Source organism: Chitinophaga rhizosphaerae (assembly GCF_003958645.1).
In the GTDB taxonomy this organism is placed as follows: domain Bacteria; phylum Bacteroidota; class Bacteroidia; order Chitinophagales; family Chitinophagaceae; genus Chitinophaga; species Chitinophaga rhizosphaerae.
Window position 1 is genome coordinate 634,388 of the sequence record NZ_RXLO01000001.1, and the last position, 57,671, is coordinate 692,058.

Here is a 57,671-nt window from a genome sequence, read left to right on the forward strand (position 1 = left end):
AGCCTCATCATTTATTTCATCGGCAACGAACTGAACCTGGGCAGGGATGAGCACTGGTTTTCCCTGTTCCTTATTCATGCCGGCCTTTCCATCTTTTGTTTGATTGACTACCTCATCCTGCGCAAAAAAGACGACCCCATAAAGCGCGATGCAGGCACCGTATTCTGGCTCACAGCACTCATCAGCTGCTACGCGCTGAACCGCGAATGCAAGGTTTTCGAAACCACTACGCCCTGGTTGGCAGTAATGTTGCTCATCTCCGGGGCCGCATTGCTGCTATTCCGCTATGCAGACCTTATGCCGCGGTGGGCGCGTATTTTACTCGGTTTCACAGCGGGCATTTCATCTGTACTGTTCGCTTATCTCGCCATTTACCTCATCCCGATCTACTGGATCGGCGCAATTACGATACTTTTCCTGGGATTAGGATTTCACGTATTCGTGCCCGCATTCCTTGTGTATCACACCCTCTCCGCCATAAGAAGCCTGAAGCTTGGAAAGCCCGCTCTTACGGGGGCGGCGCTTTCCCTTGTTTTTGTAATCGTTTTCTGTGTGCAATATGCTTCCGTTGTGAGCGACATCAACCGGATCTACAACCGGAAAGTAGTGGAAGGGAAAGACGATCTGCCGGCATGGGTGGAAACGTCGCGCCAGGTGGCGCCGGGGTTCGTGACAGACAGGGTGCTGAAAACTGAGCTGGTATATAATACGGTGAACTTCAAAGATATTGGTATGGGCGAGGGAATGTTCCTGCGTATGGGATTTGAAAAATTTCATGATCCGCTCATTATTATCGCCACTCTTTTTTCTCAGGAACTCGCACCTTTACGGTCCGACCGCTACAAAATCCTCGAAACCCTCTACGATGGCTGGCACGATCAGCAAGACCGGCTCTGGTCGGGCGATGACCTGTCTACCCGCTACATCCATACCCAAATCCAGCTCTGGCCCGATCAACACCTGGCCTACACCGAAAAAGCACTCACCATTTACAATCATAGCAACTGGCGGACGGAAGAAGCGATCTATTCCTTCGAGCTCCCCGAAGGCGGCGTCGTCACCTCGCTTTCGCTCTGGATCAACGGGAAAGAGGAAAAAGCCGTGCTCACCACCAAAGAAAAAGCCGATTCCGCATACAAAACCATCGTGGGCAGGGAAGTCCGCGATCCTTCGCTCGTCCGCTGGCAGGAAGGGAACATCGTTTCCGTGCGCGTTTTTCCCGTTGACCCGCAAGACACACGGGTCTTCAAAATCGGCGTCACCGCTCCGCTCAAATCCGAAAACAGGAAAATGGTCTACGAAAACATCGCCTTCAAAGGCCCGGATTTCCGCAAAGCCACCGAATTTATTTCCATCGGCAACCTCGGCCCCAAACTCCTCGCCCGCAAACCCGCCGGATTCGACCGCACGGAAGGCAGATTGGAAAGGGAAGGGGCCTACAGGCCCAACTGGCGCCTCGAAATGGAAGACACACCCCTCCGGCCCAGCACCTTCACGTTCAACGGAAACGCCTACACGATTATGCCGTACGAAACACAGCGCTCCACAGTGGCCACTTCCGCCATTTATCTCGATATCAACCGCACCTGGACTTACGGGGACGTCCGCCGCATCATCGAAATGGCTGCCAACCTGCCGGTTCGCGTGTTTTCCGACGGTAAGTTCACCGACCTTCCGAAAAACAACTTCCAGGCATACATCGCGCCCCTCCAACGCCACCGTTTCAGCCTTTTTCCATTCCACCAGCTGCCAGATCCGGCCGGCGCACTGGTTGTTACCAAAAGCGCGGAAACCTCGCCCATGCTCACCGACCTGGAAGGCAGCGCATTCCGGCAAAAACTCGCTGAACGGCTCGCCGACCCTTCGTTCCCCAAAATCCGGCTGTACGACTTCGGCGGCCGCCTTTCCCCGTACCTCGCCAGCCTCCGCGCTTCCCGCGTTTTCCGGTACGAAAAAGGCTCCCAGGAACAACTGCGGGAACTGCTGAACAAGGGCATTTTCGCGGACGACCCCGAAACGCCCGACAGGGTGGTCATCCACGAAGCCAAAGCCGCCATCGCGCGGCAGGCCGACAGCGCCGCCGCCGGCACGGGCCCCGACCATCTCATGCGCCTTTTCGCCTACAACCACATCCTCCGGCAAACGGGCAAAGGCCTCATCACGGGGAGCCCGGGGCAGGAGCAGCTGGTAGCTGCAGCCAAGGAAGCTTACGTGGTATCGCCCATCAGCAGCCTGGTGGTGCTGGAAACGAAAAAAGACTACGAACGTTTCGATATCAAGGATTCCGGGAACAGCCTGCTCAACGCGGCGCTAAACGATTCCGGCAGCGTGCCCGAACCACATGAATGGGCGCTCATCATCATCGCCATTTTATCCGTTTACCTATACCTCAACCGCCGCAGATGGACCGTCTCCAACGCTTAATACCCGCCTTGATCTGGACGGCCCTTTACGCCGGCATCGCGCTGTTTGCCCTGGATGATTATATGGAGTGGGGCTCCAACGGGTTTATCCTCGGCGCGGCGACGGTGCCGGTCGTACTGCGGGCGGATGCGGACAACAAGCGCAGCCTGCGCTATTTCTACGCCGCCCTGGCCTGCTGCGTCCTGGCCTGGATGGTGCCGGCCAAAACATTGCTTTTCGCCACCATCGTACTGGCGCTGTGCTTCCTGGCCGACAGCTTTTTCGGCAAGATCAACGCGCTGCCCGTGCTCGCGCTTATGCTCATGGCCCCGGTGTTCCGGTACCTGACCAACATTTTTACCTTTCCTATCCGCCTCCACCTCACGCGCCTTGCCGGCGGCATTTTGCAGCTGGCAGGGCGGGAGGTGACTACCGAAGGCAACGTGCTCGTACTGAGCGGTACGGAATTTTCGGTAGATCCCGCCTGCATGGGCCTCAGCATGATGGTAACGGCACTCCTCTGCGGGATCGCCGCGATTGGCATCGCACAGCGGAAACTGGGGAAAAGATTATCCTGGTGGATACTGGGTGCCTGGCTCGGGTTCATCCTGTTGCTGAACATCGGCAGCAACCTCTTCCGGATCGTGTTGCTCGTTCAGTTCAGCATACCGCCGGAAAATTACCTCCACGATGTTGTAGGGCTCCTCTGCCTGGGGATGTACGTCCTCATTCCCGTGTTCTTCCTGGCGCCAAGACTGGTGGCCCGTTTCGGCAAAACGGCCATGGAACGGATGCCCGGCAAAACGCCGCATCCCCGGTACGTTGTGCTGCAGGCACATCTTTCCCTCGCCGCATGCATCTTTTTGCTGGCTTATAAAATTTCGCTGCCGCAGGAATCGATTGCCGCGCAAACGCCCGCTGTTGCCGGGTTTACCGTTAGTGCGCTGAAAAACGACGTCACCAAAATGGAGCGCAACGGCGTGTTGGTATACGTCAAAAAAATCAGGGATTATTATTATACGGATCATCATCCCACCATTTGCTGGCAGGGGAGCGGGTTCGTTTTCCGGAAAGTGAAGGAGGAGCAGATCGCCGGGATGACGCTTTTCACCGGCACGCTCGAAAAGGGGAAAGAGCGGCTATACACCGCCTGGTGGTATGATAACGGTTCGCTGCAAACCGTTTCGCAATTCGAATGGAGATGGAACGCCCTCAGCACAAGGAGCGCCTTTTCCCTCGTCAACGTAACGGCATCCAGCCGCGAAACCCTCGCCGCAGAAATCGGCCGCATGCGCAAAGACGGCTCCGTCCGCCGCGCGATGGGAATGCCCTGATGCATCAGGGCACACGGGCCGCGGGGTCTTGCCTGAATATCTCGCTGAGCAGGCGGTACAGTTCCGGATGATGGGTTTGCATGCTTTCGGGCTTTTCGAAGAAATATTCAGACACCACCGCCAGGAACTCGCTCTGGTTCATGGCCGCATACGGATTGATATCGCTATGCCCCGACTCGATCCTGCGGACCTCTTCATGCATCACCTGCAACCACGGAAGGCTCGTCACATTCCGCAACAGCGATTCCGGCAGGCCGTCTACATACCCGTCGGTCTTATCCACCAAATGCACGAACTCATGGATAGCAGTATTACTTTGCCCGCCGTGCTCCGAAAAGCCCGTCCGCAGCGCGCTGCGCGACAGCAGCATTTGTCCGTTCAAATGCCCGCTGCCCACCATGCCGAGGATATTGCGGCGGTCGCCCTCGAACTGGTAATGCTCGTCGAACGTATCGGGATACAGAATGATATTGGTAAGATTGCGGTATTTCCAACCGGGAAAGCTGAAGATGGGAATAACGGCGCTCGCGGCGATGAGGACCTTGTCCAAATCTTCGACCGGCGTGCCCACGCCCTCGATCGTCACATGTCCGAGAAAGGATTCCACTTCGGAAACGAACCGCTGCTGTTCGGGTTCAGTGAGCTGGCGATAGTAGCGGACATGCTCCTGGAGCATGCCGGCGGTATCTGTAGGAACGGCGCTTTTAGCGGACTTCCTGGGGCGGTAAAACCACCAGAAAAGGAAAAGGATCACCGCCACGGGGATCAAAACGGGTAACATCTTCCCAATTTCGTAATTAATAGCCATTTGGAACAATTTTCGAAGGTAATTTGTTTTTAATTACGAACAATCAACTGACCCATACATGCCCCGCTGGTTAAGAATCATGCTTATCTCCGCCGGTAGCCTCCTGGTGCTGGTTATCGTACTCTGGCTCGTGCTCGCGCTTATCATCCGCAGCAGGAAAGCCAGTATCCTCGCCGATATCAGCCAACAGCTCAGCGAACGCCTCAACGGAGACCTCACCATCCGCGACATGGAACCCTCGCTGGTGCGCAGTTTCCCGCAGATTTCAGTGACGCTCAAAGACGTGACGCTGAAAGACAGTCTTTTCGACCGCCACGGCCACGCCCTGCTGCACCTGAAGGAAGTGTACGTGAAGGTCAACACTTTCGCGCTCATCCGCAAACGGGTGTCTATCCGCGAAGTCAGTCTCGAAAACGGGGACATTTACCTGTACACCGACAGTCTTGGTTACTCGAACGGCTACCTGCTGAAGGGCAGGGAAAAGAAAGACACATCCGCCGCCAAAAAGCCCACGCCCGTCATCGCCGAATTTTCGCTGGAAAACGTCCGTTTCACACTGGAAAACCAGCAGAAATTAAAATACTTCCATTTCGATGTAAAGCGCCTCGAAGGCCGGATGCACGAAACCGATTCCGGCTGGCAGGCCCGCATCGATCCGGAAATCCTGATCCAGGATATGCAGTTCAACACCTCCAAAGGCAGCTATGCGAAGAACAAAACGCTGTCGGGCCCGCTGGACCTCACTTTCATCTCCTACAATAAAATGCTCCGCATCGCGCAGCAAACGATCCGGTTCGATCAGCAGCCCGTGCTGCTGGAAGGTGCGTTCATCTTTTCGGAAGCGCCGCCCGCATTCCGGCTCAACATCAAGGCGGCCGGCATTCCGTTCAAATTCGCCACTACGCTCGTGACGCCGAACATTACCGCCAAACTATCACCCATCGATTTTGAAAAGCCGCTGGACGTGGAAGCAGAAATCCGCGGCCACATGAAATTCCGCGACACGCCTTACGTGCGCGTGGGATGGGTGGTGCGCGACAACCGGCTGACGGGCGCCAATCTCGCCCTCGACAAGGTCAATTTCGACGGCGCGTTCCTTAACGAACTGGTTCCCGGCCAGGGCCACAACGACGCCAATTCCCGGTTAAGCGTATACCGTTTTTCGGCGGAATACGACAGCATTCCCGTTACGGCCGACACGATACGAGTCATCAATCTCCAGAAGCCCCTGCTCACCGGGCGTTTCCGTTCGGATTTCCCGCTCACCCGCCTCACAAATGCGCTCGATCCGCACCTCTTCGAATTCACTTCCGGGAAAGCCGCGCTGGATCTTCAATATGCCGGTTCCTGGGACGCGAAAGATACTGCAGGCGGCGCGCTGGAAGGCTCCGTTTCCATCAGCGGCGGCGCCTTTACCTACGTGCCGCGCAACCTGGCCGTCCACGATTGCCATGCCACGCTGGCGTTCACGCAGGGACATCTGTATCTCCGCGGCATCCGGGCGCAATCGGGCGCCAGCAGGGTAGAGATGGACGGAAGCATCCTTAATATCCTCAACCTGTATTTTTCCGCGCCGGAAAAGATCGTGCTGAACTGGAACGTCCGCAGCCCGCTCATCAACCTCAACGAATTCCAATCGTTTTTCGGACGGAGGGCGAAAAGTAAATCCCGCGCGCAGACGCGCCAGCAGAAGCATATGCGGGCGCGGTTCGTGCGGCAGCTAGACACCATGCTGGAGGCCTCCAGCGTGCATATGCAGGTGGAGGTAGACAAGGTGCGCTACCGGAAATTCAACGCCAGCAACGTGCGGGCGGATGTGCATATGGGGCAGGACGGCGTACGGTTCAATAAAGTGGGCCTCAACGCCGTAGGCGGGCAAATGCAACTGAGCGGCGCCATCCTCCAGCAGCAGAAGGGCGACCGATTCAACCTGGACGCCGACATCCGGCAGGTACAGGTAGACCAGCTGTTTAGCGCATTCGAGAATTTCGGGCAGGACGGGATCACGGCGCAAAATCTCCGTGGCGTGTTTTCCGCGAAAGCGAAGCTGACGGGCGGGATGAAGGAAGATATCAGCATCCAGCCCCATTCCATGAACGGGTCCGTGTCTTTCAACCTCAACCGCGGCGCCCTGCTGGATTTCAAGCCGCTGGTGAACGTCGGGAAGTTCATTTTCCGCAAGCGCGATATGAGCAACATCACGTTCGACAACATCCGCAACACCCTCGACATCCGCGGCAACAAGATTTACATCCATCCCATGCTCATCGCGTCCAGCGTTTTAAACATCGAAGTGGAAGGGACATACGGCATTCCGAAGGGTACCGACATCAAGCTGAAAGTTCCGCTCCGCAATCCGAAGAAAGACGAACTGGTGACAGACGCCGACGAACTGCGGAAACGCCGCAAAAGCGGCATCGTGGTGAATCTGCATGCGGTAGACGGAGACGATGGAAAGGTGAAACTGAAACTCGGGAAAGGGGACTGACCCCGGATTTGGGAAATCCGGCCCCGCGAACACTGCCGCTATCTCCGGTGTTATAACTACAGTACTTCCCCTCACAAACAAGCTTATGCATCCAAATAACAACCGCCCGCGCGCGGGCACGCTGTACGAAAAATCGACCGTCATCAATGTTTCCAAAACCGGCAGGATGCTTTCATCGGCCGCCGGCGCCTCGTTGATTTACCTGGCGCTTTCCGGCATGAAGCGATCGCCCGTCAAAAACATCGGGAAACTGCTGGTGGGCGGGTATCTGCTGTACCGGGGGCTTTCCGGCAATTGCCCCATCACCGCGGCGATAGACGATGAGCAAAGGCCCAAACACGCCCGTGCCGTCAATATCCGTACCTCGCTGATCGTGGAACGCCCGCGGGGCGAAGTATACGCGTATTGGCGCCAACTGAGCAACCTGCCGCTTTTCATGGCGCATCTCGATGACGTGGAGGTGCTCGACACCAGACTTTCGCACTGGACGATCAAGCTGGCCGGCAATATGAAGCTGGAGTGGGACGCCGAGATCACTGAAGACAAGCCTGGCGAAGAGCTGGCCTGGCGCTCGCTGGAAGGCGCGGAAATCGCCAATGCCGGCAAGGTCCGCTTCCGGGATACGGAAAACGGCGGCACCGAAATCCTGGTCACCTTCACCTATCGCCCGCCCGCCGGATTCATGGGCGCGGGGCTGGCAAGGTTGATGAACCCTGCATTCGCGCAACTGGTGCGCCATGATATCATCCGTTTCAAACAGCACCTGGAAGAGGTGCCCGCGCCCGACAATTCGGGCCGCGGATAGCTGGTAGGCAAATCTCCGGATCACTAACCCAAACGAAAAAATGGCTGTTCCCGCATTGGGAACAGCCATTTTCATGTAATCCCGAACATCCTGTATGCTATGGCCTAAAGGTCCGGAACGTATCGGGCCGCGGCTTGTTGGACGTATCCTCGCGTTCCTTGCGGTCCTTTTTCTTTTTCTTTTCCTTTTTTGGTGTGGTATCACCCGGTTCCATAGGAACGGTGTCTGTCCAATGAACATAAGGCGTTGATCCTGCGGCGGTGGAAAGTCCGCCGGAGGCGCTCCATGCTTGGGTCATCGCTACCACCACGAAGGCGGTGATGACGCTCAGGGGAGTGATCGTCGATTTCATGTGCGTGATATTTACTGGTTATCAATAAGATATGATTGAAAATTAATAGATTTTGTATTCACGGATAATGCGTTCCCATTCATCGTCATCGAACAATTCATCGTCCGAGCCGGGCCGGCTGCGGGCGCTTCCGGGCTCTTCATCTTTCTCAGTGAAAGCTTCGGCCTGGGGGTCTTCCGGCCATCTTTCCTCTTCGCCGCCGGGGCGGAAGTCTGTATTGAGCGGATTGTTCCTTGCAGGCGCCTGTCCGTCCTGCCATTTCTTTTTCTGTTGCATGGTATAACGGTTTTGGTGATGAATGATTTCAGGTAAAAACCGTCAAATACCGATCCATGCGCATGGGCCGTCAACAGCAGGAAAAGATAGGGAAGGAGTGGTACAGAGTGGGTAATTGGCGCAACTAAAAGGCCCGCCCCCTTGCCGGGAACGGGCCTGCCCTTGATTCCCGGCGTCACCGACCGGGAAAATTCGTCTGGCTATGAAAACAGGATACCGATCCGTTAGAAACGGCCGGCCACACCGAGCTTGATCCAGGTTACATCGTATCCCAGTTCGGAATACACACCGAAGCCGGGCGTAAAGAAGTAACGGGCGCCGGCGATGAAGCCTACGTGGAAATCGGTGTCTTTGGATTTGAAGTTCGCATCGCCGTAATCCCCGGTTCCGCCGCTTACCTTGCTGGACCAGAAGCGCGCGCCGAGCTGGAGGGCGCCGTAGAGGTCGAGCTTTTCGATCTTGATCAGGTCGGAATTGAGGTGGTACGCACCGCGCAGGGCGATCACGGAATTGGCATACTTCCATTTGCGGGACGCTTCCACGTCTTCGTAGTCAAAAAAATGATCGGTGTACTTCACGCTGCGGTACGAAGCGGTGATCCCTGCGCCGAAGTAACCCGGGCCTACCTTGTAAGGTAAAATTCTTTCGTAGGTGAAATTCAGGGTGGGCATACCTTTGGCGCCCGAGGCGTAATCGAGGGTGTTACCGAAACCGATGCCGGCCTGGATAATGTTCTTCTTGTCTTGTGCACTGGCACCTCCGATGATACCGCAGAGCAAAATGACGGTAAAAATTCTCTTCATGTTTGAATAAATGGTTTAATGAATTGACGTTTTTGGGATTACGGCTGCAAAAATATCATCGAGCGGGGTGTGCTGTCTCAGTATCCGTACCTATTTTTGAAATTGAGTACTTCCCGCAGTTTTTCCCCGGTCCGCTACGCAGATACACTGCGCACGATGCAGTATATTTGCCGTATGTACGCGATCGTAGACATTGAAACCACCGGCGGGCACGCCAGCGCGGGGAAGATCACCGAGGTAGCCATTTTTTTGCATGACGGCATGCAGATCACCGGCCGGTACGAGACCCTGGTGAACCCGGGTATCCCCATTCCACGGTACATCCAGGCGCTGACCGGCATTACGGACGAGATGGTGGAAAGCGCCCCGCAATTCGAAGATATCGCGGAGCATGTCTTCAACCTTCTCCAGGGCCAGATCTTCATCGCGCACAATGTCAACTTCGACTATTCGTTCCTCCGCCACGAGCTTGGCCACTGCGGCTACAAGCTCCAGGCGAAAAAACTCTGCACCGTTCGCCTCAGCCGCAAGGTGTTCCCCGGTTTTCCGTCGTACAGCCTGGGCAATCTTTGCCGCCAGCTGAATATCGGTATCGTGAACCGCCACCGCGCTTCGGGAGACGCCAGCGCTACCGTCCGCCTCTTCGAACTGCTGCTCGCGGCAGATAAAATGGGAGCCATCGCACAGGCGCTCAATGCCCGTTCGAAAGACAAATGGCTGCCGCTGCACCTTTCACAGGATTATGTAGACGATCTGCCCGCTACGCCCGGGGTGTATTATTTCCATAATGAAAAAGGGAAAGTAGTCTATGTGGGAAAGGCGAGGAACATCCGCAAAAGGGTCACCAGCCATTTCACGGGAAACAGCGCCGGCCGGCAACGCCAGGAATTCCTCCGCAACATCCACAGTATCACCTTCGAGAAAACCGGGACGGAACTGATGGCCTTCATCCTGGAATCCATCGAAATCCGCCGGTTGTGGCCGCAATACAACAATGCGCAGAAACGCATCGAATCGAAATTCGGGTTTTATACTTTCGAAGACCAGCAAGGCTACCTCCGCCTGGCCATTGAAAAAAGAAGGAAATACACGACGCCCGTTTTCGCCTTCAACCTCCTGGCCGAAGGCCATAGCCTGCTCAGGCAGCTCATCCGGGAATTCAAGCTTTGCCCGAAGCTATGCTTCCTGCAAACCAGTCCCGATCCCTGTACCGGCCTGGCGGATAAAACCTGCAAGGGCGCCTGCGAGAAAAAGGAGAAACCGGACAAATACAATCAACGCGTGCTGGAAGCCATCGGCCACCTGCAATCCCAACAGCCGTCGTTCCTCATCCTCGACGCCGGCCGCCAGGCCACCGAACAAAGCTGCATCCTCATGGAAAAAGGGAAATTCTATGGAATGGGCTACGTTCCCCGCGATGTAGCCGTATCCGATACCGCCATGCTGAAAGACTGGCTGACGCAATACCCTGAAAACGAATTCATACTCAATTTGTTACGAACTTACGCGAATAATAACGCGGGACGGTTGGTGCAGGTACCTGCATAACCTGAAATTATAACCATCAATGGCCACCAGGAAAGGCTTCAACTCCCGGGTGGCCATCGATTTTTTGGTATGGTCTCTTCAATCAGCTGGCAGCCAACTCCCGCCATCCCGCTGCTTTCTTCTCCGCGATGGCCTTATCCATTTCCTTTTCCGCATCCGCTTCATTGATGCAGGTTTTCACCTCGATCTGCCCCTTCGTCCCGGATTTACCGTGGCGGATAAAGAGCTTCGGGCCGGTGGCCGTTATTTCCCAGAATTTCTCCTGTTTGCCCTCGCCGGACAATAGGCGAACCGTGCCCTCCGGCAACGCGTCTTCCTTCATCACCGCATTCCCGTTGGCTTGCGCCTGTTTGCCCAGGCGTTTCATAATATCCTCGACCACTTTTTCCGGTTCCGACAGCCAGTCTTTTGCGTACACCGTCATCGTCCGCCAGCCGAAAGTCTCCATCACGGCGGGCCGCTGGTAATATTGCTCAAGCACGTTGTCGTGCTGGTACCATGCTTCGTCGTCTACCTGGATGCCCAGCGCGAATTGCGCGTCGTCGGGTTTGGATTTCACCGCTAGCGAACAACGGAAACCGCTCTGGCCTACCTGTTCGGCAACGGTCAAACCTTCTTTTTCCAGCGCTTCGCGGATTTCCTGGAGCACCACGGTATCGCCGCTGCGGAAACGGCCTTGCGGACGGGCGGCCGTTAGCCCGTCGAGCACCATCCTGGCCTGTTTCATATTGCCTGCGCTCACCTGCTCGGCATATTGCAGGAAGCGCGACAGGAAGTTGGCGCCGGGGTTGTAGAGATTGGTGATCTGGCCGTGGCGGATAGAGCTTACGATGGCCATATGCCGCCGTGCGCGGCTAAAAATCACGTTCAGCCGTTTTTCACCGCCTTTTTTATTGATCGGCCCGAAATGCATGGACATCTTGCCGCGGGGATCGGGGGCGTAGCATACGCTCATGATGATGATATCGCGCTCATCGCCCTGCACATTTTCCAGGTTTTTCACGAAAAGCCCCGTGAACTGGCCGTTTTCGGTTCGGGCCATGGCTTCGTCGAGGAGATCGTCGAACGCGGGGTCCTGTTCCGCCAATACATCGAGCGCGGCGTTGATGGCGCTTTGCTGTTCCTGGCTGAAAGCCACGATGCCAATGCTGTCTTTGGTCCGCTTACCCAGCAATTCCCGCACCAGGTGGGCGATGTAGCCGGCTTCGGCCGTATTGCCGCGTTTGGCGTAGACGCCCTGCGGAATATGGTGGTAGCTGATGCTGCGGTCGAAAATGGCTTTGATATTGAACATGGCATCTGACGGCGCTGCCACGCTGATCGGCTGCCGCTGTGCGGCATGCTCGCTGCGATCGGGGATCGTGAGGAGCGCGGCGTCGTAAAAAGCGTGGTTGCTGTAGCTGATCAGCGTTTCGAAGTGACTGCGGTAGTGCCAGCCGAGGAGATAGCTGTTCATTTTGCGGGCGCCCTGGGTGAGGAGGCTGTCCGCATCCGCGCTGAGGATATCATCGTCCACAGGGTCGGCGCCGAGATCGTCGGGGTCGCCGGTGCGGGCGGAGAAGAAATCGGTCGGCGGCATTTGTTTTTCGTCGCCCACGATGATGGTCTGCGGAGCGCGATAGAGCGCCGGAACGCCTTCTTCCAGCGTGATCTGCGAGGCTTCGTCGAAAATAACGGCGTCGAAGAAAGGCTGATCGAGCGGGAAGGCGTCGCTTACGCTGAGGGGGCTCATGAGCCACACGGGCTTGAGATCGAGCAGCACGCGGCCGCTTGCTCGGGAGCAAAGTTCGCGGATGCTTTTGAAGCGCATGCTTTTCGAAAATTCGTTTTCGAGGATACGGCGCCCTTCCATATAGGCTTCATCGGCTTTCTGGCTGCGCTGCACGTTTTCGAGGAACTGCCGGCGGATATTGGCGCGGATATACGCCGCGTTGAGTTGCAGCAGCTCGCCGTAACAATGCTTTACCGTGCCCACGGCCTGTTCAACATTCTGCGCGCCAGCCTGCGCGAAGGCTTTGTTGGAACGGTACAGCTGGCGGAGCGATTTCCCGGCCATGCCGGCTTCCAGCTCCCCGGGCGACCAGGGAAGTTTACGCAGGGCCGATTTGAAATCGCCCGGTAATGCGATATAGTTGCCCAGCACGGGAAGCAATTCTTCGAGGGCGGGGGCGTTGAGGCGGATGGATTCCAGCAGGTCGGCCAGTTCACCGAAAGGCTGGGGGGCCGGGTCGGCGAGGGTTTGGGCGAGGAGGGACTCCAGTTTGAGAAGGGATTCCTGCAATGCGGCGAGGTGCTTTACCGTGTCGGCGGCCTGCGGGTGATGGAGGAGATATTGGAGCGATGGCTCGTGCAGTTTCCCGCGCAGCCTTTCCACCGCCAGCCATGTCATTTCCAGTTGGGAAATGCGGTAATCCGATTCGAGGGATTGCCGGGCGCGGGAGGCCGTTGCCGCCGCTTCGTATTCGTGTTGCAGTTGTTCAAGAATGGATACGGCGGACGGAGGCACCGCACGCGCAGCAAAATCGTATTGCGCACGCAGCGTCCTGTTCAGCCGGCGCCATCTGCCTGACAAAAACCGCCAGAAAGAACCTTCGTGCCGGCGCGCCACTTCCAGCCCCGTAACCGTATCTTCCACCGACAATTTCTGCCGCCAGCCCGTGTTCTGCGCCGCGGCTTCCCCGGCCGATTTTTGCAATCCCTTCACTTCCGCGAACCGCTTTTCGAACGCCTGCGCATCGGGATGCGACGGGTCCACCAACCGCAACAGCCCCGCACCCGCCAAAGGCAACAGCAACGTGGCCTGGAGCACCAGCGCCTTCAGCTCGTTCAACCGGGAAGCATGTTCCCTGGCCGATTGCAGCGCCTCCAGCAGCGCCAGCGCGTCTGCCGTCAATTGTTTCAGCATGCCGATGGGCTGCGGCGACGCGAACACAGATTCATTGACCCGGCTCAGCGGGTGACTGGCAAACACCGGCTCGGCGCCCGTCTCTTCCAGCGCCTGTCCCAACTGTTCGACCACGTTACCGAACTGCAACCACTGCAGATACCCGGGCACGATTTCCTCTGTTTCCGCGTCGGTGGCGGGGATCAGCGGTTTTAGCGACAACAGCCGCTCGATGAGCGTACGCACCGGAACGCCGGCGGATTCGGTTTCATCTGCATGCGTGTCGTGAAACTCCTGCAACAATTGCAGTTGCCGGCGCAGGTTGTGCAGCAGCGCATCGCGGCGGAGGGTGATCGTGTGGAGATCGGTGTCCGGCTTGAGGGCGGCTTCGTAACTCTGCTTGAGGTCTTTGATGAAAGCGCGCTTGTCGCCCTGACTGTCATGTATATACGAACACAAATCCGAAAGCCCCTGTTGCTGCAGGCGATGGAATACCACGTCGAGCGCAGCGCGTTTCTCGCAAACGAACAGCACTTTCTTCCCCCTCGCCACGAAATCGGCGATGAGGTTGGTGATCGTCTGGCTCTTGCCCGTTCCCGGGGGGCCTTGAATGATATAACTTTCGCCTTTCCGCGCTTGCAGGATGGCCCGCGTTTGCGTAGGATCGGCCTGTATGACGTGGAACCATTCTTCGGGCAGGGCCGGCAGTTCCGTTTCTTCCGCCAGCGGCCGCGGATGGTCGCTGAAGAGATGGTCGAACACGCCATGCCGGTGCCGCTGCTCGATGGCGGCGTTGTAGTCGCGCACCAGGCTCATTTTCTTGTAGTTGAAATTCCCCAGTACCACCTGGCAGGCGTCGAACTCCCAGCGGTATGGGTTCGCTTCGGCTTCCGCCCATTCGAACAATTCCTTTTCGGTTACCTCGTCCGGTTCGGCAGGCGCGTCTTTCGGCTTCGGCACTTCCGCGCCGCTGGTCTTTTTCCGGTATTGCTCGGCGGTTTCGCGCGCTTCCTTGTAAATGAGGCGGATGCGGGGCTTACGGAGATATTGCAGCACGATGCCGCGGTTGGCGCCCTCCACCTGCCGGCGGATGTGATCGCAGAACACCTCGGGCGACATGTCTTCCAGGTCCACACCGTCCGGCAATTCGATACCGAACAGTTCCCGCAGGCGGTTGGCCAGCACGGGATTCACTTCGGCGTTGTTATCGGTCACCGTCAGCACATATTGATCGCCGCCGGTCTGTTTTTTGTTTTTCAATTCCACGGGCAGCAGCAACAGTGGACTGTGGATGCTTTCCTGCGGTTCTTCGGCGAGGTTGTGCCATTTCAGGAAAGCTATTACCAGCTTGAGTTGCGAGAAACCGAATTCCTGCACGTCGCGCTGCGCCTCCAGCCTGATCTTGTTCAGCACGGCAGGCAAATAGGGATGGTCTTCGAAACGGAGGTATTTATTGAGGGACAAATCGCCCATGGCCACCACTTTCGATTCGATATCCGCATTCCAGGTAAACAGCAGTTCCGGCCGGATGCTCTGGTGGTGCAGTACCATGGGAACGCTGCCGAAAGTGAGGTTGGCGAAGCGGGAATTGGGTTTGTAGTACAGCAGGCGGTTGCGGCGGCTGATGTCGAACAGCCGGTTGCGGAGTTTGTGGAGGATGAATTGTTGCTTCTCGCTGCGGTCGTGCGTTACCCAGCCGGCTACCTGCGCCAGGTCTGTCTGTTTTTCGGGGTCGAAGTCACGGTAATTTTCGAGCCGGTGAATGGCTTCGCGCAGATCGGGCGTTCTGTTGCCGCGCTCCAGTTCCGTCATTTCGGTGATGAGGGTGCCGAGGGCGGGATGGAGGTTTTTATGGAGGAGGGGGCGCTCACGCTGCGCCACGAGGGTTTGCAGCGTTTCCGGATCGTGCAGGTCGAGCCCCAGTGCGAGGCTGGCCAGCACGAGGCCGAGCACGAAGATATCGGTCTGTTCGTCGTGATGCCCCAGCAGCATTTCGTAGCTGTTGAAACCCGGGATGTAGGCGGCGTGTCGGAGCGGTTGAGCCGTATCCGTATGTATGCGGAGCGATTGCGCCGCCTGGCCTTCGGGCAGCCGCACTTTATCGATCACATCGAAGTGGGGATTATGCCCGTTGAAGAGGGCATCTACCTTATCGGCGGCTTCCTGTGGCGGGAGGGCGCCTTCCGGGTTGAGCCGGAGGGTGCGGGCCGTGGCCTGGATGGCGGATTCGGGGCCGAAGGGAGCCACGAGGCCTTCGTCGTGCAATGCCTGTACGTCGCGGAAAAGCGGGAGTACGGCCGCGATAACGTCGTCTGTGGTGTATGGTCCGTGCTGGAAGGCAGTTTGCAGGAACTGCCGGAATGAGATCATCGTCAAGGTAAAAAATTAAGCGCCTGGGGCCGGGGGTTCGTTTTCCGGCCGCCCAAAATTACCAATTTCCCCGCCGCCTCAAACCGAAATCGCCTTCATTTTCCGCTTCGATGTCGAATATTTCGTTCTCGCTGCATCCCGTTGGGCCACGGGCCCCATGCCCGGTAATTTGCATGGAAAAGCAACGGAAATGAAAACCATTTGCCTTTTGGCCCTGGCGGGGCTTTTAGCTCACTATAACGCATCCGCGCAGCAGATTATTGGCCGCGTCACGGATAAAACCGGCCGCGGGCTGGAAGGCGCCAGCGTCATCCTAGCCGGAACGGCGGACGGCGCCACGGCCGACAGCCTCGGCAGGTTCCGGTTCACCACTTCCGCGCCTGCACCTTACCGGTTGACGGCCAGCTATATCGGCTACAAACCCGCCACCATGGAAGCCACTCCGGGCATAGACATCCGCATCGCGCTGGCCATCGACCCCTCGTCCCTGCAACCCGTCGTGATTTCCGCCGGCTCCTTTTCCGCCGGGGACAAAAACAAAGGCGCCGTCATGACCGCCATGGACGTGGTTTCCGTGGCCGGCAACGGCGGCGATGTGGCCAATGCTGCGCGCACCCTGCCCGGTGCGCAGCAGATCGGGGAAAGGGAAGGGCTCTTCGTACGGGGAGGCGCCGGGAACGAAACCCGCCAGTTCGTAGACGGTACGCTGGTGCCTTCGCCGTATTTCGCGGCCATGCCCGGGCTGCCGCAGTTCAACCGCATTTCATCGCCTTTCCTGTTCGACGGCATCATTTTCAGTACCGGCGGGTATTCCGCCGCATACGGCCAGGGCCTCAGCGGCGCGCTCATCCTCGAAACGCAGGACCTGCCAGACAAATCGTCAGCCGTGATCGGGATATCGCCCATGGTGGCGGTGGCCGGCGTGCAAAAACTGGCGAAGAACGGCAACAGCAGCATAGGGCTCAGCACGAGGTTCATGTCCTGGCAATACTACGCCAAAGCCGTTCCCCAAAATCCGGAATACGCCAAAGGTCCGGCTTACTCCGTCACGGAAGCGAATTTCCGCGCCAAAACGGGCAAGACCGGCATGCTGAAAATCTACGCCAACTTCGGTTTCCATCAATCTGAACTCTACCGCGAAGATGTAGACAGCGCCGCGCTGCTGGACCGTTTCGCATCTACCGACCGGAATATTTACCTCAACCTCAGCCACCGGAGCCGCCCGGGAGAAAACTGGCGCCTGGATCTGGGGGGATCGCTGAATTACAACAGCGCGGACATTAGCCGGGGTGTAACAGGACAGGATAAGGCAGGTGTTCATCCGGAAGGTGCGGCCTTCGAAAGTAAAACCGCCGAAATCCGCAGCCGTGAGCGATCGCTGCAGGGGAAGGCCGCGATCACCCGTTATCTCGGCGGCGGACATTTGCTGCTGGCAGGTTCGGAAGTACAGATCGGCGAGTTGGATGAATTGTATGCCGCATTCGCGGAAGGAGCGTGGCGGCTGCATCATGCCGTGGCCCTGCGAACGGGCGCACGATGGGAATTCAGCCGGCTCTCCGGCCGGGGAGACCTTGCGCCCCGCCTGAGCCTCGCCGTGCGGACGGGCGCCAATTCCCAGCTCAACGCGGCCTGGGGGATGTACTTCCAGCAGGCGGAAAGGCGCTGGCGGGCGGAAGCGCCCTTCCTGCCGCAAGCCAAAGCCACCCATTACATCCTCAATTACACGCGGAAGGAAAATGGAAGGCTCTTCCGGGCGGAGGCGTTCTACAAAAAATACGACCGCCTCCTCAAAACGGAACCTGACATCGGTATGAACGGTTCCGGCTACGCGAACGGACTGGAAATGTTCTGGCGCGATAAAAAGTCGGTCCGCAATTTCGATTACTGGGTCAGCTACAGCTATCTCCACACCCGCCGCGATCACCTCGATTTCCCCATGCCGCTGCAACCCGATTTCGCCGCGCCGCACACTTTGTCGGTAGTCACCAAACGGTTCTTCGAAAAGCTCAGCACCAACGTGAATCTCTCGTGGTCCCTGGCAGCAGGGAGGCCTTACTACGACTTCGCGCCGGGAAGCGCCATCCGCCAGCAGGGCACCACCAAGGGGTACAACGTCGTCAATCTCGGACTGGCGCACATGCTGTCGCTCTTCCCGAAATGGAAACAGAAAGACTTCACCGTAATTGCATGTGGCGTCAACAACCTGCTGGGAACCAGGCAGGTGTTCGGGTACACGTTCAGCTACGACGGCAATAACAGATCGCCGGTAACCTTACCGGCTACACGAAATTACTTCATCGGGATCTTCATGAGCCTGGGCATCGACCGGACGGAAGATTACCTCAACGAAAATTTGTAACAAAATCCATAACATGAAAAAGATCACCACCATCGTCATCGCCCTGTTTGCAATGTTGGCCGCCAGTGCGCAAAGTCCGCAACTGGAGAGCGCCGTGTCCAAACTGAATTCCGCGCGCACCGCGGCAGAATACCAGGACCTGGCCAACACTTTCCAGCGGCTGGCTTCGGCCGACGCCAAATCGTGGCTGCCGCCGTACTACGCTGCCGTCGCCAACATGAAACTGGCTTTCCTGCAGAAGGAGAAAGCCATGGCACTGAGCGCCCTTGCGGAAGAACAGATCGCCAATGCGGAGGCGCTCGTTCCGGCGGGCAACGCCAAAGAAATGTCGGAGATCTACACCGTGAAAAGCTTCATCGAACGGAGCAAGGTCGAAGCCGATCCCATGACCAACGGCCGCAAGTTCGGGCCCATCGCCGGAAAATACCTCGCGCAGGCACGGAAACTGGACCCGCAGAACCCGCGGGCCCTGTACCTCGACGGCCACATCAAATTCCACACGCCCGCGCTCTGGGGCGGCGACAAGAACAAAGCGAAAGCCCTTTTCACCGAAGCCCTCCACCATTTCAACGAACCGCCGGCATCGGCCACAGCGCCACAGTGGGGAAAAACCGAATGCCAGCAAATGTTGCAGTAATCCACGGGGAGGAAGGCAGGGCCTTCCTCCCTTAAAACCAACAGCATGAAAGCATCTACCGAACGCAAAATCATCCGATGGGTCCACATCCTGTTCAGCATTCCCATCATCGGGTTCATCTACGGCCCTGTCGCGGAACTGCCGTATGCCGCCGGCGCGGTCAGGTTCGTTTTCTTCCCCCTTATCGTTCTTTCCGGATTCTGGTTATGGAAAGCCAATGGATTAAAAAACACTTGTTAAATTAGCCGAAAGATGAAAGCCTTCCTTCGAAAATACGCTGTCCGCATCGCGGTTACCTTCATGTTCGTTGTCATTGCCTGGACGATCCGGCAGGGCATTGTACCCGATATGACCATAGGCCGCCACCTGCTAACGAGCATCCCGGTGATCATCGTCACCCAATTCGTCTGGACGGTACTTTCGGGCGTACATAAGCTGCTCGACAAAGTATTCCCTTTCACGAAAAGCGACGCCGGGCGTATTTTTCTTCAAATCGTACTGGGAACCATCCTGATCTACGTGATCCGGAGCATCGTTTTTTCAATCATCCAGTCCAACTTCAAAATCGAGATCGACCAGCTCACATCCGCCATGATCGCCACCATCAATAATTTCGTATCCATCACCATCAACCTCGCGCTGATCGGCCAATATTACACGAACCGCTGGCGCGAAGGCATCTTGAAGGAAGAAAGGCTCGTCAGGGAAAAGATGCAATTGCAGTTCCTCCACCTTAAAAACCAGGTAGACCCGCATTTCCTGTTCAACGCGTTCACGTCGCTAGACAGCCTCGTCCATTCCAATCCCGACCTGGCGTCGCAGTTCATCCGCCATCTTTCCAAGGTATACCGCTACGCATTGCAGAACCGCGACAAGGATATGGTGAGCCTGCAAACGGAGTTGGAAATGCTCCATCACTACATCGCCTTACAGAAAATTCGATTCGGCACGGCGCTGGTGGTTGATATTGAGCTGGATGCATCGCTGATGGACAGGCGCATCGCAGCGGTGACGCTGCAGATGCTCATGGACAATGCCATCAAGCACAACGAAATACATGCCGACCATCCATTACGCATACGCATATACGAACAAGACGATTACATCATCGTTTCGAATAACAAGCAGATCCGCAAGCAGTTGGCGGCTTCAGATAAACAAGGCCTTGAGCAGCTGAAACAGTTATATACGTTCCTTTCTGCCAGGCAGGTCAGGGTGGAAGACGGGGTGGCGGAATTCACGGTGGCGCTGCCGCTTTCTTAAAATTGAATTATGCGAATTTTGATCCTGGAAGACGAGCCCCTCGTGGCTGCGCATCTCATCAAACAGGTACGGGAACTGGAACCGGAATGGCAGATCATCGGCCCGGTAGCCAGCCTGCGCGAAGCGGAGCTGTTCCTGCAGGCGGGCCCTGATCTGGTGCTGGCAGACATCCAGCTGTCTGACGGCATCAGCCTCGACCTGTTCCATCACCTCGAACCCGCCGTTCCCGTTATTTTCACGACGGCTTACGATCAATACGCCATCCGCGCGTTCAAGATCAACAGTATCGATTACCTCCTCAAACCCATAGACCCCGACGAACTTGCCGCCGCCTTCCGGAAATATGCCGTATTGCGCGATAAATATGCCAGCCCGCAGTTCATGGGCGAACTGATGCAGTTCGTCCGCCACCAGCAACAGAAGCAGCTTTTCAAGGAATCGTTCACCGTCCATTCCGGTAAAAGCGTATATGTGTTCCCGTTAGGCGAGATCGCGGGGTTCTCCAAAAATGAGGTGATCTATCTCCATCATGCCGATGGCCGCAACTGGATCACCGATTACCGCTCGCTCGACGAGATCGAGGAACTGCTCGATCCGCAGCAATGCTATCGCGCCAGCCGCCAGTTCATCGTCAACCGCACATGGCTCGCTGGTTACAAGACCGATGATACGAGCCGTCTCACATTACACTTCAAGGCCGGGAAATGGCCGCCGGTAACGGTGAGCAAAGACAAGGCAGCCGCGTTCCGTAGCTGGTTCGGTTGACGGGGTCCGGGATACAGGTGATGTCTTTTTCCAGTAATAATCAATGGGAAAACTGTAGTTCGCTGAGCCCGCGGTAAAGTCCTTCCGACTTCCGCATGAGCTCTTCATGCGTGCCCGATTCCACCACGCCGCCTTTATCGAGCACGAGGATCATATCGGCGCGGCGAACGGTGCTGAGGCGATGGGCGATCACGATAGAGGTGCGGCCTTCCATGAGTTTGTCCAGCGCTTCCTGCACGAGTTTTTCCGACTCGGAATCGAGGGCGGAGGTGGCTTCGTCGAGGATGAGGATGCGGGGATTGCGGAGTACGGCCCTGGCGATGGCGATGCGTTGCCGCTGCCCGCCCGACAGCTGGATGCCCCGTTCGCCCACGATGGTATCGAGGCCTTCGGGGAACTGGCGGATGAACTCCCAGGCGTTGGCCTGCCGCGCGGCTTCCACGATCGCTTCTTCGGAGGCGGTGGTATCGCCGTAAGCGATGTTTTCGCGGATGGTGCCGCCGAACAGGAACACGTCTTGCGGCACCACGGCCATTTGGGAGCGGAGGAGCGAAAGGTCGTATTCCCGGGTATCCTGGCCGTCGATATAGATATGCCCGGCCGCGGGGTCGTAAAACCGCAGCAGGAGGTTGACGATGGTGGATTTGCCGGCGCCGCTGGGCCCCACAAGGGCCACCTGCCAGCCGGGCTCGGCGTGGAAACTCACGTCGCGCAGCACGGGAAGGTCTTTTCTGGAAGGATACTGGAAACCTACGTGCTGGAACCGGATTTCGCCGTTGAAATGCTGGCGGCGGGCAGCAGGAGGGATGAGCTGAATCTTTTCTTCCGGTTCGTCGAGGATTTCGAGGAGGTGCTCCGATGCGCCAAGGGCGCGCTGGATGCGGGTAAAGATCTCGGCCAGCCCGGAAATCGATCCGCCGATAAAACCGGAATACAGGACGAAGGAGAACAGGTCGCCCACGGCAAAGCCATCGCCGATCATCAGCACGCCTTTCCAGATCACGGCCACCATGGCGCCGAAGAGCCCGAAAATGAGGAACGATACGAACATGCCCTGGTACGTCCCGGATTTGATGCCGGTTTTCACGACCTCGTCTGTCTTCGCCTTATACCTGCCGGTCTCGAAAAACTCGTTCGCGAAGGCTTTCACGTTAAAAATCCCCTGCAGCGTTTCTTCCACGATGGTATTGGATTCCGCGATCTGCCCCTGCACCTGTTTGCTGAACCGGCGGATGAATTTCCCGAAGACCACGGCCAAAATGCAAATGGCGGGAACGATGGCGAGCATGAACAGGGTCAGTTGCCAGCTTGTATACGCCAGCAGCGCGATGCCGCCGATGATGGTGATCACCTGCCGGAGGAATTCCGCCAACGTGGTGGTGAATAAATCCTGCAGCTGGGAAATATCGGAGGAGATGCGGCTGTTCAATTCGCCCACGCGCCTTTCCGAGAAGAATTTCATGGGCAGGCGGATGAGATGGGAATAGGTGGCCTGCCGGAGCGCCGCCACGGTTTTTTCGGTGACCGACACAAAAATGCGGATGCGGAAAAAGGAAAAGATGGATTGAAGCGCCAGCACGGCCACGAGCATCAGCCCGATGCGGTTGATATGCAAATGCAGTTCCCCGGCCTGCCCCACGTTGATCAGATCGCCCAGGAGCTTCGGGAAAGCCAGGCTCGTGGCGCTCGACAGCATCAGCATGACCAGCCCTCCGGCGAATTGCCAGCGGTAGGGTTTGGCATATTGGTATAACCGGGATGCCCTGCGAATACCGTCAAATGAAAATTTTGCGCGCTTTTGCTGTTCCTCCATATAATGAAATTAACGATTCCTGATGGAGAAGACGGGTGGGAAAGGGAAATATTGTAGGGACCGACGAATTTCTTCTTCGCGATATTTATTGATTATCAGGCATTTCTTACTCTCATCGCCCGCATCTTTCCTTCCAGCACTGCCGCCACGATGGCCATTCCGGCCAGCAGGAGGTCTGCCGCCGGGGTATTCCAGCCATTGCGCAGGCTGCGGGGGAGGATGAACGTGAAGCATATCATGGCGAAGGAACCGTACAGCCCGGCCTGCTTCGTCCGGGCCAGGGCCAGCAACAGAACGAGCGCGGCCTGGGTGAAAGGGACCGTCAGCACCAGTTCATCTGCGAACATCCGCCAGGTATCATACCGGCTCAGCCGCATATGGAAAATCCCCGGCGCCAGGAACCCCGTGACAGCCGCGTAAGCCAGCCGTACGGCGAGCAGGCCGGTGGCGATGTCTATGTAAAGTTGGCGAAGCACCAGGCTCCGCAATCGGTTGGCAGCCGGGAAATGGATACCGGCTTCGGAAAATTTGCGCATATAGTTAGCGAATATCGCTGGGTGGAATTTTATTCATCAAAAGCTGACAAACATGCCTAAAATAATGAAATCTGCCGTCAAGATACGAATGTGTTCGCATTCCACCATCATTACTCGAATTCCCGGAAGCCCTTATGCTGGGCGAGCGCCAGCATTTCGCGGTCGCCGCTGCTGTCGCCATAGGCATAAACGGCCTGGTACGGCGTGAGTTTCACGGCTTCGCGGATACGGCACACTTTTTCCTCCCCATTACAGTTTTTCCCGGCGAGCGCTCCCGTCAACCGCCCGTTCACGACCTCCAGCCGCGATCCCAACACGGGCACCCCGGCTCTTTCGGCCCAGGGCTGCACCCAGTTTTCCGCGGAAGCCGTCACGATAAACACGGTATGGCCTTCGGAAATATGCCAGGCGATGGCGTTTACCGCCCGCGGGCGCAGCAACGCCGGCAACCGCTCCTTGCAAAAGGCGTCGCATTTTTCCTGGAATTCGGCCAGGGGCATGCCTTTGAAATAAAACTTCAGGACGATCTCCTTCATCCGCTGGTTTCCGATCACTTTCAATTTGAAGAGTACCAGCAGGGGCAACAGCAGGGCCATGCCGGTATACAGCGCCACCGGCCCCTTGTGGAAACGGATGATCTCGAAAAGGGTGTCTTTCCGAGTAATGGTACCATCGAAATCGAAAAATGCGATCGCCTGCTTCACAGTTTCTTCTTTTTGAAAATAGGCTCGGGTATGTTTTTGATGATCATCATGATATATCGCCAGAACCACTTCGTGTACAATACGTTTTTCTTCTTTTCCGCCGCTTTGAAAATATCATCGGCCACTTCGCCGGGCTGCGCGGTGAGCAAGGCCGGAAGTGCGAGGTGCCCGGTCATCTGCGTAGCCACGAACCCCGGTTCCACGGTCATCACGTGTGCGCCGGAATGCCACAGGCGGTTGCGCAGGCCGGAAAGATACGCCGTAAAGCCAGCTTTGGCACTGCCGTAGAGATAATTGCTCATCCGGCCGCGGTCTCCCGCAACGGAACTGATCCCTATGATCGTGCCTTTTCCCCGTGCGGCCATGTCTTCGGCCACAATATTGAGGATAGACACGGCGCCGGTAAAGTTGGTATGGAGGATACGGGAAGCTTCCTGCCAGTCTTGCTGGCCTTTTTCCTGCGAGCCGAGGTAGCCGAACACACAAAGCACCACATCCGGCGGAGCGGGGAGCGCGCGGTAAAAACCGGCGTGGGAGGTGAAGTCGAGCGCGTCGAAAGCATGCACGGTAACGGCGATGCGGTGCCGGATGCGCAAGTCCTGCTCGAGGGGGCGCAACTGTTCGGGGTTCCGGCCGGCCAGCTGGAGGGTAAAACCTGCGGCGGCGTAGCGGCGGGCGAGGGCAACTGCGATATCTGACCCGGCGCCCAGGATTAATACGGTAGGCATATTGTTCGGTCGGGTTTTATCCACCCGTTTGTTTATGCGAATTGAAAATTAAGCCGGTCGGATTGTGCGGACCTGAATTTACCGGCGGGGTTCCAGGTTTTCACGATTTCCCGGAAACGCTCCGCATTGGGGTAGCTGTCCCAGAACACGCGCTCCTGCATCCTGGCGTCTTTCGTCAGGTACAGGCGGCCGCCGTATTGCAGCACCAGCGCATCCAGCTCGTCGAGGAACGGGAAAAGGCCGTTGCGCACGGGAAAATCGAGCGCCAGCGTATAGCCTTCCATGGGAAAGGAGATCAGATCGTCCTGCTTCCCGAAGGTTTTGAGCACCGCCAGGAACGAGCCCCAGCCTTTTTCGCTGATCTTTTGCAGAATGGCCACCAGCCCGTCTTTCTTGTCCATCGGCAGCACAAACTGGTATTGCACGAACCCGTCTTTCCCGTAACCGCGGTTCCAGTGCAGGATGGCATCCAGCGGGTAGAAGAAAGGCTCGTACGGCACCGTGTTTTCGATGACGCGTTTGGTATTCTTCGCGTAGTACAGTGCGTTGAAAAGCTTGACGGTGAAGTTGTTCAGCACGAAGCCCGGCAGGTTGAAAGGTACGGTGAGCTTCATTTTGCGGGGCAGCTCCAGGGGCGCTTTCGCCGCTTTGGCGGCCACCTGGTCTTTGGTAGCATGCTCGCCGACGATGAGGATGCTCCGGCCGAAGGAATCGCCCTTTTGCAGGCAATCGATCCAGGCCATGGAGTAGGTATAATGTTTATGTTCTTCGAAAAGCTGCAATACTTCATCGAGGTTCCTGGCCTTGATCTGCTTCTGACGGATATACGCCGTTTCGATCTTCTTCAGCGTGAACCTTACGGTTGTTATGATACCGGTCAATCCCATCCCGCCGCAGGTGGCCCAGAAAAGATCGGGCTCCGTTTCAGGCGAACATTCCGTCAAACCCTTAGCGGTCAACACTTTCATGGAAACGATATGATTGCTGAAGGAACCTTCGGAATGGTGGTTTTTGCCATGTACGTCAGATGCCACGGCGCCGCCGATGGTTATGAATTTGGTCCCCGGCGTTACGGGCAGGAACCAGCCGCGGGGAACGATGATGTCGAGGATCTGGTCGAGCGTAAGGCCCGACTGGCATTCGAACACGCCATTCTCTTCGTCGAACGCCAACACCTTGTCGAACCGCAAAGTGGAAACGCTATGTTCGCCGAGCGACGCATCGCCATAACAGCGGCCGTTTCCCCTGGCGATCACGTGGTCGTGGGTGTTTACGTACTGCGTCAGTTGTTCCTCCATGGAGAAGGAGACCTCTTCACAGTTCAATACGGGATAATTGCCCCAATTCGATATGTTTTTTCGCATTATTCAAAAAAACTTTTATTCGTCGGTAAATAAATGATCACATAAAAGCTTAGAATCCACAGGAGAATGGTTAGTTGAATAAAGCGGTCTTTGTATAGGATTTTGGTGGGAGAACCGGTGTCGTTGTCGACGTAAGTTATTTGCAAATATCGTAATAATCCGGCAATAACAAAAATACTGGTATAGTAAAGGCGGTAGGTTTTGAAGTGGGCCATGGTTTCGGGGCTCATCGTATACATGAGATAGGCCACGATGATCACGGCGGAAACGACCGCCAGCGAGGCGTTGAGGAAATCGAGATTATACCCTTTGGACGCCTTGCGGAGGTCTTTGCCCGACTGGAGCTTGTGCAGCACATCGTCTCTCCGTTTGGCGAACGCCATGAACACGGCCAGGAGGAACACCATGATATTCAGCCATTCCGAAATGGCGACATCCGCCGCCACGCCGCCGGCCTTCACCCGCAGCACGAACCCGGAGGCAAGGATGAGGATGTCGAGGATGGACACGTTTTTCAGCCCGAAAGAATACCCCAGGTTGAGCACGAAATAGATCCCCAGCACGAACATGAACTTGAAACTGATGAGCGCCGCCAGCCCGAAGCCCGCGAGCACTACGAACACGAAGATCGCCAGGCCGGCCGTGGGAGATACGGCGCCGGAAGCGAGCGGACGGCTCCTTTTCACCGGGTGCGCCCTGTCTGCCTCGATATCCATGTAATCGTTGATCACATAAATACTGCTGGCCACGAGCGAAAAACTGGCGAACGCCAAAGCCAGCATCTCCATTTTATCCATCGAAAAAATTTCGCCCGCAAAGAAGGAGGGAATAAAAAGGAAAAGGTTCTTGGCCCAGTGTTTCGGGCGGAGTAGTTTTAAGTATTGCACGGGATTACACAATTAAACAAGGCGCAAAATACAATGTTTATCAGGAATTGTCGCTAGATTTGCTACCTTAAATTTACATTACCTAGTTTTACTTTTACCCAGAAACACTTCCCCAACATGTCGAATCCCTTCCTGACACCGCGCCGGGCCATGATACTGGAATGCCTGTTAATCGTTGGACTGGCCTGCGTTCCGCTATTCGCGACATTTCCTTACCGGGTCAATATTTTCCTGTCCTGGGAAGGTGCATACCGTATGTCGGAAGGCCAGGTGCCTTACCGCGATTTCGGGATGCCGTTGGGGTATGGGTACTGGATCGTTCCGGCGCTGTTTTTCAAACTGTTCGGTCCGCAGATGATCTCGCTGGTAAAGGCGCAGGTATTCCTCAATATCCTGGGCGGGCTCAGTTTCCGGTACATTTTGCAGCAGATGCGTGTGTCCCCCGGCGTGAGGCTGCTGTCGGTCATCGTGTTCGTCCTGTCGTATTCTTTCGTTAATTTCTGGCCCTGGTACAATAATACCGTGATCATTTACCAGCTCGTGGGACTGGCGTTCCTGTTCCGCGGCCTGGGAAGCGGGCGCTGGAAATGGCCGGCGATCTTCCTGGCGGGGGCTTTCACATTCCTGAGCTTCTTCACCAAGCAAGACGGTGGCGGGCTGGCCCTGTTGCTGGCCCTGGCGCTCCTGGGCTACCATAGCCTCCATGCCCGCCGCTGGCAGGAGCTGGCCGGGTTCCTGGGGAGCTACGTCCTGGTAGCCTGCATTTTCATCGTTCCCGCCGCGCAGTACGGGTTCGGGTACTGGTTCAACCACGGGCAGCCGCCGCATTCGTCGCGCCTGGCCCTGATGGATTTCATCGATGTCTTTTTGATGGAATCGCAATGGATCAAATTCTATTTCGCCCTGATCGTGATCCTAATGTTCCCGGCCATCAAGAACATCCGTTCGCTCTGGCAAAACCGGGAGCTCATGCTGTTCCTCCTGCTGACGGTGGGCATCCTCGTGGAAGCCACGCTCTTCCAGGTAACCAGCTACACACCGCCCGACAATAACATCTTCTTCCATGGATTCGCTATCGCGTTCATCTTCAGCCGGATGTACGACATTTCGGCCGTCCGCTTCGAAAATCTCAAGCCATTCCTGCTCACCGCAACGGCCATACTGCTATGGTGGTCGGCGTCCTATTATAAATACATCCAGCGCATCCTCAGCCAGCTGAGCCACACCGAAGAAGTAGCCGCCGTTCCCGGAGGAGAAAACGTCGTGAACCGGCATAACTTCATGGTAAACCTCGATACCACGGATGTGCCCACCGGCAAATGGACCTTCTCGTCGCTCCCCGAATTCCGTAAAATCTACATGCCGCCGTCTACCGTTGCGGGTATCGACCGCGTGATGGCGCTCCCGGAAGTGAAAAAGGGGAAAGCCGCCAAAGTGCTGAACCTTACCGAGCTCACCCCGCTCGACCACGCCATCGGCTATACGCAGGAAACCGGCCCGGAAGTGCCGTTGTGGCACCACCTGGGCGTGGCCATGTTCAACAAACAACTGGCCGACTATACGGAAAAGGTGCGCAACAGGCATTACGACCTCATTTTGTACGAATACGCGCCTACGCTCAACAACTTCTTCCCCTGGGCGTTGCGCAACGAGCTGAAGCAGCATTACCGCCAGATCGACTCGTTCCACGCACCGCGCCGGCCAACGAATGCCATTATCGAAGTATTTGTAAGGTGATGGAGGAAGCGTAGCTTTGCGTGCCGGTGCTTGCCGGGCAGAAAACCATGCAACAACGTTCCAATCGTTCCAAACTCATACTGGCACTGAGCCTCGTCTATGTGCTATGGGGCTCCACGTACCTCGGCGTGAAAATCGCCACGGAAGTGCTGCCGCCATTCCTGCTGTCCGTTCTCCGGTTCATACTCGCCGGCGGGCTCATGATGGGGATTGGTTTTACCGTGGAATAGCAAAGGCCCACCCGCGTTCAATGGAAAAACGCCTCGATCATCGGGGTGCTGCTCATCGGGATCGGGAACAGTTCCGTGGCGTTTGCCCTGGCGTATATGCCTTCGAGCCTCGTGGCGCTGTTCATCGCCGCGCTGCCGGCCTGGTTCATCGGGCTCGACTGGCTGTTTTTCAGCAAGAAACGGCCGTCCCACCTTACTGTATGGGGGCTTGTCCTGGGTTTTACCGGGCTTTTCTTCATTTTCGACCCGTTTTACCTCCTCCATCCCGATAATGTGGTGAGAAATTATCCGCTTTGGCCCATCGCCGTGCTCACGGCAGGTTCCATTGCCTGGGCTTACGGCTCGCTGCTGAGCCCCCGGCTGGATACGCCGCCGCAGCTGACTTCGTCTGCCATCCAGATGCTGTCTGGCGTGGTGGTGACGGCCCTGATGAGCGTGGTGCTGGAGCGGGGGGAATGGCATTCGGTCGGGGAGATGACGGCCCGCACCTGGCTGGCCATCGGGTACCTGGTGGTTTTCGGTTCGCTGGTGGGTTATACGGCTTTCAGCTGGCTGGTAAACAACGCGCCGCCGCAGGTTTCAGCGACCTATGCTTATGTAAACCCTGTGGTAGCGGTGATCCTGGGCTGGGTGTTCCTGAAAGAAACCCTCGCCCCGCATGCCATGTTCGGCTCGGCGGTCGTAATTGCGGGGGTGGTGTTGATGACCCTTCGGAAAAAATAACCTATTTGGCCAGCTCCACGTCGAAACGGATCACGTCCATATTGGCCAGCAGCGCGTCGTTGACGGCTTTGAGGCGGGCGGCGCTGCCAATCAGTTCATATTTCCCTTCATATATGATACGGCCAGAGCCCGGTTCTATGGTCTTGGTGGTGGAAATGCTCTGTGCATTCAGGCGGTGGGTGCGGAAGATGTTTTCGAGGGATTCGGGGCTGAGGGCGCTTTCGGTATACTGAATGGCGTAGTATTTACGGTCGTGCCGCCGCTGGATGATACGCTCGAATATGCTGAATACCCACAATGTAAACAGCGTAAAAAACACCGCAAAAGCCGCCAGGTCGTATTTCCCGACGCCGATGGCCATGCCGATGGCAGCGGAAATCCAGATCACCGCGGCGGTGGTGATGCCGTCAATCGTAAATCCCCCCCTGAAAATAACGCCCGCCCCGATGAAGCCTACACCCGTCAGGATGTTACTGGCGATACGGTCGCCCGACTGCATGCCGCCGAAATGGATGCTCAGCATGCTGAACAGGGCGGAGCTCATGCAGATGAGGGTGATGGTGCGCACTCCGGCGGCCTTGCGCTTCACTTCCCTTTCCAGGCCCAGCAGGAAGCCGGCCAGCATGGCAACGGCCAGTTTCACGATCATGGCGTATTCGATATGAAATTCAGTCATCGGGTTCAACAGGTTTTGGGTACTGGGAGATGGTTTACGGCCACGAGGCGGTCGAGCCGCAGCTCCCTGCCTGCATCCGTCAGCAAAAACTCTGCCTTGTTGCGGACGTAGAGGTCGCGGATAACGGCCGTTTCCGCCTGGGGGCGTCCGGAATCGTCGAGGAATTCCAGCAGCACGGGTTCCCGGAGCGTGGCCCAGGCTTCCAGGCGGTCGTAATAGTTACAATCGATCGGCTGATAGGAGGGGTTTTGGCTGTCCATAAAAAAGCTTTTATTTTTTAATCCCGGCTGGCCTATTTTTGCAGCACTATTCAAACAGGTAATCTATTAAAATAAACCGGAATGTTAGAATCTGCATTTAAATTTCCGAACCAGACGGCCTTTTACAAAGGTAAGGTACGGGACGTGTATACCATCGGCGATAAATGGATGGTAATGTTTGTGAGCGACCGTATCTCGGCATTCGACGTAGTGCTGCCCCGCCCGATCCCCTACAAAGGGCAGGTGCTGAACCAGATCGCGGCTATTATGCTCGACGCAACGAAAGACATCGTACCGAACTGGGTGAAATCCGTCCCCCTTCCCAATGCTACCGTGGGCCTGAAGTGCGAAACCTTCCCCGTGGAAATGGTGGTTCGCGGCAACCTCACCGGTCACGCATGGCGCACCTACAAAAGCGGCAAACGCGAACTTTGCGGCGTCACCTTGCCGGAAGGCCTGAAGGAGAACGATTTCTTCGCTTCCCCCATCATTACCCCCACCACCAAAGCCCACGAAGGCCACGATGAAGACATCTCCCGCGAGGAAATCATCGCCCAGGGCCTGGTCAGCAAGGAAGACTACGAAAAACTGGAACAATACACCCTCGCCCTGTTCCAACGCGGACGCGAGCTGGCGGCCAAACGCGGCCTCATCCTCGTTGATACCAAATATGAATTCGGTAAGATCGGCGATACCATCTACCTGATCGACGAAATCCACACACCCGATTCTTCCCGCTTCTTCTACGCCGAAGGCTACGAAGAAAAGCAGGCGAAAGGCGAGCAGCAAAAGCAGCTCAGCAAGGAGTTCGTACGCGAATGGCTCATGGAAAACGGTTTCCAGGGCAAAGAAGGCCAGCAGGTACCGGAAATGACCGATGCGTTCGTTAACAGCGTAACCGAGCGTTACATCGAGCTGTTCGAGAACATCACCGGCCAGCAATTCAAGAAAGAAGACTTCAGCCGGGAAGACCAGGAAAAGGTCATCCTCGAAACCCTCTCCAAAATGGGTTAATATAAAAGGGAGCAGCCGAAACGCTGCTCCCTTTTGCTTTTTATGCGATCTCCATCATGGGGGCGCCCTTCCGGAAAGGCTGCCGCTTCCAATACGTCAGCGAACGCCAGGCCCATTCGAACGGCCCGAAGTGGAAATGCCGCAGCCATATATTGCTGTAAATGAGTTGCACCCCCCAAACAGCGAACACCACGTAATAAATCTCGTGCCGCTCCAGCGCCCCGTACCATCCCAGCCCGAAACCGTAGAAAAACAGTCCGCACAGGATGCTTTGCATGAGGTAATTGGTGAAAGCCATTTGCCCCACGGCCGCCATCCACGCCAGCAACCGCTTCGCGATGCCGGCCTTGTATACCAGCATGATAAGCCCGATATGCCCCAGGAGCACCAACACCCGCCGGATCTCGTACCAGCTGATGAACACCCGGTCTGCCAGCAGCGTTTCGTCCAGCTTAACGCCCATCCAGACGCGAATTTCCCAGTAATTCAGTGCAAGCCCCAGCCCGTAGCCCGCCAGCATCATTCCTGCGTAAAAGCGCCCGGAACGCAGGCCCGTGAGCACACCGGCCTTGAAAAGCGCCATACCCAGGAAGAAACAGACCATGAGGTCCCAATAGAAGAAGCCGTAAGGCGATAAATGCTGGTTCTTCTCGTTGCTGGGAAGAAGATGAGTCATCACCTGGAAATAGCCGCCGCGCATGGTTTTCACCTGTTCCGCATCCGCTTTCAGACGGGCGGCCGGCGCCATTTCCCGGAGATGCTCTTCCCAGGCTTCCTTTTCCTTCGTTTGTTTGGTGTTTAGTTTTGCGCCCTGTTTGGCCAGCAGCACCGCCTGTTCGCCTTTGATACGGAGCTCTTTTTTCCCATGCATGTGGAGCGTACCCAAAAGCGTGCCCATCACGAGCGCCACAGCGGCAATGATGAGCAACGGACGGATGCCCAGGCGCCGGAATGGGTAGAGGACCATACCGCCAAGGGCATACACGAAAAGTACGTCGCCCGTCCACAGCAGCAGGTTGGCGTCGATCAAACCGAAGGCCAGGAGCCACAGGAGCCGGCGGTAGTAAATGTCGGCCGCAGGCGTGAGGGGATCGGTCCGCCTTTCCAGCCGGTCCAGCAACAGTACGCATCCCGCGCCGAAAAGGAGCGAAAAAATACCGCGCATGGTGCCTTCGAAGAACAGGTTGACCGTCCACCAGGTGTAATAATTCGGCCCGGAAAGCTCGTTGTACAGGAAAATATCGTTCTCCCGGTTGTCGGGCAGGGCGAACATGAGGATGTTCATGAGCAGGATGCCCAGCAGCGCGATGCCGCGCAGGCTGTCGATGATCTGTAGTCGTTCTGTAGCGCGTAAGGGTGCCGCGCCGGGGATAGTCAGCATAAGTCAGGTTTACGCTAAAAATAAGGTGGGACGGCCTTCCCGCGAAATGAAAATGACGAGTGCGACTGGTCAATTTCAACGGGTGGGGAAAATCCGCCGCAATCGCTACATTTGTATAGCTTTATGAAACACCTCGCAGCCTTAAACAAGTTTTTCGTCCGATATAAATGGCGTTTCCTCCTCGGGATGCTTTTCACTTCGGTTTCCATCGTATTCAGCGTGTTCCAACCCATCCTGGTCCGCCAGATCTTCGATCTGCTGGAACAGAACCTGAAAAGTTACCGCATGCTGAGCGATACGAGCCTTAAAGGCGCTTTCCGCGCCGTTTTCAGCCAGACGCTCGCGTTCTACGGACTGTCGATCCTCGGCCTGGCGTTGCTCAGCGGATTTTTCATGTACCTGCAGCGGCAAACGCTCATCGTCATGAGCCGGCATATCGAATACGATCTGAAGAACGATATCTACCAGCAGTACCAGCGGATGGACCTGCATTTCTTCAAGCTCAACCGCACGGGCGACCTCATGAGCCGGATCACCGAAGATGTGAGCAGGGTGCGCATGTACGTGGGGCCGGCGCTGATGTACGCCACGCGAACGCTCATCATGATGGTGATGATCATCTGGCTGATGTGGGCCGTGAACCCCATGCTCACGCTCTATACGCTCAGTCCGCTGCCGATCCTGGCGGTGACGATATATTTCGTGAACCGTATCATCCACAAGAAAAGCGAGCGCATCCAGGCGCAGTTATCGAACATTACGTCGGTAGCCCAGGAGAACTATTCCGGTATCCGGGTGATCAAGTCGTACGTACAGGAGGAGCCTTCGGCACGGCATTTCGAAGAAGCCAGCGAAGCGTACAAGCAAAGCAGTATCAGCCTTGCCAAAACGGACGCGCTGTATCAGCCGGCCATGGCGCTTATGATCGGCCTGAGCGTGATCCTGACCATCTTTATCGGCGGCATGCAGGTGATCAAGGGCAACATCACGGTGGGGAACCTCGCCGAGTTCGTCCTCTACGTGAACATGCTTACTTTCCCGTTTTTCAGCATCGGGTGGGTGGCGTCCATGATCCAGCGGGCGGCGGCGTCGCAACAGCGGATCAACGAGTTCCTGCTGCTGGAGCCCCTGATCAAGGATGCGCCGGATGCGAAAGACGCGCCCCTGGGCGGGGAAATCCGGTTTACCGGTGTGAATTTCACCTATCCGCATACGGGGATCCAGGCGCTCAAAAATTTCAACCTGCATATCAAACCCGGGGAAAAGATCGCGGTGATCGGGCGGACGGGTTCCGGCAAAACGACCATGGCCCAATTGCTGTTAAGGATGTACGATCCGCAGCAGGGGGAGATTTCGGTGGACGGCAACAACATCCGCTCGCTGAAACTGCATAATCTCCGCAACCAGGTGGCGTATGTTCCGCAAGACGTGTTCCTGTTTTCCGATACCATCGCCAACAACATCCGTTTCGGCGAACCTTCCGCCAACGATGCGGCGGTGCAACAGGCGGCGCGCCAGGCCAGCGTGGAAAAGGATATCCTCGGCTTCCCCGACGGGTTCCAGACCGTGGTGGGCGAACGCGGCGTAACGCTGAGCGGCGGGCAGAAACAGCGCGTTTCCATCGCCAGGGCGCTCATCCGCCAGCCGAACATCCTGCTGTTCGACGATTGCCTGTCGGCCGTAGACGCGCGTACGGAAAAGGAGATCATCGGCAACCTGTATGCCTATCTGAAAGACAGAACGGCCATTATCATCACGCACCGGATCTTCTCGCTTTTTACGTTCGACAAAATCATCGTACTGGATGAAGGAAGGATCGCAGAGGCGGGTACGCATGAAGAATTGCTGGCTAAAAACGGGTATTACGCGGAGCTGTATGCACGGCAGCAAACAGGGGAGGAGGAGCGTGTAAACGAATAGTTTTCACATAGTTGTAAACAGCCGTAATTCCCTCCTGCGCGGAATATAAGATGATTTTTGAAAATCATTTAAAAATATTTTGATATTTGTAAAACAATAGTATATTTGTTGATTATTGATCACTCAAACAGGATTTGATTCGTTAACACTTAAATCTATCAACTGTGGCGTACGAAAACAACAATCAACAGGAAAGAAACAACGACAGCATCTTTTCCAAGCGATTGAAAGCGGGCAAAAGGAGAACTTATTTCTTTGATGTAAAAACGACTCGTGGCAACGATTACTTTCTCACTATCACGGAAAGTAAAAAACGTTTCAACGACAACGGTTACGACAGGCACAAGGTATTCCTGTACAAAGAAGACTTCAACAAGTTCCTGAATGCCCTGACGGAAACCATCAACTACGTAAAAACCGAGTTGATGCCCGATTTCGACTTTGATGCTTACAACCACGACTACTCGGATTCCCGCGAAGACGAGCAGGACAGCGATGCGATCGAAGCAGTTGCTGCCGTTCGTTCCGAAGTAGCTGCTGCTGCAGAAGAAGCTCCCGCTCCGTCTGCCGAAGACGTGGACAAATGGTAGTTTCGACTTTATTCTCTCCCTGTCAACGATAAGAATTTTTTAAAGCCTCCGCAATGCGGAGGCTTTTTTTATCGCCATCACCCATTATCGTATAACCATCTGCGTTGTATCGCCTCCCGCAACATGGATTGCATAAAAAAACCGCCGGATTATTACCCGGCGGCCATATTCCTTTTGCGGCAACTTATTGACGCATTGCCTTATATGCATTGATGAGCCCGTTCGTAGACGCATCGTGCGAGGCAACTTCCCCGTTCCCGCCCAGTTCCGGCAAAATGCGGTTGGCCAGCTGCTTGCCCAGCTCAACCCCCCACTGGTCGAACGAGTAAATGTTCCAGATCACGCCCTGCACGAAGATTTTGTGCTCGTACAGCGCCGTGAGCATGCCCAGCGTGCGCGGAGTGATCTTTTTGATGAGGAACGAGTTGGTAGGCCGGTTGCCCGTAAAAACCTTGAATGGCACCAGGCTCTCCGGCGTCCCTTCCGCACGCACTTCCTCCTCCGTTTTCCCGTTCATCAACGCTTCCGTTTGCGCAAAGAAGTTGGAAAGGAGCTTATTGTGATGATCGCCCACGGGGTTATGGCTGATGGCCGGTGCGATGAAATCGCAGGGAATGAGCTTTGTTCCCTGATGGATGAGCTGGTAGAACGCGTGCTGGCCGTTGGTACCGGGCTCTCCCCAAACGATGGGGCCGGTCTGCCATTCTACCGACTGCCCGTTGCGGGCCACGTATTTGCCGTTGCTTTCCATATTCCCCTGCTGGAAATAGGCGGCAAAACGGTGCATGTACTGATCGTAGGGAAGGATGGCTTCGGATGCGGTATCGAAGAAATTACCGTACCACAGGCCGATCAGCGCCATGATGAGGGGAATGTTCTCTTCAGCCGGGGCCTGCTGGAAATGGAGGTCTGCCGCATGGGCGCCGCCAAGCAGCTCGCGGAAATTACCGTAACCCACCGTCAGCGCGATCGACAAGCCGATGGCGGACCACAGGGAATAACGGCCGCCTACCCAATCCCAGAACGCGAACATGTTTTTGGGATCGATGCCGAAAGCGGTCACGGCTTTTTCGTTGGTCGACAGTGCGGCGAAGTGCAGCGCGATGTCTTTCTCGGAACCACCGCTGGCCAGGAACCATTCCCGCGCGGTATGCGCGTTGGTCATGGTTTCCTGCGTGGTGAAGGTTTTGGAGGCGATGAGGAACAACGTTTCATCTGCCTTCACTTTCTTCAGCGTTTCCACGATATGCGTACCGTCTACGTTCGACACGAAGTACGGTTGTATCCCTTCCACCCAGTAGGGCTTCAGGGCTTCGGTGACCATTACGGGGCCGAGGTCCGAGCCGCCGATGCCGATGTTGACGATGTATTTGATCTTTTTACCGGAGAAGCCCTTCCATTCACCGGAATGGATGCGGCGGCAGCAATCTTCCATCTGCGCCAGCACGGCGTTCACTTCGGGCATGACGTCTTTCCCGTCCAGCAGCACAGGCGTGCCGGAAAGGTTGCGCAAAGCGGTGTGGAGCACGGCACGGTTTTCGGTGGCGTTGATCTTTTCGCCGGCGAACATGGCCTTGCGGGCTTCTTCCACTTTACATTCGGCGGCCAGTTCATGCAGCAGCTGCATGGTGCCTTCGGTTATGATGTTTTTGGAATAATCGAACAGGATGTCTTCCAGCTGCAGCGAGAACTTCCGGAAACGGTCGGGGTCTTCGGCGAAGAGATCGCGCATCTGGGAAATGCCCATCATTCCTGCATGGGCGAGTAGATCTTGCCAGGCTTCGGTGGCATCGGGCTGTACGGATGGGAACATGATTCGGTCTTTTAAGTTTTGATCGCGTCAAAAATACACATCGGGATCGATAGTTGGGTGCGTTTTTATCAGATGAGCGGCCGTTTTCGCAACAGTTGCATGAGGACCGACAACGCGAGAACGGCCATGATGATCGTTCCGGCGGCTACGATGGGAGGGGAGTCCGGGCTGGCGACGGCGTCGCGTTTGAGGATGATGCCGTAGAAAGCCCATACACCGGTAACGCCGTACCACACATTGTTGAACCGGAAGATCATGAGGAGCCCCGCGAGGGTGCCGAGGATCATGCATCCGATCGACCAGTATACGCCGCCTACGCCGTACAGGCTCCATCCCATGGCCACGCCCAGGGCGGTGACGTTGGCCAGCAGGGCGATGGTGACCCATCCGAAATATACGCCGAACGGGAAAAAGATGAAGGCTTTTTCGGCCAGGGGAGCGGTGCTGTCGGCGATCCGGAAGCGGGTGTGGATGCGGACGAGCGTGAGGAGGAGAAAGATCATGAGGATGACGGACAGCCAGATCAGTTCATAGTGCCATGCGAACAGCCAGCAGGCGTTGGCCAGGCAGTTCAGGAGGAACCACGGCCCCATGCGCGCCATCAAACGCGACAGCTCCACCTCCCGGCCGGGCGCGAAGGCCAGCCAGAGCTGGTAACCCGCAAAAGCGAGAAGCCCCAGGTAAATGACGCTCCAAATACTGAAAGTAATGCCGGCTGGCGTAAACAGGTTCGGATACAGCTCGGATATTTCACCGGTAGTGCGGCCGTTCAGCGTGGCCGTATTGGCCAAAACATTGACGCCGATCACTACCAGCAAAGCCACCAGGTTGAAAAAAGCCTGCTGCCGGAAATGAGGTATGCTCATGCGGGTCTCCATACGGATTTTCTTTAAATGACATTCTCGCGCAAAAATCTTTCCAATCTGAATTTACATATTAAAAATGAATTGATTAGCAGCCGAATTCCGTTTTCGTATTTCGTTAATAATAATTTATCTTTGCGGACTTATGACAACAGAACAACTTAAGGCTATGAGGGATCGTTTGTACGTCCTGGGAGGTTTTCTTTAACGTCCAGGACCGTATAGACAAAATCGAAAATGATAAGCAAATGACCCTCGCTCCCGGCTTTTGGGACGATAACGAAAGGGCGACCGCCATTCTCAAGGAAATCAAGGTAAACAAGTTTTGGGTTGACCTTCACGATAGTGTGCGCACTTCTATCGAAGACAGTGCCGTACTGCTCGACTTCCAGAAGGAAGGAGAGGCTACCGAAGAAGAAGTGAACACGGCATACAACAGTGCCCTTCAGGCGCTGGACGAGCTGGAGTTCAAATCCACCCTTAACCAGCCGGAAGACGAGATGCCTGCCGTGCTCACGATCAACTCGGGAGCGGGCGGTACCGAAAGCCAGGACTGGGCCGAGATGCTCCTGCGCATGTACCGCATGTACGGCGAAAAACAGGGGTGGAAAGTCAGCGAGATCGACGTGCAATACGGAGACGGCGCGGGCATCAAATCCGCTACGCTCGAATTCGACGGAGAGTTCGCCTACGGCTTGCTGAAGGCCGAAAGCGGCGTGCACCGCCTGGTGCGCATTTCCCCGTTCGACTCCAACGCCCGCCGGCATACTTCCTTCGCTTCCGTGTTCGTATACCCGCTGGTAGACGATACCATTGAAGTGACGGTGAACCCGGCAGACCTGGAATGGGAATTCTACCGTTCCGGCGGTAAGGGCGGACAGAACGTGAACAAGGTGGAAACCGCGGTACGTTTGAAGCACATCCCTTCCGGCATCATCATCGAATGCCAGCAGGCGCGTACGCAGGGCGAGAACCGTGAAAAGGCGCTCACCATGCTGAAATCCCGGCTGTACGAAGAGGAGATCCGCAAGCGCGAGGAGCTGAAAAACGCCACCAACGCCAACAAACGCAAGATCGAATGGGGCTCCCAGATCCGGTCGTACGTTTTCCATCCCTACAAAATGATCAAAGACCACCGCACCGATTTCGAAGTCGGCAACGTGGGCCCGGTGATGGACGGCGAACTGGACGGCTTCATCAAGGCTTACCTCATGATGCAGAAAGAAGACGAAAAAGGCTGACGCTTAGCCTGAAGTGAACAATATTGATAACCGAAACAACAATCTAAGCCATGCATAATGCTTATTTTGACTTTGCAGCACCAACCAACGAGCCGGTTCTCACTTACGGTCCCGGCACCCCCGAGAAAGCAGCACTGAAAAAACAGCTGGCCGCCTTCAAGGCCGTGGAAATGGACATCCCGATGTACATCGGCGGCAAGGAAGTACGCACCGGCAAAACGGTAGACATCCGCCCTCCGCATGAGATCAAACATAAGCTGGGCCACTTTCATGCGGGAGACGCCAGCCATGTGAATGAAGCCATCGCCGCCGCACTGGCAGCACGCCAGCGCTGGGCCGATACGCCCTGGGAGCAGCGCGCCGCCATCTTCCTGAAAGCTGCCGATCTCCTCGCCACCAAGTACCGCGCGCACACCAACGCCGCTACCATGCTGGGCCAGAGCAAGAACGCCTACCAGGCCGAAATCGATTCAGCCTGCGAACTGATCGACTTCCTCCGCTTCAACGTACACTATCTCACCGAGATCTACCGCCAACAGCCCGTTAGCTCGCCCGGCGTTCATAACAGAATGGAATACCGTCCGCTCGAAGGTTTCGTGCTGGCCGTGACGCCGTTCAACTTCTCCGCCATCGGCGGCAACCTGCCCACCTCCGCCGCCATGTGCGGCAACGTAGTGGTATGGAAGCCCGCCAACACCGCGGTGTACCACGCCAGCTTCTTCATGAAAGTGCTCATGGAAGCCGGTTTGCCCGACGGTGTGATCAACCTGGTTTATGCAGACGGGCCTACCATCGGCGATATCTGCTTCGCGCATCCCGACTTCGCCGGTATCCACTTCACCGGTTCCACCGGCGTGTTCCAGACCATGTGGAAGACCATCGGCAACAACATTTCCAAATACAAGACCTATCCCCGCATCGTAGGCGAAACAGGCGGTAAGGATTTCGTGCTGGTGCACAAATCCGCCGATGTAGACGCCGTTGTGACCGGTCTTGCCCGCGGGGCCTTCGAGTTCCAGGGCCAGAAATGCTCCGCCGCTTCCCGCGCTTATCTCCCCAGCAACCTCGCCGAAGAGATCAAGACGAAACTGGCTGCCGAGCTGAAAACCATGAAAATGGGCACCACGGAAGATTTCACCAACTTCATCAACGCCGTGATCGACGAACGTTCGTTCGACAAGATCGCTACCTATATCGACAACGCGAAAAAAGACCCCAAGGCGAAAATCATCGCCGGCGGTAATTACAGCAAAACGGAAGGCTACTTCATCGAGCCCACCGTCATCGAAGCTTCCGACCCGAAATACGTGACCATGTGCGAAGAGATCTTCGGCCCCGTGCTGTCTATCTATACGTACGACGCGGATAAATTCGAAGAAGCCATCGAATTGGTAGACGGTACCAGCGAATACGCCCTCACCGGCGCCATTTTCGCGCAAGACCGTTACGCGCTGGAGCTCGCTACCAAAAAACTGGTAAACGCAGCAGGTAACTTCTATCTGAACGACAAGCCGACCGGCGCAGTGGTAGGCCAGCAGCCCTTCGGCGGCGCCCGTGCATCGGGAACCAACGACAAGGCCGGCTCCCAGCTGAACCTTTACCGCTGGCTCAGCGCGCGTACCGTGAAAGAAACCCTCGTTTCCCCCACGGATTACCGCTACCCGTTCCTGAAAGAAGCGTAATGCCGAAAGCATACAACTTATAGCGAAGCCGCTCCCGATGGGGGCGGCTTTTTTTTGTCGAAAAGCAGGGGATTCACCTATTCCGGGGGAATAAAAAAAGCACCCCTTGCAAGGCGCCTCTTTCCAATTTCGTGCGGTAAGGATTACAGCTTCCTGATCGCCGCCAGGGCTTCGTCCACATGCTGGGTAGCCTGCGTCATGGAGTTGAACTGGTGCACCACGGTCCCCTTACGGTCAAGCACATACGTAACACGGCCGGGGAGCATCATGGTTTTGGGAACCCCGAACAACTTGCGGACCTCGTTCTTTTCGTCGGCCAGCAGGGTGAAGGGGAGATTATGTTTTTCGGCGAATTTTTTGTGGGAAGCCACGTCGTCCGAACTGATGCCTACCACCTGTGCGCCGGCGTCTGTGAACGCAGCGAAGCTGTCGCGGAAGGAGCAGGCCTCCCTGGTACAGCCGGGGGTATCGTCTTTCGGGTAGAAATATACGACCACAGGCCCCTTTGCCAGGGCTTCAGACAGGCGGAACGTGTGGTTGTCCTGGTCCTGCAGCGAAAAATCGGGAACGGTTGCGCCAGTTTTGAGCTGGGCGGAAGCGTCGGAGAACAGGCCGAACAGCGATAAGGTAATGAGCATGGTTTTCAAGATTTTCATGACCGGTTGCATTTGTCTTTCCAAAGTTACGGCAACCCGCCTCTTCCGCAATCATTTTTTATTCCGGTCCTTCATCCGTATTTTTGACTTTTAAACTTGACCTGATTTGAAATCAATCCTGACAGACCGGCAATTGGCGATCACGATCGAAAGGCTGAGCCACCAGCTGGTGGAGAACCACCTGGATTTCAGGGATACCGTGCTGATCGGCCTCCAGCCCCGGGGTATTTATTTGTCGGACCGGATCCACCGCCACCTCCAGGCGCTCGTTCCTTCCGCCAATATTCCCTACGGCAAGCTCGACATCACTTTTTACCGCGACGATTTCAAGAGCGGTAAAACCCTGCATGTTCCCAATGAGACCGACATCGAGTTTTCCATCGACGATAAAAAGGTGATCCTGGTAGACGACGTGCTGTATACCGGCCGTACCATCCGTTCCGCCATGGATGCGATACTGGACTTCGGCCGGCCGGCGAAAGTGGAGCTCTGCGTGCTGATCGACCGCCGCTTCAGCCGCGAACTGCCCATCCAGCCTGACTATACGGGCCGTACGATAGATGCGATCATCACGGAACGCGTAAAAGTTTTGTGGAATGAGCGCGACGGGAAAGACGAAGTTGTGCTGACAGCATAAAAACCATATATTTGCACCTTAGAATGTCACTGTCTGTAAAACATCTGCTGGGTATACGTGACCTGACGCGTCAGGATATAGAACTCGTCTTTCAAACGGCTGATCAATTCAAGGAAGTATTGCAGCGCCCGATCAAGAAAGTGCCCACCTTACGGGATACCACCATCGTCAATGTATTTTTCGAGAACTCCACACGCACGCGGCTCTCTTTCGAGCTGGCGGAAAAGCGCCTTGGCGCCGATGTGATGAACTTCTCCGCTTCCGGATCTTCCGTATCCAAAGGCGAAACCCTCATCGATACCGTCAACAACATCCTGTCCATGAAAGTGGATATGGTGGTGATGCGGCACTCGGCCACGGGGGCGCCCCACTTCCTCGCCAAACACATCAACGTACCCATCGTCAACGCCGGAGACGGCATCAACGAGCACCCCACACAGGCCCTGCTCGACGCGTTTTCCATCCGCGAGAAACTGGGCTCGGTGGAAGGGAAGAAGATCGCCATCTGCGGCGATATCATGCATTCCCGCGTGGCCCTGTCCAACATCTACTGCCTGAAGAAACTGGGCGCCGAAGTGACCGTTGTGGGCCCGCCGACGCTCATTCCCAAACATATCGGCAACGCCCTCGGCGTGAACGTGTCTTACGACATCAGGGAAACGCTGAAATGGGCAGACGTGGCCAACGTGCTCCGCATCCAGCTGGAGCGCCAGAACATGCCGCTGTTCTCGACCCTGCGGGAATATTCCCTCGCTTACGGCGTGAACCGCAAACTGCTCGACAGCCTCGGCAAAGAGATCGTCATCATGCACCCCGGGCCCATCAACCGCGGTGTGGAACTTAGTTCCGACGTAGCGGATTCCGGCCAGAGCATCATCCTCGACCAGGTCGAAAACGGGGTGGCCACCCGCATGGCAGTACTCTACCTGCTGGCCCGCAAAGAGAATTGATTCCGTTCAAAATATTCCAAGGAACTCCCGGCCGCACCGGGAGTTTTTTTATGCCCAAAACTGTAAATTAGCACATGCGAACAATCTTCCTGCTCCTCATCTCCAACGTCTTCATGACCTTTGCATGGTACGGCCACCTCAAGAACACGAACGTGCCGCTGTGGAAAGTGGTGCTGGTGAGCTGGGGCATCGCTTTTTTCGAATACTGCTTCATGGTGCCGGCCAACCGGATCGGGTATCTCGACGGGTTTAACGGGTTCCAGCTAAAGATGGTCCAGGAAGTGATCACGCTGACAGTTTTCTGCGTGTTTGCGGTGATCTGGCTGAAGGAGCCCCTGCGCTGGAATTACCTCATTTCCTTCTCGCTGCTCCTCGGGGCGGTGTACTTCATGTTCAAAAAATAAGCTAATCCCTTCGCCATGATGCGCTTCGTCCTTATCTCCCTGCTATGCCTGCCCGCCCTGGCCGCCTTTTGTCAAAAATCCGGTAACCCCATGCAATCGCCTTTGGACAGAAAGGTGGATTCGCTCGTGCGCGCCGCGTTCGCCCGCGGGGAATGCGTGGGGCTCATGGTGGGGGTGATCGACGGGAAAAAGTCGCATGTGTATGCCTATGGAGAAACCGCGACCGGGAACGGCAAACTGCCTACCGGCCAAACGTTGTTCCAGATCGGTTCCCTCTCCAAAACGTTTACCGGCATTTTGCTGGCTGCGCAGATCGTTCGCGGGGAAGTGAAGGCCGACGATCCCATCTCGAAATACCTGCCAGACACGGTGAGGATGAACTGGTTTGAAGGCCAGCCCGTTACGATGCTCATGCTCACGAACCATACATCGGCCATGCCGCGCTGGGAACCGGTGATGAAGTATCCCAATTTCGATATGAAGCAGCCGTACCGGCATTTTCAGCTTCCCCAACTCTACGATTTCCTGAATAAATACACACCCGCAGCGGCGCCCGGCAAGCGATACGATTATTCCAATATCGCCGTTGGCCTGTTGGGGGAGCTGCTTGGCCGGAATAAAGGAATTGGTTACGGCGAATTGCTGTATCAGGGAATCCTGCGCCCGCTAAAAATGCGCAAAACCCGGTTGACGGCCAGCCCCGTTGCTTCGCGTACAATGGCATCAGGGTACACGAAAGAAAAGAAGATACAGGGTCCCTGGGTGATGTCGGCAGTAGCCGCCGCCGGCGGGATCGAATCCAATATGGACGATATGCTGAAGTACGCCCGTGCCAATATCAATCCCGGGAAAGGGGAACTGGGCGATGCGATCCGGCTGAGCCACCAGCAGACCTTTGCCGGCAGCAATGCGATTATCGGGATGGGATGGCACATCAGCCGGGTCCCTGGCCACACTATTGTTCAACACGGCGGGCAAACCGGCGGTTACAATGCCTACATCGGCGTGGAACCCGCTACCCGAAAGGCGGTGATCGTTCTTTCGAACGTTGCCGCCGACAACCAGGTGGGATGGCCGCTCCAAATGTACCTCACAAGATAATTTCCGCTTACTGATTTAATCCACCAGCGGCAACGCGTTGCAACATTTAATCCCTATTTTTGACGACTGACAAAACCGGTAACTATTTCATGTTGAACATCCGAACCCTTACGGGACTGGCTACAGCCTTGCTGCTGGCCGTTTCCGGCACAAATGCGCAAACCGCCCCGGTAATGCACGCAGCCGATATCCAGTTGCAGTTGCAGAAACTGAATACGCTGGGCAGCGTCCTGTATGTTGCCGCCCATCCCGACGACGAAAATACCCGCCTGCTGGGCTTCCTGGCCCGCGAAGGCAAATACCGCACCGGCTATCTTTCGCTGACGCGTGGCGACGGCGGGCAGAACCTCATCGGCAACGAACAGGCCGAGCTGCTGGGGCTCATCCGCACCCAGGAGCTGCTGGCGGCCCGCAGGATCGACGGGGCGGAGCAATTTTTCACCCGCGCCAACGATTTCGGCTTTTCCAAGAACCCGGAAGAAACCTTTACGATCTGGGACCGCCGGAAAGTGCTGGGAGACGTGGTTTGGGTGATCCGCAAGTTCCGGCCGGACGTGATCATTTGCCGTTTCCCGGCGGATAGCAGGGCAGGGCATGGCCACCATACCGCCTCCGCCATGCTGGCGGCCGAAGCGTTCAAAGCCGCGGCCGATCCCACGCAATATCCCGAACAACTGAAATCCGTTGAGGTATGGCAGGCGAAAAGACTGCTGTGGAACACTTTCAACTTCGGCAGCAACAATACCATTTCCGAAGACCAGTTCAAGATGCAGGTAGGCGCCTACAACGCGCTCCTGGGCAAGGGTTACGGCGAAATCGCCGCGGAAAGCCGCAGCCAGCATAAAAGCCAGGGCTTCGGCGTGCCTTCGGGCCGTGGTAATGCTACGGAGTACTTTATGACCATCCAGGGAGAAGCACCTTCCAAAGACCTTATGGACGGTATTAATACCACCTGGGCACGGGTGCCCGGCGCTGACGCCGTGGCGCAGCAGATACAGGCGGTAACGAAGGATTACCGTGCCGAAGCGCCCTCCGCCAGCGTGCCTGCACTGCTCGCCGTGCGCAAAAGCCTCCTGGCGCTGCCCGACGGTTACTGGAAAACACAGAAACTGAAAGAAACGGAACAGCTCATCATCGCCTGCTCCGGGATTTGGGCCGAAGCGTTCTCCACATCCGCAGAAGTAGTGCCCGGCGGCCCCATGAAGAGCCAGTTGCAGATCATCAACCGCAGCAACGTGCCCGTCCGCCTCGAAAAAGTGACCTACAACGGAACGGAAAATACCTCGCTCGCCCGCGACCTCGCATTCAACGAGCTCAATACCATCCCCGCCGATTTCCCCCTGCCGGCGGAAACGCCTTTCTCGCAGCCTTACTGGCTGCAAGACCCGCATCCGCTGGGCGCCTACGTCATCCGCGACAATAACATGGTCGGCTACCCGGAAAACAAACCTTCCCTCACCGCCACGTTCTTCCTCCGCTTCGGCGACCAGGCCATCCCTCTCCGGCGGCCGTTCATCTACAAATTCACCGACCCGGTGAAGGGCGAAGTGTATAATCCGCTCGTGATCGCTCCGCCGGTAGTGTCTTACCTCCAGAACCAGGTTTACATTTATACCCAGGCCGCGCCGCAGGCCGTTCCCGTGAAAGTCCGCGCCATCCAGCCGGGCGTTTCGGGGAAAGTGAAGCTGCGCCTGCCGCAGGGCTTCTCCGCAGATCAGGCCGCCATCCCCTTCAGCCTGAAAGAAAAAGGCGATGAGACGGAAGTGGTTTTCCAGGTGAAACCGCAACAGGTCAACGGCCGTCAACTTACCGACACCATGAGCGTTTCGGTGGAAGTTAACGGGAAGGAATACACGAACAGCATGACTGTCATCGCCTACGACCATATTCCCGCCATCACGCTGTTCCCGCCCACGGAAGCGCGGCTCGTGACGCTCAACCTGAAATACAACGGGCGCAACATCGGGTATATCCCCGGCGCGGGCGATAAAGTGGCGGAAAGCCTCCGCCAGGTGGGCTATACGGTTACCATGCTGGGTGAAAAAGAAATCATGCAAGGCAACCTTTCCGGTTACGACGCCATCATCACCGGCGTGCGCGCCTACAACACACAGGAGCGCCTCCGCTACTGGCAACCGCGCCTCCTCGAATACGTGAAAAACGGCGGTACGCTGCTGATCCAGTACAATACCAGCGGCGCCCTCGTCACCAACCAGCTCGGGCCTTATCCGTTCACGCTGTCGCGCGACAGGGTGACCGACGAGCACGCGGCCGTAACGTTCCTCACGCCGCAAGACCGGTCTATGACCTATCCCAATGCCCTCACCACGGCCGATTTCAACGGATGGGTGCAGGAGCGGGGGCTGTATTTCCCGGCAAATGCAGACGCGCAATACGTGCAACCCTTCAGCATGAAGGACCCCGGCGGGAAAGACCTCTCCGGGTCCACGCTGGTGGCCCGTTACGGGAAAGGGAAGTATGTCTATACCGGGCTGTCGTTCTTCCGCCAGCTGCCCGCCGGCGTGCCGGGCGCTTACAGATTATTCGTGAACCTGATCGCTAAATAAAGACAGATATGAGTGGTAGAAAAGACCGCGTTACGATTTCCGCAGGGCTCTGCATCGCCATCGGGCTGGCCATCGGGTTCCTCATCAAGAAGGTCCACATCGGCCTGCTGATCGGCCTCGCCCTTGGATTGCTCGGCGGCGGATTATTGTCCAAACGCAATTGATTATGGAAGATCATCAATACGAGAAACCGCCGCTTTTCAGCCGCTGGAGCACCTGGTACGCCCTGGTGATCGGCTGGCTCGTTGCACTGGTCGTGTTCTTTTATTTCTTTACCAAACACTATTCATGAGTTATGCCGACTGGGCTGTGCTCGGTATTACCCTGATCGCCATCATTTTATACGGCGTCTGGAAAAGCCGCGGCCAGCAAAACCTCGACAGCTACTTCCTGGGAAACCGTTCCGTGCCCTGGTACATCGTGCTCCTGTCTATCATGGGCACACAGGCCAGCGCCATCACCTTCCTGAGCGCACCCGGCCAGGCGTATACCGACGGGATGCGGTTCGTGCAATACTACTTCGGGCTGCCGCTCGCCATGGTGGTCATTTCCGCGGTTTTCGTCCCGATTTACAACAAACTGAAGGTCTACACCGCGTACGAATACCTCGAAAACCGGTTCGATCTCAAGACGCGCACCCTTACTTCGTTCCTGTTTTTGCTGCAAAGGGCGCTGTCGACCGGGATCAGCATTTACGCTCCATCCATCATCCTGTCATCTTTACTGGGTTGGAACATTTACTATACAAACCTCTTCATGGGCGGGCTCCTCATCATTTACACGATGTACGGCGGCACGAAGGCCGTGTCTTACACGCAATCGCTGCAGCTGGGGGTTATTTTCGTAGGGATGTTCCTGGCAGGATACATGGTAGTAAAACTGTTGCCTGCCGATATCGGATTCTCCGATGCGTTGCATGTTTCGGGCAAGATGGGGAAACTGAACGTGATCGTGACGGATTTTAGCCTGAAAGACCGGTACAATATCTGGAGCGGGGTGATCGGCGGATTTTTCCTGGCGCTGTCGTATTTCGGGACAGATCAGAGCCAGGTGGGCCGCTACCTCACCGCCCGCGACCTGACCGAAAGCCGGATGAGCCTGCTGATGAACGGGCTGGTGAAAGTGCCGATGCAATTCCTCATCATGCTGATCGGCGCGCTGGTGTTCGTGTTTTACCTGTATTTCAAGGCGCCGATCAATTTCAACGAAGGCCTGATCCAGCAGGTGCACCAGTCGGAATACGCCCCGCAGATGCAGGCGCTGGAGCAACGCTTTGATTCGCTGGAAGGCGTGCGGCAAACGCAGGTTAAAACCCTCGTGACGGCGCTCGACGCTAAAAACGAAACCGCCATCCGCACCGCGCAGGCCGGCCTGAAGGCCTCCGAGACCGCGTCCAACTCGATCCGCGACGAAGCCAAAACCCTCATCCGCGAAGCCCTTCCGGCCGCAGATACGAGCGATACGAACTATATTTTCCTCCATTTCGTGGTGCATAACCTGCCCAAAGGGCTCGTAGGCCTGCTGATCGCCATCATCTTCCTCGCATCGTGGGGCAGCATCGCGGCCGCGCTCAATTCCCTCGCGTCTACCACCATGGTGGATTTCTACAAACGGATGTACAAACCCGAAGCCAGCGACCACGAATACCTGCGCGCGTCCAAATTCTGGACGCTCATCTGGGGCGTCTTCTCCATCGGCGTGGCGCTGTTCGCCACCAACCTCGGCAGCCTCATCGAAGCCGTGAACATTCTCGGGTCATTGTTTTACGGGACGATCCTGGGGATTTTCGTGGTGGCCTTCGCCATGAAGCGCATCCGGGGCAACGCCGTTTTCTGGGGCGCGCTGCTGGCGGAAATCGCCGTGATCACCGTGTACCTCTCCGATATCGTTTCCTTCCTCTGGCTGAACGTGATCGGCTGCGTGCTCGTGATGCTTTTTTCTGCCATCCTCCAACCCATCCTTCCATCCCCCCAAACCAAACAGCCGGCGTAACACCGGATCCGGAATAAAAAAAGAGGATGGCCCCTTACGGACCATCCTCTTTTTTTACGATCACTTTTCCGGTTACAGGGTAGCGATCAGCTTTTCGTTGAGGGCTACGTAGTCGGCGTTGTTGGCAGCTTTCGCCAGCTCGGTGGATTTGGCGGCAGTGGCTTTGGCGCCGGATTTGTCGCCGGCTTTTGCCTGCATGCGGGCTTTCTGATAGAACATCCAGAAGGCTTTGGCATTAGCGGGCTCAGCCAGGGCCTGGTCCATCCACTTGATGGCCTGGTTCACGTCGCGGCCGGATTCGAAGTAGTACATGGCGGCCTGGAAGTAGGGCTTCTTGTCGCTTTTCATGCCTTCTTCGATAGACGCCATGATCTTGCCGTCGATGTCGGCCGTAACCTGGATGGGCACCATCGTCCTGTCCCACAGGATCATCATGGTCATGGAGCTGGGCGCCACGTCACCGAAGGTGATCAGGAACGATTCGACGGAGAAGGGCATTTCGGTAACGTCTGCAGTGAAGCGCACGACGTCTTCTGCGGGGTTATACCCGTCGATCCCCCAGTTTTTGAGGCCTTTGTTGACGATGATTTCCCAGCTGTTGCGGTTGGGAATGGCATAAAGCACGTATTCGCCTGCGGGCACGGGTTTGCCGTTGAGCTTCACGTCTTCTCCGAATTTAACGCGGGTGGCTGCGTTGGCCCCCATGCGCCAGATCTTGCCGTAAGGCACCAGGTCTCCCATGATGGTACGGCCTTTCATGGCCGGACGGGAGTAGGAAACTTCCACGGAAGACAGGGCGAAGTCCTGTTTGATGGTCTGGGCAGGGCTAGGGGCGGGCAGTTTCACCTGCGCCTGGGCGGTAACGGTCATCACTCCGATCGCGGCGGCAGTGAGGAACGCGGATAGTTGTTTCATATTGATTTTGTTGTTGTTATGGATAATTGTGTATTTCTGCCATTATTCGACCAGCCCGTTCCGGAAGGCGTATAACACGAGGCCGACGGTGTTTTTCACCCCGAGTTTTTCGAGGAGTTTTTGCCGGAGGCCTTCGACCGTCCGCGGACTGAGAAAAATCTGTTCGGAAATCTCCTGGGTCGTCTGTTCACTGCAAATGAGCTTCAGCACTTCCAGCTCACGGTCGGTGAGCTGTACTTCGTTCTTGAACGTGGGCTTGAACTGTTGCTTGTTTTTATGGAGGACCTTCTTCAGAAGGGCCAGGTTCACATTTTCGTTAAAGTAAAACCCTTTTTCGTAAGTGGTGCAGATCGCTTCGTAAATTTCTTCCGGTTCACTGTTTTTGAGCAAATAGGCATTGGCGCCATTCTCTACGAGATGGACAATAAAGTTGTCGTCTTCATACATGGTGAGGATGATGATCTTGACCTGCGGATACTTCTCGCGGACCTTGATGGTAGCCTGGATGCCGTCCATTTTGGGCATTTTCAGGTCCATAAGGATCACGTCTGGCAGCTGGTCCTGCATGATTTGCAGTAAATGTTCACCGTCCTCCGCTTCAAAAACGACGTTGATGTTTTCGTACGGCGTGAGGGTTTGGATGACTCCGCTCCGGAAAATCTTGTGGTCGTCTGCGATTGCGACCTTAATAGGCAGCAGCATACTGAAAGTTTAAAGATATAGCTATGCTATGGGCTGATAATTCTCCACCCTGATCTCGGCGCTTGTGCCTTTGGGTGAATTTTTTACAAATGTGATGTTTCCGCCGATAATATTCAAGCGGCTTTCGATATTTTTTAGTCCCAGGTGCCCGGTTTTCTGCCGCGAGGCGGCCAGATTCTCGATGAGTTGCTCGTTTCCGTCGTCTTCCACGCGGATGGTGAGCGTTTGCGGGGTGCTTTGATAGGTGATGAGGACCTGCCGGGCTTCGGCGTGTTTGAGGATATTATTCATCAGTTCCTGGACAACGCGGTAAACGTTGAGGGCTTTTTCGCGGTCTACGGGGAAAGTGCTCCCGTCTGTCCGGAACTGGATGGCGATCTGCCGGTTTTTGTTCATGAGGCTGGCGAAGGAGTCGAGCGCATGGCTGAGCCCCAGGTTTTCCAGCGTGGTGGGGTGGAGGCTTTGGGAGATGAAGCGGAGTTGCTGGATGATGGTGTCTGTGAATTCCTTCGTTTCCTTGATCCGTTCCTTTTCCCCGTTTCCGGCGAGCTGCTGGAGGGAATTGAGGCTAAGCTTGAGCACGGAGAGCTGGGCACCGACTTCGTCGTGCAGGTCTTCGGCTATTCTTTTCCGTTCGATTTCCTGGCCCTGGAGCACCGCTACGAGGCGTTCCTTCTGCAGCTGGAGGTCTTTATCCTTGAGGATGAGTTTGTACTGTACCACCTGCTTTTGTTGCAACACCACCATGATGACCACGAAAATACCGAGGCTCATCATAACGATCGTACCCGCCAGAATTAATTGCAGCGTGTTCATGATCTCGCTCGTTTGATTTTTAAGAGCCCAATATAAAAAACTATTACCTGAATGATGCCGGCGATCCATCCGAGGCCCTGGGTGATCCGGAAAAGATTGATGATTTCCGGGCCGGGCTCGTCGTTGAGCAGGAAGTTGAAAGACAGGTAAAGGATGAAGTTACAGCACTGGTAAACGAAAATGCCGGAATTGAACCAGAATTCAGGTATGGAGGTGATGTAGATGGAACGTTCGATGAGGGTGTTGTCGCGGACGAGCTGCATGAAGAACAGGATGCCGTAGACGATGAGCACGAAGGTGCGGACCGACACGAAGATGGAACTGAAGCCGCTGGGGCCGCTGATCCAGAAGAAATCGACCACGAAAAGGACGGTGATAGCGGGTATGAGGCCGCGAATGATTTTTTTGGTATGGGGCTTTTTGAGGACTTTAATATAGAACCAGGAAAGGATGTAAAACCCTATCAGGAACATGACGGCATGCCATGCCAGGTTATGTCTGAAAATACGGGCCAGCATTTCGGCCCCAACGCTCAGTACGGCAGAATAAATGGCGTACACGTACATGATACGTTGGTCCTTATCGAACAGCCTGTAGTTTAAAGTGAAGGGGATCAGAAGCAGGACTTCGATCCCCATCATGAAATAAAAAATGTAGTGATGCAGCGGCACGTAATAGACTTTATCCTTGATTTACTCGATGTCAGAATTCAGGGGGTTCGCTACTTTGGGGCAGTCGAAGGGGCAGAATCCGTCGGTGATCAGGGCTCCGGTATTGGCGGAAGCTTTCTTCCCGACGCTCCGGGTCTGGGCCGGCAGGATATCTTCACCATCGGCATCCGTGGCAGTGAGCACGAAATGCTTGTCCACCTTACCGTCTCCGTCCACGTCCAGCCCGTAATAAATGCGAAGACCGATCGCGCCTTCCTGCGAAAGCAGTTCGTTCAGTTTATCGATCCCGAAGAACTGGGACATGACGGGATCCTTGTGCTTTTTGCGGTCCAGCTGATCTACCCGGTAGTTTTTCGTGAGTTTGGCGGCATGCGCCAAGGGGATGAAAATCCCCGTGTCTTTCTTAAACTTTGACATGGTGTTTCATTTAGGAGTTAGTAATAATGAAAAAAAAGTTGCCGGTAAAATTATCACAAAATCCCAATCCTCAAACTGTTGCTGAAAACGCCTGCCATGGCTGTCATGCGTATTGAAAATCAGGTATAATTGCCGCCACTGCGGATTTGGCAGCATGGGGGAGGGCCCTGGCGAAGGGGATTTTACGTAATCCACGCGTAAAAATGCGTAGAAGTACGCATTCGGTATTTCCCGTGATAGTTCGCTTGATTAAGGCCCGAAAACGCTCAACCTTTGTACGGTGGAAAATGACCATGTAGACAGCGCAATCAAAGGCCTTTCTACCATAGTTTGTTTCGTTAGTATGCAGAGGGCTCCCGGTGCCCCAAAACCGGATGTAACACAGCGTACCCCAAAATGTAAAGCCCAAAGTGAATCGCCATGAGTTACCTATTGATCGGCAACATCTCTGCGTTGATCTGTGAGGAGTGCATGGAACCCCTGGCCGACGCGCGCATCAGGATTTACCTGCCCGAAGGCCCGCACGACCCCGATGTTCTGGCCCGCGGTATCTTCAAAGATCTGCGACAGATCCCCGGCACCCAGGTGAGGGCCAAGGCAGACCGCCTCCTCGCCGAAGCCGACCTCGACGGCAAAGGGAACTTCTGCCTGTCGTGGGACGAGAGCCACCTGTTCACCGAACCGCTGGAACTCGACATAACACTCAACAGCGTGCCCGGCGCACGCAACGCAAGAGAAGGAAGTGCACAGTACCATCTGAGCACCTTCGTGCCCCATTGGAAAAGAGACCGCGACAAGTTCCTCGCCGCATTCGCGTACGTGGTGCCTGCCGCAAAATGGTCTAACATCCGTCGAGACTTCGGCGCATGGGCCGTAGCCGGGACCGTCCGCCATGCAGACACCGGTGAAGCCCTGCGGACCGTAAGGGTCGAAGCCTATAACGCCCTCAACGATAAACTGCTGGGCCGCGGCTATACCAACGAGCTGGGAAGGTATCAACTCTACTTCTCCCGCGAAATGCTCACCGGAAGCCGCATGATGCAGATCATCCGCGAAGGCAGATATGGGATTTCCGACTCGCCCGACGTCTACTTCAAAGTCTTCGACCGCGGCCAGACCGTGCTCGAAGAAGACGGTTCAATAGCCCGGCAACCCGGCCGGCGGCGGATCGCCCACTGCTCACGGCAGAACCTGAACGCCAGGCCTGCAACCCAACCCCGAAAAACCGGCTCCTTCTCCGGATGGATCAATGGATTCATCTCCGGGAAAGTCCGCAGTCAGAATAAGGACAAATATGTAATGTACTAATCTGACCATGATGGAAAGCCCCAAATACGACAACAGCTACCTGCATTCAGCCAAGCCGCCAAAGGTAGCTGTTCTTTCCCTTTCTGACATCATAGACAAGTCCCTATAGCTCCAAACCCGGTCTGGTCCCAGGACCGCCGGGCGTTGCCATAACCCTCGCAGCTATTTATTATCACAAACAAGTTTGAGAAACATTACCGGTTGAATGCCGGATGGAACTGCACGAGCATATCGCGGAGGTATTCGCGGTTGAGATGGGTATAGATCTCGGTAGTGGTTATGCTTTCGTGGCCCAGCATTTCCTGGACAGACACCAGGTCGGCCCCGGCTTCCACCAGGTGCGTGGCGAAGGAATGCCGGAAAGTATGGGGCGAAATATTCTTTTTGATGTTCGCCAAAACGGCCAGCTCCTTGATGATGAGGAACACCATCACCCGCGTAAGGCCTCTTCCCCGGCGGTTCAGGAACAATATGTCTTCATGCCCCCGGGCGATATCGATCCTGCTCCGGAAGTCCTTCCTATATATATTAATGTGCTCGACCGTAGAATCACCGATGGGGATCAGCCGCTCCTTGTCGCCCTTCCCCGTCACCCGGATAAATCCCTCCTGGAAATACAGCTGCGAAAGCCGGAGCCCCACCGCCTCGCTCACCCGCAGGCCACAGGCGTACATCGTTTCCAGCAGGGCGATGTTGCGCTGCACGAGGTGCGCGTCGTTGGGGATTTTCTGCCCAGTTTCCGGGTCTAACTTGTATTCGCCCGTCTTCGGGTCTTTTTTGTACCCCACATGCTCCGGCACCCGGGCGATCATGGCGTCGATCTCCTCCACACTGAGGAAATCGGGCAGCTTGCGGGGCGTTTTGGGCGCCTCCAGCAACTGCGAAGGATCGTGCGGGATCATATCTTCCAGCAACAGGTACCGGAAAAACGTCCGGATCCCGGAGATCATCCGCGCCTGGCTGCTGGCCGTCATCCCCAGTTCCGCCACCCAGCGCACGCACCCCTCCAGCTCTGCCAGCGAAACGGATGCCGGTCCAACAGGTTTGCCGGCCTGCAGGAGGTACCGCGTCAGGATCTTCACATCCCGCTCATACGCCTCTATCGTATGCGCCGATAAAGAACGCTCCATCCGCAAATGGACCTTAAACCCGTTGATCGATGCTTCCCACATAAAAGTAAAAATACCGCAATGCCCCGAAACTATTTACTTGCATTAACAATTTTAATCATGCAAGCGTTAGTATTGGATAAAACGGTTCTAAACCTGCCCTTGTTTGAAAAAATTCAACAAATTCGTTTGAATGTTTAGAAATAAACAAAGAAAAAATACATTCTTTTACTACTTTTATACCCGCTGAATTTTAGCATTAATGTTAAATTGATTGTCTGAATACCACAGTTATGTCTGATTCATCGCTCAAAAGGATACACAAGCTGTTAGTGGCCAACCGCGGCGAGATCGCCGTTCGGATTTTAAGGGCAGCATCGGAATTACGGATCAGAACCGTAGCGATCTTTACTTATGAAGACCGATACTCCCTCCACCGTTACAAGGCTGACGAAGCCTACCAGATCGGGAAGGACGACGATCCGCTGAAGCCTTACCTCGACGTGGAAGCGATCATCCACATGGCGAAGAGCCAGGGGGTGGACGCCATCCATCCCGGATACGGCTTCCTCAGTGAAAATGTGACCTTCGCCCGCCGTTGCCGCGAGGAAGGGATCATTTTCGTAGGGCCCGATCCGGAAGTGATGGCCCAATTGGGCGACAAGGTTGCCGCCAAAACATTGGCGCGCCGCGTGAAAGTGCCCCTGATCGAAGACAGCCAGGTGAAGCTGGATAACGTAGAAACCGTGAGAAAGGAAGCCCTTCGCATAGGCCTCCCCATCATCCTCAAGGCTGCGGCCGGAGGCGGCGGGCGCGGCATGCGCGTGGTGCGCGACGAAAACCAGCTGGAACGTTCATTCCTCGAAGCCCGCAGCGAAGCCGGCAAAGCTTTCGGGGACGACACCATCTTCATCGAAAAGTTCATCGAAGAACCCAAGCACATCGAAGTGCAGCTGATGGGCGACAATTACGGCAACATCGTGCACCTCTATGAGCGCGATTGCTCCGTGCAGCGCCGTTTCCAGAAAGTAGTGGAGATCGCGCCCTCGCCGAACCTCCCCGTGGAAACCCGCGAAGAAGTATATAAATATGCCCTCGCGCTCGCACGCGAAGTGAAATATAATAACGTAGGCACCGTAGAATTCCTTGTAGACCGGCAGAACAAGGTCTACTTCATCGAAGTGAACCCCCGCATTCAGGTGGAACATACGGTGACGGAAGAAGTGACCGGGATCGACATCGTGCGCTCCCAGATCCTCATCGCCAAAGGCCATCAACTGTCTGACCCCGAGATCTTCCTCAAAAGCCAGGACGACGTGCGCCTCAACGGTTTCGCCATCCAGTGCCGCGTAACCACGGAAGACCCCGAAAACAATTTCACCCCCGATTACGGCACCGTGATCGCCTATCGCAACGCCGGCGGCTTCGGTATCCGGCTCGACGAGGGCAGTGCCTATTCCGGCGTGAAGATTTCGCCTTTCTTCGATTCCATGCTCGTGAAAGTAACGGCATCGGGCCGCACGCTTTCCGGCGCCGCCGGCAGGCTGCACCGCACGCTGAAGGAATTCCGCATCCGCGGCGTGAAAACCAATATCCGCTTCCTCGAAAATGTAATTACCCACGATATTTTCCGCAAAGGAAACTGTACGGTTGGCTTTATCGACCAGCACCCCGAGCTTTTCAAACTGTCGCCCATCCGCGACCGCGCCACGAAAACGCTCATGTACCTGGCAGACGTGACGGTAAACGGGCATGTAGACGTCAAAGGCAAGCATGATGGCCGCAAGTTCCGGGTACCGCACGTGCCATCCTTCGACCCCCTGGCGCCGGTGCCCGAGGGCACACGCAACAAGTTGCTGACCATGGGCCGCGAGGAATTCTCCAAATGGCTCCGCAACGAAAAGCCGGTCTATTTCACCGACACCACTTACCGCGATGCGCACCAGAGCCTGCTGGCCACCCGCGTGCGCACCAACGATATCCTCGCCGTGGCGGAAGGGTATGCCCGCAACAACCCGCAAATCTTCTCCATGGAAGTCTGGGGCGGCGCTACCTTCGACGTGGCCATGCGCTTCCTGCACGAATGCCCCTGGCGGAGGCTCCAGCTCATTCGCCACGCCATGCCCAACGTGCTGCTCCAGATGCTGTTCAGGGGCTCCAACGCAGTGG

Annotated in this window: 51 protein-coding genes and 1 pseudogene (2 of these 52 running past the window's edge); 29 read left to right on the forward strand and 23 right to left on the reverse strand. The window is 56.0% G+C overall.

Annotated features, from left to right (window positions below; all coding sequences use genetic code 11):
* Positions 1-2,424 carry the 3' portion of an XrtN system VIT domain-containing protein gene (locus tag EJ361_RS02500; protein WP_126243759.1) on the forward strand. The gene continues 75 nt to the left of window position 1, outside the view, so only the last 2,424 of its 2,499 coding nucleotides appear in the window; its start codon lies beyond the left edge, outside the window; the stop codon is at positions 2,422-2,424.
* Complete coding sequence (gene xrtN, locus EJ361_RS02505) at positions 2,403-3,737, forward strand: exosortase N (RefSeq protein WP_164714050.1); 1,335 nt, start codon at positions 2,403-2,405, stop codon at positions 3,735-3,737. Before EJ361_RS02500 ends, xrtN begins: the two co-directional genes overlap by 22 nt.
* Before the next feature lie 4 nt (positions 3,738-3,741).
* Here xrtN and EJ361_RS02510 read toward each other — a convergent pair whose 3' ends face one another.
* Entirely contained in the window at positions 3,742-4,518 is a 777-nt protein-coding gene (locus EJ361_RS02510; RefSeq protein WP_126243761.1) for a M90 family metallopeptidase, read from the reverse strand.
* 85 nt (positions 4,519-4,603) lie between these two features.
* Between EJ361_RS02510 and EJ361_RS02515 the strand changes: the two genes are divergently transcribed.
* A complete protein-coding gene (locus EJ361_RS02515; RefSeq protein ID WP_126243762.1) occupies positions 4,604-7,033 on the forward strand; it encodes an AsmA family protein in 2,430 nt (809 codons plus the stop codon).
* Between the two features lie 85 nt (positions 7,034-7,118).
* On the forward strand, positions 7,119-7,838 hold the full coding sequence (locus EJ361_RS02520; RefSeq protein WP_126243763.1) for an SRPBCC family protein: 720 nt from the start codon (positions 7,119-7,121) through the stop codon (positions 7,836-7,838).
* A 97-nt stretch (positions 7,839-7,935) separates the two neighbouring features.
* Here EJ361_RS02520 and EJ361_RS02525 read toward each other — a convergent pair whose 3' ends face one another.
* From EJ361_RS02525 to EJ361_RS02535, 3 genes are all read right to left on the reverse strand, one after another.
* Positions 7,936-8,190 (reverse strand): hypothetical protein, encoded by a 255-nt coding sequence (locus tag EJ361_RS02525; RefSeq protein WP_126243764.1) that lies wholly within the window; start codon positions 8,188-8,190, stop codon positions 7,936-7,938.
* A gap of 42 nt (positions 8,191-8,232) precedes the next feature.
* Complete coding sequence (locus EJ361_RS02530; protein WP_126243765.1) at positions 8,233-8,466, reverse strand: hypothetical protein; 234 nt, start codon at positions 8,464-8,466, stop codon at positions 8,233-8,235.
* A gap of 224 nt (positions 8,467-8,690) precedes the next feature.
* Positions 8,691-9,269: an outer membrane beta-barrel protein gene (locus EJ361_RS02535; RefSeq protein WP_126243766.1), complete on the reverse strand. Its 579-nt coding sequence runs from the start codon at positions 9,267-9,269 to the stop codon at positions 8,691-8,693.
* Between the two features lie 174 nt (positions 9,270-9,443).
* On the opposite strand from EJ361_RS02535, the gene EJ361_RS02540 reads away from it, so the two are divergent.
* On the forward strand, positions 9,444-10,817 hold the full coding sequence (locus EJ361_RS02540; RefSeq protein ID WP_126243767.1) for an exonuclease domain-containing protein: 1,374 nt from the start codon (positions 9,444-9,446) through the stop codon (positions 10,815-10,817).
* A gap of 82 nt (positions 10,818-10,899) precedes the next feature.
* Here the strand turns inward: EJ361_RS02540 and EJ361_RS02545 are convergent, their stop codons facing one another.
* Positions 10,900-16,071: an AAA domain-containing protein gene (locus EJ361_RS02545; protein WP_126243969.1), complete on the reverse strand. Its 5,172-nt coding sequence runs from the start codon at positions 16,069-16,071 to the stop codon at positions 10,900-10,902.
* 190 nt (positions 16,072-16,261) lie between these two features.
* On the opposite strand from EJ361_RS02545, the gene EJ361_RS02550 reads away from it, so the two are divergent.
* The 5 genes from EJ361_RS02550 to EJ361_RS02570 are packed head-to-tail and all read left to right on the forward strand — an operon-like array spanning position 16,262 to position 21,095.
* Positions 16,262-18,430, forward strand: coding sequence for a TonB-dependent receptor (locus EJ361_RS02550; protein ID WP_164714051.1), 2,169 nt, complete (start codon positions 16,262-16,264; stop codon positions 18,428-18,430).
* A gap of 13 nt (positions 18,431-18,443) precedes the next feature.
* Positions 18,444-19,067 (forward strand): hypothetical protein, encoded by a 624-nt coding sequence (locus EJ361_RS02555; protein ID WP_126243769.1) that lies wholly within the window; start codon positions 18,444-18,446, stop codon positions 19,065-19,067.
* A 45-nt stretch (positions 19,068-19,112) separates the two neighbouring features.
* A complete protein-coding gene (locus EJ361_RS02560; protein ID WP_126243770.1) occupies positions 19,113-19,307 on the forward strand; it encodes a hypothetical protein in 195 nt (64 codons plus the stop codon).
* 12 nt (positions 19,308-19,319) lie between these two features.
* A complete protein-coding gene (locus tag EJ361_RS02565; RefSeq protein WP_126243771.1) occupies positions 19,320-20,330 on the forward strand; it encodes a sensor histidine kinase in 1,011 nt (336 codons plus the stop codon).
* A gap of 9 nt (positions 20,331-20,339) precedes the next feature.
* Positions 20,340-21,095, forward strand: a complete 756-nt coding sequence (locus tag EJ361_RS02570) for a LytR/AlgR family response regulator transcription factor (protein WP_126243772.1) — start codon at positions 20,340-20,342, stop codon at positions 21,093-21,095.
* Between the two features lie 40 nt (positions 21,096-21,135).
* Here the strand turns inward: EJ361_RS02570 and EJ361_RS02575 are convergent, their stop codons facing one another.
* From EJ361_RS02575 to EJ361_RS02600, 6 genes are all read right to left on the reverse strand, one after another.
* Positions 21,136-22,908, reverse strand: coding sequence for an ABC transporter ATP-binding protein (locus EJ361_RS02575; RefSeq protein ID WP_126243773.1), 1,773 nt, complete (start codon positions 22,906-22,908; stop codon positions 21,136-21,138).
* Between the two features lie 95 nt (positions 22,909-23,003).
* On the reverse strand, positions 23,004-23,444 hold the full coding sequence (locus tag EJ361_RS02580; RefSeq protein ID WP_126243774.1) for a MauE/DoxX family redox-associated membrane protein: 441 nt from the start codon (positions 23,442-23,444) through the stop codon (positions 23,004-23,006).
* Between the two features lie 110 nt (positions 23,445-23,554).
* A complete protein-coding gene (locus tag EJ361_RS02585; RefSeq protein WP_164714052.1) occupies positions 23,555-24,148 on the reverse strand; it encodes an HAD-IB family hydrolase in 594 nt (197 codons plus the stop codon).
* Positions 24,145-24,876 (reverse strand): SDR family oxidoreductase, encoded by a 732-nt coding sequence (locus EJ361_RS02590; RefSeq protein WP_126243776.1) that lies wholly within the window; start codon positions 24,874-24,876, stop codon positions 24,145-24,147. Before EJ361_RS02590 ends, EJ361_RS02585 begins: the two co-directional genes overlap by 4 nt.
* A 32-nt stretch (positions 24,877-24,908) precedes the next feature.
* Complete coding sequence (locus EJ361_RS02595) at positions 24,909-26,240, reverse strand: FAD-binding oxidoreductase (RefSeq protein ID WP_126243777.1); 1,332 nt, start codon at positions 26,238-26,240, stop codon at positions 24,909-24,911.
* Positions 26,240-27,127 carry a decaprenyl-phosphate phosphoribosyltransferase gene (locus EJ361_RS02600; protein ID WP_126243778.1) on the reverse strand — a complete coding sequence of 296 codons (888 nt, stop codon included), beginning with the start codon at positions 27,125-27,127 and terminating at the stop codon, positions 26,240-26,242. The genes EJ361_RS02595 and EJ361_RS02600 overlap by 1 nt, the downstream gene beginning before the upstream one ends.
* A 117-nt stretch (positions 27,128-27,244) precedes the next feature.
* Here EJ361_RS02600 and EJ361_RS02605 point away from each other — a divergent pair, with 117 nt between their 5' ends.
* The 4 genes and pseudogenes from EJ361_RS02605 to EJ361_RS25970 all read left to right on the forward strand — a co-directional run bounded on the left by EJ361_RS02605 (position 27,245) and on the right by EJ361_RS25970 (position 29,817).
* Entirely contained in the window at positions 27,245-28,864 is a 1,620-nt protein-coding gene (locus EJ361_RS02605) for a hypothetical protein (RefSeq protein ID WP_126243779.1), read from the forward strand.
* A 47-nt stretch (positions 28,865-28,911) separates the two neighbouring features.
* Positions 28,912-29,094: a hypothetical protein gene (locus tag EJ361_RS02610; RefSeq protein WP_126243780.1), complete on the forward strand. Its 183-nt coding sequence runs from the start codon at positions 28,912-28,914 to the stop codon at positions 29,092-29,094.
* 21 nt (positions 29,095-29,115) lie between these two features.
* A pseudogene (locus tag EJ361_RS25965) lies at positions 29,116-29,325 on the forward strand (EamA family transporter); the annotation flags it as partial.
* A 6-nt stretch (positions 29,326-29,331) separates the two neighbouring features.
* A complete protein-coding gene (locus tag EJ361_RS25970; protein WP_394344725.1) occupies positions 29,332-29,817 on the forward strand; it encodes an EamA family transporter in 486 nt (161 codons plus the stop codon).
* A 1-nt stretch (position 29,818) separates the two neighbouring features.
* Here the strand turns inward: EJ361_RS25970 and EJ361_RS02620 are convergent, their stop codons facing one another.
* Together EJ361_RS02620 and EJ361_RS02625 are read right to left on the reverse strand one after the other, a co-directional pair.
* Positions 29,819-30,493: an MgtC/SapB family protein gene (locus EJ361_RS02620; RefSeq protein WP_126243782.1), complete on the reverse strand. Its 675-nt coding sequence runs from the start codon at positions 30,491-30,493 to the stop codon at positions 29,819-29,821.
* A 5-nt stretch (positions 30,494-30,498) separates the two neighbouring features.
* The gene (locus EJ361_RS02625) at positions 30,499-30,753 is read right to left on the reverse strand and encodes a hypothetical protein (protein WP_126243783.1); all 255 of its coding nucleotides are present in this window, start codon (positions 30,751-30,753) and stop codon (positions 30,499-30,501) included.
* 81 nt (positions 30,754-30,834) lie between these two features.
* Between EJ361_RS02625 and EJ361_RS02630 the strand changes: the two genes are divergently transcribed.
* Positions 30,835-31,767 carry a phosphoribosylaminoimidazolesuccinocarboxamide synthase gene (locus EJ361_RS02630; protein ID WP_126243784.1) on the forward strand — a complete coding sequence of 311 codons (933 nt, stop codon included), beginning with the start codon at positions 30,835-30,837 and terminating at the stop codon, positions 31,765-31,767.
* Between the two features lie 40 nt (positions 31,768-31,807).
* Here the strand turns inward: EJ361_RS02630 and EJ361_RS02635 are convergent, their stop codons facing one another.
* On the reverse strand, positions 31,808-33,148 hold the full coding sequence (locus EJ361_RS02635) for a DUF418 domain-containing protein (protein ID WP_126243785.1): 1,341 nt from the start codon (positions 33,146-33,148) through the stop codon (positions 31,808-31,810).
* A 123-nt stretch (positions 33,149-33,271) separates the two neighbouring features.
* Between EJ361_RS02635 and EJ361_RS02640 the strand changes: the two genes are divergently transcribed.
* Entirely contained in the window at positions 33,272-35,068 is a 1,797-nt protein-coding gene (locus EJ361_RS02640) for an ABC transporter ATP-binding protein (protein ID WP_126243786.1), read from the forward strand.
* Positions 35,069-35,232: 164 nt separating this feature from the next.
* A complete protein-coding gene (locus EJ361_RS02645) occupies positions 35,233-35,658 on the forward strand; it encodes a DUF3276 family protein (RefSeq protein ID WP_126243787.1) in 426 nt (141 codons plus the stop codon).
* A gap of 184 nt (positions 35,659-35,842) precedes the next feature.
* On the opposite strand, the gene pgi is transcribed toward EJ361_RS02645, so the two are convergent.
* Both pgi and EJ361_RS02655 read right to left on the reverse strand, forming a co-directional pair.
* Positions 35,843-37,471: a glucose-6-phosphate isomerase gene (gene pgi, locus EJ361_RS02650; protein WP_126243788.1), complete on the reverse strand. Its 1,629-nt coding sequence runs from the start codon at positions 37,469-37,471 to the stop codon at positions 35,843-35,845.
* A gap of 68 nt (positions 37,472-37,539) precedes the next feature.
* Positions 37,540-38,337, reverse strand: coding sequence for a hypothetical protein (locus EJ361_RS02655; RefSeq protein ID WP_126243789.1), 798 nt, complete (start codon positions 38,335-38,337; stop codon positions 37,540-37,542).
* Positions 38,338-38,479: 142 nt separating this feature from the next.
* Here EJ361_RS02655 and prfB point away from each other — a divergent pair.
* Positions 38,480-39,575, forward strand: a protein-coding gene (prfB, locus tag EJ361_RS02660; protein ID WP_126243790.1) for a peptide chain release factor 2 whose coding sequence is annotated in 2 segments (ribosomal slippage) — positions 38,480-38,539 and positions 38,541-39,575 — 1,095 coding nt in all. Because the reading frame shifts where the segments join, the coding sequence is not laid out codon by codon here.
* 50 nt (positions 39,576-39,625) lie between these two features.
* Entirely contained in the window at positions 39,626-41,257 is a 1,632-nt protein-coding gene (gene pruA, locus EJ361_RS02665) for an L-glutamate gamma-semialdehyde dehydrogenase (RefSeq protein ID WP_126243791.1), read from the forward strand.
* Between the two features lie 143 nt (positions 41,258-41,400).
* On the opposite strand, the gene EJ361_RS02670 is transcribed toward pruA, so the two are convergent.
* On the reverse strand, positions 41,401-41,913 hold the full coding sequence (locus tag EJ361_RS02670) for a peroxiredoxin (RefSeq protein ID WP_240646528.1): 513 nt from the start codon (positions 41,911-41,913) through the stop codon (positions 41,401-41,403).
* 106 nt (positions 41,914-42,019) lie between these two features.
* On the opposite strand from EJ361_RS02670, the gene pyrR reads away from it, so the two are divergent.
* The 8 genes from pyrR (at position 42,020) to EJ361_RS02700 (ending at position 49,564) form a co-directional block, all read left to right on the forward strand.
* Positions 42,020-42,550, forward strand: coding sequence for a bifunctional pyr operon transcriptional regulator/uracil phosphoribosyltransferase PyrR (gene pyrR, locus EJ361_RS02675; RefSeq protein ID WP_126243792.1), 531 nt, complete (start codon positions 42,020-42,022; stop codon positions 42,548-42,550).
* An 11-nt stretch (positions 42,551-42,561) separates the two neighbouring features.
* Positions 42,562-43,500, forward strand: coding sequence for an aspartate carbamoyltransferase catalytic subunit (locus tag EJ361_RS02680; RefSeq protein ID WP_317126917.1), 939 nt, complete (start codon positions 42,562-42,564; stop codon positions 43,498-43,500).
* A gap of 74 nt (positions 43,501-43,574) precedes the next feature.
* Entirely contained in the window at positions 43,575-43,904 is a 330-nt protein-coding gene (locus tag EJ361_RS02685) for a DMT family protein (RefSeq protein WP_126243793.1), read from the forward strand.
* A gap of 15 nt (positions 43,905-43,919) precedes the next feature.
* Positions 43,920-45,005 (forward strand): serine hydrolase domain-containing protein, encoded by a 1,086-nt coding sequence (locus EJ361_RS02690; RefSeq protein ID WP_126243794.1) that lies wholly within the window; start codon positions 43,920-43,922, stop codon positions 45,003-45,005.
* Between the two features lie 89 nt (positions 45,006-45,094).
* Positions 45,095-47,572: a PIG-L family deacetylase gene (locus tag EJ361_RS02695; RefSeq protein ID WP_126243795.1), complete on the forward strand. Its 2,478-nt coding sequence runs from the start codon at positions 45,095-45,097 to the stop codon at positions 47,570-47,572.
* A gap of 8 nt (positions 47,573-47,580) precedes the next feature.
* Complete coding sequence (locus tag EJ361_RS25500; protein WP_164714054.1) at positions 47,581-47,736, forward strand: hypothetical protein; 156 nt, start codon at positions 47,581-47,583, stop codon at positions 47,734-47,736.
* Between the two features lie 2 nt (positions 47,737-47,738).
* Entirely contained in the window at positions 47,739-47,864 is a 126-nt protein-coding gene (locus EJ361_RS25975; RefSeq protein ID WP_262707048.1) for a hypothetical protein, read from the forward strand.
* On the forward strand, positions 47,861-49,564 hold the full coding sequence (locus tag EJ361_RS02700) for a sodium:solute symporter (protein ID WP_126243796.1): 1,704 nt from the start codon (positions 47,861-47,863) through the stop codon (positions 49,562-49,564). Before EJ361_RS25975 ends, EJ361_RS02700 begins: the two co-directional genes overlap by 4 nt.
* A 72-nt stretch (positions 49,565-49,636) precedes the next feature.
* On the opposite strand, the gene EJ361_RS02705 is transcribed toward EJ361_RS02700, so the two are convergent.
* From EJ361_RS02705 to EJ361_RS02725, 5 genes are read right to left on the reverse strand one after another with little or no spacing between them, the layout of a single operon-like run.
* Positions 49,637-50,479 carry a DUF2911 domain-containing protein gene (locus EJ361_RS02705; protein WP_126243797.1) on the reverse strand — a complete coding sequence of 281 codons (843 nt, stop codon included), beginning with the start codon at positions 50,477-50,479 and terminating at the stop codon, positions 49,637-49,639.
* Between the two features lie 42 nt (positions 50,480-50,521).
* Positions 50,522-51,181 carry a response regulator transcription factor gene (locus tag EJ361_RS02710; RefSeq protein WP_126243798.1) on the reverse strand — a complete coding sequence of 220 codons (660 nt, stop codon included), beginning with the start codon at positions 51,179-51,181 and terminating at the stop codon, positions 50,522-50,524.
* 21 nt (positions 51,182-51,202) lie between these two features.
* Complete coding sequence (locus tag EJ361_RS02715; protein WP_164714055.1) at positions 51,203-51,997, reverse strand: sensor histidine kinase; 795 nt, start codon at positions 51,995-51,997, stop codon at positions 51,203-51,205.
* Positions 51,994-52,638: a hypothetical protein gene (locus tag EJ361_RS02720; RefSeq protein WP_126243800.1), complete on the reverse strand. Its 645-nt coding sequence runs from the start codon at positions 52,636-52,638 to the stop codon at positions 51,994-51,996. Before EJ361_RS02720 ends, EJ361_RS02715 begins: the two co-directional genes overlap by 4 nt.
* 51 nt (positions 52,639-52,689) lie before the next feature.
* Positions 52,690-53,085: a hypothetical protein gene (locus EJ361_RS02725; protein ID WP_126243801.1), complete on the reverse strand. Its 396-nt coding sequence runs from the start codon at positions 53,083-53,085 to the stop codon at positions 52,690-52,692.
* 420 nt (positions 53,086-53,505) lie between these two features.
* Here EJ361_RS02725 and EJ361_RS02730 point away from each other — a divergent pair, with 420 nt between their 5' ends.
* Positions 53,506-54,393, forward strand: a complete 888-nt coding sequence (locus EJ361_RS02730; protein ID WP_126243802.1) for a hypothetical protein — start codon at positions 53,506-53,508, stop codon at positions 54,391-54,393.
* 194 nt (positions 54,394-54,587) lie between these two features.
* Here EJ361_RS02730 and EJ361_RS02735 read toward each other — a convergent pair whose 3' ends face one another.
* The gene (locus tag EJ361_RS02735; RefSeq protein ID WP_205686908.1) at positions 54,588-55,565 is read right to left on the reverse strand and encodes a site-specific tyrosine recombinase; all 978 of its coding nucleotides are present in this window, start codon (positions 55,563-55,565) and stop codon (positions 54,588-54,590) included.
* Between the two features lie 230 nt (positions 55,566-55,795).
* On the opposite strand from EJ361_RS02735, the gene EJ361_RS02740 reads away from it, so the two are divergent.
* Positions 55,796-57,671, forward strand: the 5' portion of a protein-coding gene (locus tag EJ361_RS02740; RefSeq protein WP_126243804.1) for a pyruvate carboxylase. The gene runs 1,577 nt beyond the window's last position; the window shows 1,876 of its 3,453 coding nt (coding positions 1-1,876); the start codon lies at positions 55,796-55,798; its stop codon lies beyond the right edge, outside the window.

Coding starts and splice junctions, on each gene's coding strand:
- EJ361_RS02575 (WP_126243773.1), bottom strand. CDS start 22,908: ATGGAGGAACAGCAAAAGCGCGCAAAATTTTCATTTGACGGTATTCGC.
- EJ361_RS02535 (WP_126243766.1), bottom strand. CDS start 9,269: ATGAAGAGAATTTTTACCGTCATTTTGCTCTGCGGTATCATCGGAGGT.
- EJ361_RS02620 (WP_126243782.1), bottom strand. CDS start 30,493: ATGACTGAATTTCATATCGAATACGCCATGATCGTGAAACTGGCCGTT.
- EJ361_RS02540 (WP_126243767.1), top strand. CDS start 9,444: ATGTACGCGATCGTAGACATTGAAACCACCGGCGGGCACGCCAGCGCG.
- EJ361_RS02565 (WP_126243771.1), top strand. CDS start 19,320: ATGAAAGCCTTCCTTCGAAAATACGCTGTCCGCATCGCGGTTACCTTC.
- EJ361_RS02690 (WP_126243794.1), top strand. CDS start 43,920: ATGATGCGCTTCGTCCTTATCTCCCTGCTATGCCTGCCCGCCCTGGCC.
- EJ361_RS02715 (WP_164714055.1), bottom strand. CDS start 51,997: ATGAACACGCTGCAATTAATTCTGGCGGGTACGATCGTTATGATGAGC.
- EJ361_RS02570 (WP_126243772.1), top strand. CDS start 20,340: ATGCGAATTTTGATCCTGGAAGACGAGCCCCTCGTGGCTGCGCATCTC.
- EJ361_RS02555 (WP_126243769.1), top strand. CDS start 18,444: ATGAAAAAGATCACCACCATCGTCATCGCCCTGTTTGCAATGTTGGCC.
- EJ361_RS02630 (WP_126243784.1), top strand. CDS start 30,835: ATGTTAGAATCTGCATTTAAATTTCCGAACCAGACGGCCTTTTACAAA.
- EJ361_RS02590 (WP_126243776.1), bottom strand. CDS start 24,876: ATGCCTACCGTATTAATCCTGGGCGCCGGGTCAGATATCGCAGTTGCC.
- EJ361_RS02725 (WP_126243801.1), bottom strand. CDS start 53,085: ATGTCAAAGTTTAAGAAAGACACGGGGATTTTCATCCCCTTGGCGCAT.
- EJ361_RS02550 (WP_164714051.1), top strand. CDS start 16,262: ATGAAAACCATTTGCCTTTTGGCCCTGGCGGGGCTTTTAGCTCACTAT.
- EJ361_RS02730 (WP_126243802.1), top strand. CDS start 53,506: ATGAGTTACCTATTGATCGGCAACATCTCTGCGTTGATCTGTGAGGAG.
- EJ361_RS02700 (WP_126243796.1), top strand. CDS start 47,861: ATGAGTTATGCCGACTGGGCTGTGCTCGGTATTACCCTGATCGCCATC.
- EJ361_RS02610 (WP_126243780.1), top strand. CDS start 28,912: ATGCAACAACGTTCCAATCGTTCCAAACTCATACTGGCACTGAGCCTC.
- EJ361_RS25500 (WP_164714054.1), top strand. CDS start 47,581: ATGAGTGGTAGAAAAGACCGCGTTACGATTTCCGCAGGGCTCTGCATC.
- EJ361_RS02525 (WP_126243764.1), bottom strand. CDS start 8,190: ATGAAATCGACGATCACTCCCCTGAGCGTCATCACCGCCTTCGTGGTG.
- EJ361_RS02685 (WP_126243793.1), top strand. CDS start 43,575: ATGCGAACAATCTTCCTGCTCCTCATCTCCAACGTCTTCATGACCTTT.
- EJ361_RS02625 (WP_126243783.1), bottom strand. CDS start 30,753: ATGGACAGCCAAAACCCCTCCTATCAGCCGATCGATTGTAACTATTAC.
- EJ361_RS02580 (WP_126243774.1), bottom strand. CDS start 23,444: ATGCGCAAATTTTCCGAAGCCGGTATCCATTTCCCGGCTGCCAACCGA.
- EJ361_RS02605 (WP_126243779.1), top strand. CDS start 27,245: ATGTCGAATCCCTTCCTGACACCGCGCCGGGCCATGATACTGGAATGC.
- xrtN (WP_164714050.1), top strand. CDS start 2,403: ATGGACCGTCTCCAACGCTTAATACCCGCCTTGATCTGGACGGCCCTT.
- EJ361_RS02705 (WP_126243797.1), bottom strand. CDS start 50,479: ATGAAACAACTATCCGCGTTCCTCACTGCCGCCGCGATCGGAGTGATG.
- EJ361_RS02545 (WP_126243969.1), bottom strand. CDS start 16,071: ATGATCTCATTCCGGCAGTTCCTGCAAACTGCCTTCCAGCACGGACCA.
- EJ361_RS02520 (WP_126243763.1), top strand. CDS start 7,119: ATGCATCCAAATAACAACCGCCCGCGCGCGGGCACGCTGTACGAAAAA.
- EJ361_RS02530 (WP_126243765.1), bottom strand. CDS start 8,466: ATGCAACAGAAAAAGAAATGGCAGGACGGACAGGCGCCTGCAAGGAAC.
- EJ361_RS02670 (WP_240646528.1), bottom strand. CDS start 41,913: ATGAAAATCTTGAAAACCATGCTCATTACCTTATCGCTGTTCGGCCTG.
- pruA (WP_126243791.1), top strand. CDS start 39,626: ATGCATAATGCTTATTTTGACTTTGCAGCACCAACCAACGAGCCGGTT.
- EJ361_RS02640 (WP_126243786.1), top strand. CDS start 33,272: ATGAAACACCTCGCAGCCTTAAACAAGTTTTTCGTCCGATATAAATGG.
- pgi (WP_126243788.1), bottom strand. CDS start 37,471: ATGTTCCCATCCGTACAGCCCGATGCCACCGAAGCCTGGCAAGATCTA.
- EJ361_RS02655 (WP_126243789.1), bottom strand. CDS start 38,337: ATGAGCATACCTCATTTCCGGCAGCAGGCTTTTTTCAACCTGGTGGCT.
- EJ361_RS02735 (WP_205686908.1), bottom strand. CDS start 55,565: ATGTGGGAAGCATCGATCAACGGGTTTAAGGTCCATTTGCGGATGGAG.
- EJ361_RS02635 (WP_126243785.1), bottom strand. CDS start 33,148: ATGCTGACTATCCCCGGCGCGGCACCCTTACGCGCTACAGAACGACTA.
- EJ361_RS02595 (WP_126243777.1), bottom strand. CDS start 26,240: ATGCGAAAAAACATATCGAATTGGGGCAATTATCCCGTATTGAACTGT.
- EJ361_RS02695 (WP_126243795.1), top strand. CDS start 45,095: ATGTTGAACATCCGAACCCTTACGGGACTGGCTACAGCCTTGCTGCTG.
- EJ361_RS02510 (WP_126243761.1), bottom strand. CDS start 4,518: ATGTTACCCGTTTTGATCCCCGTGGCGGTGATCCTTTTCCTTTTCTGG.
- EJ361_RS02720 (WP_126243800.1), bottom strand. CDS start 52,638: ATGATGGGGATCGAAGTCCTGCTTCTGATCCCCTTCACTTTAAACTAC.
- EJ361_RS02710 (WP_126243798.1), bottom strand. CDS start 51,181: ATGCTGCTGCCTATTAAGGTCGCAATCGCAGACGACCACAAGATTTTC.
- EJ361_RS02515 (WP_126243762.1), top strand. CDS start 4,604: ATGCCCCGCTGGTTAAGAATCATGCTTATCTCCGCCGGTAGCCTCCTG.
- EJ361_RS02560 (WP_126243770.1), top strand. CDS start 19,113: ATGAAAGCATCTACCGAACGCAAAATCATCCGATGGGTCCACATCCTG.
- EJ361_RS25975 (WP_262707048.1), top strand. CDS start 47,739: ATGGAAGATCATCAATACGAGAAACCGCCGCTTTTCAGCCGCTGGAGC.